At 51.6% G+C, this 57,671-nt stretch carries 55 protein-coding genes, 1 pseudogene and 1 riboswitch (1 of these 57 running past the window's edge); of the genes and pseudogenes, 10 read left to right on the forward strand and 46 right to left on the reverse strand.

Annotated features, from left to right (window positions below):
- Positions 1-408: 408 nt before the first annotated feature.
- Positions 409-1,284 (reverse strand): nucleotidyltransferase-like protein, encoded by an 876-nt coding sequence (locus tag AC0LWN_RS27880; RefSeq protein ID WP_474671123.1) that lies wholly within the window; start codon positions 1,282-1,284, stop codon positions 409-411.
- A gap of 130 nt (positions 1,285-1,414) precedes the next feature.
- Between AC0LWN_RS27880 and AC0LWN_RS27885 the strand changes: the two genes are divergently transcribed.
- Positions 1,415-1,780, forward strand: a complete 366-nt coding sequence (locus tag AC0LWN_RS27885; protein ID WP_474671125.1) for a DUF2614 family zinc ribbon-containing protein — start codon at positions 1,415-1,417, stop codon at positions 1,778-1,780.
- Positions 1,781-1,915: 135 nt separating this feature from the next.
- Here the strand turns inward: AC0LWN_RS27885 and AC0LWN_RS27890 are convergent, their stop codons facing one another.
- The 17 genes from AC0LWN_RS27890 to uptA form a co-directional block, all read right to left on the reverse strand.
- Positions 1,916-3,637: a glycosyl hydrolase family 18 protein gene (locus tag AC0LWN_RS27890; RefSeq protein ID WP_474671127.1), complete on the reverse strand. Its 1,722-nt coding sequence runs from the start codon at positions 3,635-3,637 to the stop codon at positions 1,916-1,918.
- A gap of 235 nt (positions 3,638-3,872) precedes the next feature.
- Positions 3,873-4,304 carry a peroxide-responsive transcriptional repressor PerR gene (gene perR / locus AC0LWN_RS27895; RefSeq protein WP_458966256.1) on the reverse strand — a complete coding sequence of 144 codons (432 nt, stop codon included), beginning with the start codon at positions 4,302-4,304 and terminating at the stop codon, positions 3,873-3,875.
- A 126-nt stretch (positions 4,305-4,430) separates the two neighbouring features.
- Entirely contained in the window at positions 4,431-6,293 is a 1,863-nt protein-coding gene (locus tag AC0LWN_RS27900) for a DUF4097 family beta strand repeat-containing protein (protein ID WP_474671129.1), read from the reverse strand.
- A 41-nt stretch (positions 6,294-6,334) separates the two neighbouring features.
- Positions 6,335-6,805, reverse strand: coding sequence for a GNAT family N-acetyltransferase (locus tag AC0LWN_RS27905; RefSeq protein WP_474671131.1), 471 nt, complete (start codon positions 6,803-6,805; stop codon positions 6,335-6,337).
- 93 nt (positions 6,806-6,898) lie between these two features.
- The gene (gatB, locus tag AC0LWN_RS27910) at positions 6,899-8,332 is read right to left on the reverse strand and encodes an Asp-tRNA(Asn)/Glu-tRNA(Gln) amidotransferase subunit GatB (protein WP_474671133.1); all 1,434 of its coding nucleotides are present in this window, start codon (positions 8,330-8,332) and stop codon (positions 6,899-6,901) included.
- A gap of 64 nt (positions 8,333-8,396) precedes the next feature.
- The gene (gatA, locus tag AC0LWN_RS27915) at positions 8,397-9,854 is read right to left on the reverse strand and encodes an Asp-tRNA(Asn)/Glu-tRNA(Gln) amidotransferase subunit GatA (RefSeq protein ID WP_474671243.1); all 1,458 of its coding nucleotides are present in this window, start codon (positions 9,852-9,854) and stop codon (positions 8,397-8,399) included.
- A 23-nt stretch (positions 9,855-9,877) separates the two neighbouring features.
- A complete protein-coding gene (gatC, locus tag AC0LWN_RS27920) occupies positions 9,878-10,165 on the reverse strand; it encodes an Asp-tRNA(Asn)/Glu-tRNA(Gln) amidotransferase subunit GatC (protein ID WP_458966260.1) in 288 nt (95 codons plus the stop codon).
- 325 nt (positions 10,166-10,490) lie between these two features.
- Complete coding sequence (locus AC0LWN_RS27925) at positions 10,491-10,874, reverse strand: hypothetical protein (protein WP_019908424.1); 384 nt, start codon at positions 10,872-10,874, stop codon at positions 10,491-10,493.
- 155 nt (positions 10,875-11,029) lie between these two features.
- The gene (locus tag AC0LWN_RS27930; protein WP_474671135.1) at positions 11,030-11,803 is read right to left on the reverse strand and encodes an ABC transporter permease; all 774 of its coding nucleotides are present in this window, start codon (positions 11,801-11,803) and stop codon (positions 11,030-11,032) included.
- Entirely contained in the window at positions 11,800-12,714 is a 915-nt protein-coding gene (locus AC0LWN_RS27935) for an ABC transporter ATP-binding protein (protein WP_474671137.1), read from the reverse strand. Before AC0LWN_RS27935 ends, AC0LWN_RS27930 begins: the two co-directional genes overlap by 4 nt.
- A complete protein-coding gene (locus AC0LWN_RS27940; RefSeq protein WP_019908421.1) occupies positions 12,714-12,905 on the reverse strand; it encodes a PLD nuclease N-terminal domain-containing protein in 192 nt (63 codons plus the stop codon). The genes AC0LWN_RS27935 and AC0LWN_RS27940 overlap by 1 nt, the downstream gene beginning before the upstream one ends.
- 266 nt (positions 12,906-13,171) lie before the next feature.
- Positions 13,172-13,498, reverse strand: a complete 327-nt coding sequence (locus AC0LWN_RS27945) for a YxlC family protein (protein ID WP_474671139.1) — start codon at positions 13,496-13,498, stop codon at positions 13,172-13,174.
- A complete protein-coding gene (gene sigY / locus AC0LWN_RS27950) occupies positions 13,488-14,021 on the reverse strand; it encodes an RNA polymerase sigma factor SigY (protein WP_474671141.1) in 534 nt (177 codons plus the stop codon). Before sigY ends, AC0LWN_RS27945 begins: the two co-directional genes overlap by 11 nt.
- A gap of 60 nt (positions 14,022-14,081) precedes the next feature.
- Entirely contained in the window at positions 14,082-14,261 is a 180-nt protein-coding gene (locus tag AC0LWN_RS27955) for a hypothetical protein (protein ID WP_474671143.1), read from the reverse strand.
- A 192-nt stretch (positions 14,262-14,453) separates the two neighbouring features.
- Entirely contained in the window at positions 14,454-15,083 is a 630-nt protein-coding gene (locus tag AC0LWN_RS27960) for an MBL fold metallo-hydrolase (protein ID WP_474671145.1), read from the reverse strand.
- 6 nt (positions 15,084-15,089) lie between these two features.
- A complete protein-coding gene (locus AC0LWN_RS27965) occupies positions 15,090-15,656 on the reverse strand; it encodes a thioredoxin family protein (protein ID WP_474671147.1) in 567 nt (188 codons plus the stop codon).
- Positions 15,653-16,267: an undecaprenyl phosphate transporter UptA gene (uptA, locus tag AC0LWN_RS27970; RefSeq protein WP_474671149.1), complete on the reverse strand. Its 615-nt coding sequence runs from the start codon at positions 16,265-16,267 to the stop codon at positions 15,653-15,655. The genes AC0LWN_RS27965 and uptA overlap by 4 nt, the downstream gene beginning before the upstream one ends.
- 261 nt (positions 16,268-16,528) lie before the next feature.
- On the opposite strand from uptA, the gene AC0LWN_RS27975 reads away from it, so the two are divergent.
- Positions 16,529-16,840, forward strand: a complete 312-nt coding sequence (locus tag AC0LWN_RS27975; RefSeq protein ID WP_474671151.1) for an autorepressor SdpR family transcription factor — start codon at positions 16,529-16,531, stop codon at positions 16,838-16,840.
- Entirely contained in the window at positions 16,837-17,490 is a 654-nt protein-coding gene (locus AC0LWN_RS27980) for an SdpI family protein (protein ID WP_474671153.1), read from the forward strand. The genes AC0LWN_RS27975 and AC0LWN_RS27980 overlap by 4 nt, the downstream gene beginning before the upstream one ends.
- Positions 17,491-17,518: 28 nt before the next feature.
- Here the strand turns inward: AC0LWN_RS27980 and AC0LWN_RS27985 are convergent, their stop codons facing one another.
- The 6 genes from AC0LWN_RS27985 to tnpA form a co-directional block, all read right to left on the reverse strand.
- Entirely contained in the window at positions 17,519-19,747 is a 2,229-nt protein-coding gene (locus AC0LWN_RS27985) for an O-antigen ligase family protein (protein ID WP_474671155.1), read from the reverse strand.
- Between the two features lie 142 nt (positions 19,748-19,889).
- Entirely contained in the window at positions 19,890-21,083 is a 1,194-nt protein-coding gene (locus AC0LWN_RS27990; protein WP_474671157.1) for a class I SAM-dependent methyltransferase, read from the reverse strand.
- A gap of 27 nt (positions 21,084-21,110) precedes the next feature.
- A complete protein-coding gene (locus tag AC0LWN_RS27995; protein WP_474671159.1) occupies positions 21,111-21,914 on the reverse strand; it encodes a PhzF family phenazine biosynthesis protein in 804 nt (267 codons plus the stop codon).
- Entirely contained in the window at positions 21,911-22,588 is a 678-nt protein-coding gene (locus AC0LWN_RS28000) for a DUF6483 family protein (protein WP_474671161.1), read from the reverse strand. The genes AC0LWN_RS27995 and AC0LWN_RS28000 overlap by 4 nt, the downstream gene beginning before the upstream one ends.
- Positions 22,589-22,841: 253 nt before the next feature.
- Positions 22,842-24,014, reverse strand: coding sequence for an RNA-guided endonuclease InsQ/TnpB family protein (locus tag AC0LWN_RS28005; RefSeq protein ID WP_474671163.1), 1,173 nt, complete (start codon positions 24,012-24,014; stop codon positions 22,842-22,844).
- A complete protein-coding gene (gene tnpA / locus AC0LWN_RS28010) occupies positions 24,011-24,421 on the reverse strand; it encodes an IS200/IS605 family transposase (RefSeq protein WP_474671165.1) in 411 nt (136 codons plus the stop codon). Before tnpA ends, AC0LWN_RS28005 begins: the two co-directional genes overlap by 4 nt.
- Positions 24,422-24,656: 235 nt before the next feature.
- Here tnpA and AC0LWN_RS28015 point away from each other — a divergent pair, with 235 nt between their 5' ends.
- On the forward strand, positions 24,657-25,946 hold the full coding sequence (locus AC0LWN_RS28015) for an MFS transporter (RefSeq protein ID WP_474671167.1): 1,290 nt from the start codon (positions 24,657-24,659) through the stop codon (positions 25,944-25,946).
- A 92-nt stretch (positions 25,947-26,038) separates the two neighbouring features.
- Here the strand turns inward: AC0LWN_RS28015 and AC0LWN_RS28020 are convergent, their stop codons facing one another.
- Both AC0LWN_RS28020 and yyaC read right to left on the reverse strand, forming a co-directional pair.
- The gene (locus AC0LWN_RS28020) at positions 26,039-26,824 is read right to left on the reverse strand and encodes an alpha/beta fold hydrolase (RefSeq protein ID WP_474671169.1); all 786 of its coding nucleotides are present in this window, start codon (positions 26,822-26,824) and stop codon (positions 26,039-26,041) included.
- Positions 26,825-26,943: 119 nt separating this feature from the next.
- Entirely contained in the window at positions 26,944-27,471 is a 528-nt protein-coding gene (gene yyaC, locus AC0LWN_RS28025) for a spore protease YyaC (RefSeq protein ID WP_458966280.1), read from the reverse strand.
- A 147-nt stretch (positions 27,472-27,618) separates the two neighbouring features.
- Here yyaC and AC0LWN_RS28030 point away from each other — a divergent pair, with 147 nt between their 5' ends.
- The gene (locus AC0LWN_RS28030) at positions 27,619-27,843 is read left to right on the forward strand and encodes a DUF1128 domain-containing protein (protein WP_458966281.1); all 225 of its coding nucleotides are present in this window, start codon (positions 27,619-27,621) and stop codon (positions 27,841-27,843) included.
- 115 nt (positions 27,844-27,958) lie between these two features.
- A complete protein-coding gene (locus AC0LWN_RS28035) occupies positions 27,959-28,384 on the forward strand; it encodes a YtxH domain-containing protein (RefSeq protein WP_474671171.1) in 426 nt (141 codons plus the stop codon).
- Positions 28,385-28,470: 86 nt separating this feature from the next.
- Here the strand turns inward: AC0LWN_RS28035 and AC0LWN_RS28040 are convergent, their stop codons facing one another.
- The 8 genes and pseudogenes from AC0LWN_RS28040 to AC0LWN_RS28075 form a co-directional block, all read right to left on the reverse strand.
- Complete coding sequence (locus AC0LWN_RS28040; protein WP_458966283.1) at positions 28,471-29,241, reverse strand: sigma-70 family RNA polymerase sigma factor; 771 nt, start codon at positions 29,239-29,241, stop codon at positions 28,471-28,473.
- Positions 29,238-29,690: an anti-sigma B factor RsbW gene (gene rsbW, locus AC0LWN_RS28045; protein ID WP_474671173.1), complete on the reverse strand. Its 453-nt coding sequence runs from the start codon at positions 29,688-29,690 to the stop codon at positions 29,238-29,240. Before rsbW ends, AC0LWN_RS28040 begins: the two co-directional genes overlap by 4 nt.
- A gap of 18 nt (positions 29,691-29,708) precedes the next feature.
- Positions 29,709-30,047, reverse strand: coding sequence for an STAS domain-containing protein (locus tag AC0LWN_RS28050; protein ID WP_474671175.1), 339 nt, complete (start codon positions 30,045-30,047; stop codon positions 29,709-29,711).
- 100 nt (positions 30,048-30,147) lie between these two features.
- Positions 30,148-31,356 (reverse strand): annotated as a pseudogene (locus tag AC0LWN_RS28055) (response regulator); the annotation flags it as partial.
- A gap of 227 nt (positions 31,357-31,583) precedes the next feature.
- Positions 31,584-32,459 (reverse strand): CheR family methyltransferase, encoded by an 876-nt coding sequence (locus AC0LWN_RS28060; RefSeq protein WP_474671177.1) that lies wholly within the window; start codon positions 32,457-32,459, stop codon positions 31,584-31,586.
- An 89-nt stretch (positions 32,460-32,548) separates the two neighbouring features.
- Positions 32,549-33,706 carry a PP2C family protein-serine/threonine phosphatase gene (locus tag AC0LWN_RS28065; RefSeq protein ID WP_474671179.1) on the reverse strand — a complete coding sequence of 386 codons (1,158 nt, stop codon included), beginning with the start codon at positions 33,704-33,706 and terminating at the stop codon, positions 32,549-32,551.
- Between the two features lie 267 nt (positions 33,707-33,973).
- Entirely contained in the window at positions 33,974-34,510 is a 537-nt protein-coding gene (locus tag AC0LWN_RS28070; protein WP_474671181.1) for a hypothetical protein, read from the reverse strand.
- 37 nt (positions 34,511-34,547) lie between these two features.
- Positions 34,548-35,057: a DUF948 domain-containing protein gene (locus AC0LWN_RS28075; RefSeq protein ID WP_474671183.1), complete on the reverse strand. Its 510-nt coding sequence runs from the start codon at positions 35,055-35,057 to the stop codon at positions 34,548-34,550.
- Positions 35,058-35,335: 278 nt separating this feature from the next.
- On the opposite strand from AC0LWN_RS28075, the gene AC0LWN_RS28080 reads away from it, so the two are divergent.
- The gene (locus AC0LWN_RS28080; RefSeq protein ID WP_474671185.1) at positions 35,336-35,713 is read left to right on the forward strand and encodes a hypothetical protein; all 378 of its coding nucleotides are present in this window, start codon (positions 35,336-35,338) and stop codon (positions 35,711-35,713) included.
- A gap of 153 nt (positions 35,714-35,866) precedes the next feature.
- On the opposite strand, the gene AC0LWN_RS28085 is transcribed toward AC0LWN_RS28080, so the two are convergent.
- Together AC0LWN_RS28085 and AC0LWN_RS28090 are read right to left on the reverse strand one after the other, a co-directional pair.
- Positions 35,867-36,955 carry a C40 family peptidase gene (locus AC0LWN_RS28085; protein ID WP_474671187.1) on the reverse strand — a complete coding sequence of 363 codons (1,089 nt, stop codon included), beginning with the start codon at positions 36,953-36,955 and terminating at the stop codon, positions 35,867-35,869.
- A gap of 215 nt (positions 36,956-37,170) precedes the next feature.
- Entirely contained in the window at positions 37,171-38,040 is an 870-nt protein-coding gene (locus tag AC0LWN_RS28090) for a cation diffusion facilitator family transporter (RefSeq protein ID WP_474671189.1), read from the reverse strand.
- A 137-nt stretch (positions 38,041-38,177) separates the two neighbouring features.
- Here AC0LWN_RS28090 and AC0LWN_RS28095 point away from each other — a divergent pair, with 137 nt between their 5' ends.
- Entirely contained in the window at positions 38,178-38,363 is a 186-nt protein-coding gene (locus tag AC0LWN_RS28095) for a hypothetical protein (RefSeq protein ID WP_458966292.1), read from the forward strand.
- Between the two features lie 97 nt (positions 38,364-38,460).
- Here the strand turns inward: AC0LWN_RS28095 and AC0LWN_RS28100 are convergent, their stop codons facing one another.
- A complete protein-coding gene (locus tag AC0LWN_RS28100; RefSeq protein ID WP_474671191.1) occupies positions 38,461-40,086 on the reverse strand; it encodes an ABC-F family ATP-binding cassette domain-containing protein in 1,626 nt (541 codons plus the stop codon).
- A 227-nt stretch (positions 40,087-40,313) separates the two neighbouring features.
- On the opposite strand from AC0LWN_RS28100, the gene AC0LWN_RS28105 reads away from it, so the two are divergent.
- On the forward strand, positions 40,314-41,447 hold the full coding sequence (locus tag AC0LWN_RS28105) for a virulence factor (RefSeq protein WP_474671193.1): 1,134 nt from the start codon (positions 40,314-40,316) through the stop codon (positions 41,445-41,447).
- Positions 41,448-41,547: 100 nt separating this feature from the next.
- Positions 41,548-41,760: riboswitch (Lysine riboswitch) on the forward strand.
- A gap of 137 nt (positions 41,761-41,897) precedes the next feature.
- Positions 41,898-43,391, forward strand: coding sequence for an amino acid permease (locus AC0LWN_RS28110; protein WP_474671195.1), 1,494 nt, complete (start codon positions 41,898-41,900; stop codon positions 43,389-43,391).
- A 105-nt stretch (positions 43,392-43,496) separates the two neighbouring features.
- Here AC0LWN_RS28110 and AC0LWN_RS28115 read toward each other — a convergent pair whose 3' ends face one another.
- The 9 genes from AC0LWN_RS28115 to xylA all read right to left on the reverse strand — a co-directional run.
- Entirely contained in the window at positions 43,497-44,636 is a 1,140-nt protein-coding gene (locus AC0LWN_RS28115; RefSeq protein ID WP_474671197.1) for a transglutaminase domain-containing protein, read from the reverse strand.
- 221 nt (positions 44,637-44,857) lie between these two features.
- The gene (locus AC0LWN_RS28120; RefSeq protein WP_474671199.1) at positions 44,858-47,239 is read right to left on the reverse strand and encodes a glycoside hydrolase family 95 protein; all 2,382 of its coding nucleotides are present in this window, start codon (positions 47,237-47,239) and stop codon (positions 44,858-44,860) included.
- A gap of 106 nt (positions 47,240-47,345) precedes the next feature.
- Positions 47,346-49,085 (reverse strand): ABC transporter substrate-binding protein, encoded by a 1,740-nt coding sequence (locus tag AC0LWN_RS28125; protein ID WP_474671201.1) that lies wholly within the window; start codon positions 49,083-49,085, stop codon positions 47,346-47,348.
- Between the two features lie 195 nt (positions 49,086-49,280).
- The gene (locus AC0LWN_RS28130) at positions 49,281-50,180 is read right to left on the reverse strand and encodes a carbohydrate ABC transporter permease (protein WP_474671203.1); all 900 of its coding nucleotides are present in this window, start codon (positions 50,178-50,180) and stop codon (positions 49,281-49,283) included.
- Positions 50,181-50,193: 13 nt separating this feature from the next.
- Positions 50,194-51,180: an ABC transporter permease gene (locus AC0LWN_RS28135; RefSeq protein WP_474671205.1), complete on the reverse strand. Its 987-nt coding sequence runs from the start codon at positions 51,178-51,180 to the stop codon at positions 50,194-50,196.
- A 107-nt stretch (positions 51,181-51,287) separates the two neighbouring features.
- A complete protein-coding gene (locus tag AC0LWN_RS28140; protein WP_474671207.1) occupies positions 51,288-53,129 on the reverse strand; it encodes a sensor histidine kinase in 1,842 nt (613 codons plus the stop codon).
- A gap of 95 nt (positions 53,130-53,224) precedes the next feature.
- A complete protein-coding gene (locus tag AC0LWN_RS28145) occupies positions 53,225-54,718 on the reverse strand; it encodes a response regulator transcription factor (RefSeq protein WP_474671245.1) in 1,494 nt (497 codons plus the stop codon).
- 141 nt (positions 54,719-54,859) lie between these two features.
- Positions 54,860-56,356: a xylulokinase gene (gene xylB / locus AC0LWN_RS28150; RefSeq protein ID WP_474671209.1), complete on the reverse strand. Its 1,497-nt coding sequence runs from the start codon at positions 56,354-56,356 to the stop codon at positions 54,860-54,862.
- Between the two features lie 392 nt (positions 56,357-56,748).
- Positions 56,749-57,671 carry the 3' portion of a xylose isomerase gene (xylA, locus tag AC0LWN_RS28155; RefSeq protein ID WP_474671211.1) on the reverse strand. Its footprint extends 394 nt past the window's final position, so the window shows 923 of its 1,317 coding nt (coding positions 395-1,317); the start codon falls outside the window, past its right edge; its stop codon occupies positions 56,749-56,751.

Consider the following 57,671-nt stretch of genomic DNA (forward strand, 5'->3'; position numbering starts at 1 on the left):
CCAATAAGGTTATTGAAAAGAGCGATTCGCTCATTTTGAAACATCTGACGAGAATTTGCATTCTCATTTTTGGACTTCACTTTCGTGAAATCCCACTCACTCGTTGTTCAGTTTTCAAAGATCAAGTTCTCGTTTTTCTTCATCGTTGCTTGTCAGCAGCGACCTTTATAATATATCACAGCGCCCTCGTTTTAGTCAACCATTTTTTTAAATTCTTTTTTTCGATTGTCTGCCGCTTGCTTTGCAGCATATTGATGCGTCAGAGGGACGAGTTATAATGTAACACAACAACAACAGAAGAGTCAACAATAAATATTCCCTGATCTTTGCGGTTCATTCAGGACCCGAGACAAACAAAAAAAGAGAGCATACAGCCTCTCCTTATCCCAGTATTTATTCTCTTTATATTTATAAAGTGTAGCGGACCGTATGTCCATCTCCGGCATCCTCTGCCCAGAAGGCGATTCCCCTTATCAGTGAACGTGATTCCAGCTTGCGTAACACCAGAGGCAGCTCCGCACCCAGTTGGCTGCAGCCGGTATGCTGAAGCAGTTCTTTTATACTCCAGGGCTCTTTGCGGCTGTTCAGAAGGTTGAGCAGCATAGCGCAACAATCAGACATTTTGGACATCAGTGCAAATTCACATGCCAGCAAAATCAGCTCCACTCTCTGATCCAGAGTCTCTGTACTTACGGTCAGTTCTTCATACAGCTTATGGACGGACGAATTGAGACCTTTAACTTGCTCCCATACTGCCGGGTCAGGAAAATATCCAGCTTCACCGACTTCTATCCGCGCCCAATGATACAAAGCGATCAGCACACAATTATAGGCATCCATGGTACAGCCGGCTTCGAGGTATCGTTTTGATTTCACGTACATATGCAGGAACCTGGCAAACTCAGTAAACAGTACCCGCTCCCTAAGCGGGTCTTGAAACTGCAGGATCTCCCGGCGCATTTCTCCGAGGACTCCCTTGGCGTCCCAAATAACTTCCCCCGCCATCAGACTGGTGAGAAGCTCATTGTTATCCCCAGCCATTACAGCCCTTTCTAACGCATCCAGGCCTACATGCACCGTCTGTGTACGTCTCTCACCTGCAATAGTATGGGTAATAATACGTTCCTCTTCTTGCTCCTCATGCACCATCAGTACCACCATATCAAAATCATGGAGAAGCGCACTCTGAAACGGGGCATTGCCCTCCTGCCGCAAAGCGATTGCTCCCAAAACATTATCATCAAACGTTTCTCCACTAAATAAAGTCAAATTAGACAGTTCCATGCTTCCCTCCATCAAATTTGGCGATTTTGCGTCCGTCAGTTATAATTCTCTTAATTAATTAATATTCTACATATTCATATCAGTTCCTCCTGAACAACCGAACTATATTTCAGTTAGGGGGCAAACACTCATGAAGTTTAAAACGGCAAAAATCAATGTTTTTCGCACATGGGGACTATTGCTTACCATGCTCGGAATGGGGCTTATGATTCTAGGAACAGCAGGGATCGTATTCTGGGGTTCGGCAGGCAAAGTGGTTGCCGCAATAGGACTTGTCATTGGGCTCATCTCCATGATGGCCAGTCTGGCTATTTATTTTTGGGCGGGGATGATGTCAACGAGCGCTGTGCAGGTGGAATGCCCGGAGTGCCATAAGCTGACCAAAATACTCGGCAAAACCGACCGCTGCATGTTCTGCCATACCATACTCACCATGGACCCGGAGCAGGCAACAATTACCGCAGAGCAGCTTGAAAGCCAGCAGCTTAAGCACTAAACACCCGAAAATGCCCCAGAACATGAATCCTCTTCTTAGTATTTACTCCTTCACTGAATTGCTGCTGAATAAAAGTATAAAAATAAGGAGGCTCCCGGAATGGGGCCTCTTTATTATGACTATGCTGATGCCAAGCTACTGATTAATCTCTTGTAAAACCTCCCAAGCCTCCTGGCTTGCGAAACTGCGGTTCCAGGACCCTACGCCGCCCAGCTTTAAGGACTTGGCTAGTTCAACTCTCGCTTTAAGGGAGAGCGTGTCTTCAATCCATATTTTGCGCAGGACACCGTCCTCTTTGTACTCCACATAATTCTGTCCCGCATCCTTATCCAGTGTAGGCGTGAGCTTTTTCTCAGAAATAATGTCCTTCACAGCCTTCATGCCGACCGCCTTGGAGCTTACTTTCGTTTTACCGTCTGCTGTGGTCTCCGACCAGATTCGAGTGTAGAGCGGTACGCCCAGAACTAGCTTCTCCGCGGGAACATCATCCTCTTCGAGGATGCGGTTTATGGAACTCTCCACCCAAGGGAGTGAAGCGACAGAGCCTGCGGTGGGACTGGAAGCCCAATGCTCATCGTAAGCCATGACAATCATAAAATCCACCACTTCGCCAAGCGCCCGCCGGTCGAGAAAGAGCGACCACATTTCGCTTTTGGATTTTGGGGTTACATCAATAGAGACAATGAGGTTTTTGGCTTGGGCCATAGGCTTCAGCTCACGCATGAACTGCGTAACATTATCTCCATCCTTGGTATAGACGTTCTCAAAGTCGATATTAATTCCATCCAGACCGTATAAATCAGCATATTCCAGCATCTGAACGATAGCATTCATCCGTTTCTCATAGCTCGATAAAGCCTGGGTGGTGAGATCAGCCTCAAAGCTGTTGGTCAGCACTCCCCAAACCTCCATGCCCTGATTATGAGCCCACTGCACATAGGCACTGTCCGCCTGACTCCGCACATTGCCCTTCACATCGACGATCTTGAACCAGGTGGGACTGGCGACATTGACTCCCGGAAACTTACCGAATTTAGCCGGGTTAGGCTTACGTTCGTATACAGCTTCCCAGAATAGATTGACGGGTTTTCCTTTCCAGCTACGTTCCGCACGTGTGGGGACTGCCGGTTTCTTGTCCACTGTCTTTTGACCGTTCTCGATAATATCGCTTGATTTGACATAGCCCGTAATTCCGCTGCTCGTCTGCACATACAGCCAGTCAGCATTGTCTGCATTCCAGATCTTCACACCTGTTCCCGGAGACATATCGGCAAGAATTGGAGCATGAACTGTGGCCTTGCTGCGCAAAGCTCTTGTCCCCTCCCCCTTATCGCCCTTTACCTTCCCCAGTGGTACGGTTTCACCGGCACTCATCAGCAGAACAGCCCCGGTGTCGGTATCCTCTTCCACCTCAAAACCGTACAAATTCTCCAAAGTGTCCGCTGGGAGGTAGGTTATCCCCTTCTTTTCTTCAGGTGCCAGACGGAGCTGGAGCGGCTTATTATTCAGGCTGGCAGCAGTTGAATCCTCTTGCATATATAAAAGTTCTTTGTCTGTCGATAAAATGACTGATTTCGTCTCTTCCTCATAACGGATGGATGCATCCACATATTTCTGCAGCAGCGGAAGCGGCAAAAGCAGCTTATCTCCTGTGCCTGATGCGGAATATCCCGTAAGCTCTCCTTTGACGAAAACAGGCTGTTTCAGCCCTTTCCAGTCAGGATCGGTATGAAAACGGTTAGGCAATACATCATATACAACCCAATAGGCTGCGGCAGCTATAATGACCAGTCCCAATAAACGGCGAAAAAGACCTCCGCGCTTCCGAGTGCGTCTTTGTCTCTGTCTTCTGTTCAAAATGTACCTCCAAATAAATAGCTGAATTTGAATGCGGGGATAATCAATCTTAAGTATACGCTATGCAAAGCTGTTTGGTTGCGCAAAAATACTTGAAGGTTTGTCTTTTTCTGATAGATTTCAAGAAGGAGATATTCCGCTCATGGAGCAAATGCAAAAAAACGTGAGGCCTCCGCTTCCGGATTCCGCACGTTATTCATGCTATATTATACCTTCTGATCCTTGTCATAATATATCAATGCTGCTTCTCGCTGCAGCACTTGCAAACCCCATACAGTTCCATACGCAGGCCATGAATTTTGAACCCCGTATCCTGCTCGGCACGCTGTTCTACCTCATGGAGCGAAGGATAACTGAAATCCTCAATCTTGCCGCATTCTTGGCAGATAACATGATAATGGTCAGACACATTGGCGTCAAATCGGCTGGAATTGTCACCATAGGTCAGCTCGCGGACCATTCCGGCTTCCATGAACATTTTCAGGTTGTTGTACACTGTTGCCACACTCATGCTCGGAAACTGCGGCTCAAGCGCACGGTAAATGTCATCTGCCGTAGGATGATTCATCGCTTCCATCAAATACGTAAGAATCGCATGACGCTGGGGCGTAATACGGACACCGGTAGTCTTCAATTGTTCCAATGCATGCTGTACACCACTACCCATCAATGTCACCGCCTTTTAATTAGAAAACATAATAATGACTCTAATGTAATTGTAAGACCGGGCTTTCATTGTTGTCAACGGAAGCAATACATTATATTCATTATTATATAATAAAAATTACTTAATTCAATATTTCCTCACATTTAGGTTGCTATTTCCTTCGACATGAAGCTTATATTCGCCCGTGCCTATTTCACCGGAGATGTTTTTCTTATCAATGGTCAGACCGGGGAAATCAGAGTCGATATTGCCATAGCCGCTTGAACCATCTACTGTGAAGTTCCCCAGCAAAGGCAAATACAGCTCAATATCACCCACTGCACTGTAAATATCCCAGTCTCCGCCGAAATCGGCCGAGCGTACATTTATTGTGCCATTAAGGGATTCGGCATGCAGCTTCGCTCTGGCCCCATCAATAGTCAGGTTGCCATTTTTACTGGAAAGATCCAATTCATCTCCGCTCCCGGCAGCAGAAATATTGCCAACAGCCGTCGATAGCTTCAGTGCTCCGGTAACATCCCAGGCAAACATATTTCCGCCGCTTGTGGCCAGATCAACGTTACCCTGAGCGTTTCTGACACGAACATCCCCATTCAGCGTCTTACCTTGAACATCACCGAAAATGCGGTGCAGAATCAGCTCACCATTTCCGGTCTCTAGTGAAATATCCTTAATTGCCTCTACATTCTGCAAAGTAATGCCGCCATTCATCGTCCGCACCTCCAGATTAAACCGGCGGTCTTCGGGGACGGAAATATCTAAATCCATACGCGGCTGCCGTCTGCCGGAATCTCCGTACGCTTTGGTTTTCGGGATGATTTTGATAGTTGAGCCTTCAGTTACTTCGACAAAAGACTGTTCTGCAATCGCCTCGGCGACTGCGCCCTCCAGTTGATCCACCCATACGGTGGACGAAATCTCAATATTCTCCACTGGTGCACGATGAATCAGAATATCACCGTTGATGCCGTCGACAGTAATTTTTGAGGTGCCCAGTTCAACAGGTACAAGCAGCGGGTCCTTCACAAACTTACTTCCCTTGGCTTCGCCGTAATCAACGGCCGCTGCGGTCAAATTCAGGCTAACCCGGTTCCATAAATGCAAATAATGATCTTGTTCAACAACAATAAATACACTGGCCGCGAGCACAATCGCAGACAGTAGTCCGCGTAAATCCATCCGTGCACGCGTTCGTGACCTTCCCTTGACAACACGCCCAGAGAATAAGTAAATAAGCAGGTACTCCAGTCCCCAGAGCACAGCTATAATCGGCCACCATTTGAGCAGCAGCAGCATATTGTCGGTTCCGTTTCTCCAATCCAGGAACAAGAGAATACCTACCGTTATAAGCAGTGTTGAGGCTGTGTATCTGCCCACCCGCCGGCTCCGCCGTTCATTGCTATCGCGCTGAAGCAGCCCCTTCGCAATCTCCCGGATACAAAGGTATACACCACAAGCGGCCAGTACCGCCGCTATTGCCACACTCGCATAATGCTCAATAAAATATTGCAGCCAGGCTGGCTTTTGCCGGAAAAGAAAGAGCAGCGCTCCGCCAAGCAGCAGCATAAGCCCAAACGAAATTCCCGGTTCGCTGACCAAACGGCGCCGTTTTCTCTTCGAAGACGGAAGCGGCAGCGATTCAGGATCTTGTTCCGCAGGCAAACGCAGAAGGCGGTCAGCGGACTGCAGCACATCGAATACATTGTAGAAGTATAGCACCGGGATCATTAAAGCCAGCAAAATTAGCAGCGGCACATTAATCTGCATACCTATCGACGAGAAATAGAGCAATGCGGCAATATCAAGCAAAATAATAAAAATGAAGGAGATCCCTTTACGGAGCAGTCCGAAATACAAATGCCCTGCACCAGGGACCAGCGCCGCCAGGAGTCCGGCAATGAACTTGCGTTTGCGGCGGGGACGATGCTTGAGACGCGGAGGCAAAGGCGCCGCTGGAAGCTTGGCGGAATCATCTTGTTCGGTGCTCATAAGGGGACTCCTCCTTTCATCATAACTGCGGTTCCTACGCTTCAAAGTCTGCCGCTCCGGTGGAATTCAATTAGCTCGACACCAGGAGCAACCTCCTCTATCCCGACAGGCACAAAACCATGTTTTGTATAAAGTGCAACTGCAGGAGTGTTAAGCTTCCCGGTGGATACGATAAACCGGTTCCTTCCGGCATAATGGTCAAAAATAAATTCCAGAAGCTGTCCGGCCACTCCCCGGCGAAAAAAATCAGGACTCACCATCATCCGTGTAACGGTAAGCTCGCCTGGCGACTCTTCCAAGGCCGCAACGGCTCCCATTAATTCATCGCTGTCATCAAAGCAGCCGTAGAAGTCCTCCTCAGAGCGTCTCAGCATGTCCCTGGTCTCCAGCAGCGGCGGAATCTCATGGAACCCTATCATCTCCGCTTCCAGCCGGTAGGCCTTGTGCTGCATAATCCATAGCTCACTCAGGATGTCGTCATCCTGCAGATCCAGCTTGATTATCTTGTTCATCCGCACATTCCCCTTATATGCCGCGAAAGGCCTGCCGTTGCCGACAAGCCCTAGCGCTTATGTTCCTAAAAGTATATTATCCAAAAACGGATTCTAGCTGTTCAGCACTTCGGCCAGCAGCGTATTTACAAGCCCCGGATTGGCTTTGCCTTTGCTTTCTTTCATAACCTGTCCCACCAGGAAGCCAATTGCTTTCTGCTTGCCTGCCTTATAGTCTTCAACGGATTGCGGATTTGCGGCTACGACAGCTTCGACAATCTGCTTAATTGCACCTTCATCGCTAATCTGTACAAGACCTTTTTCCTCAACGATTGCCGCCGGAAGCTTGCCGCTCTCCAGCATTTCCTTGAAGACGGTCTTGGCAATCTTGCTGCTGATCGTTCCGCCTGAGATCAGGCCGATCATTTCGCCCAGTCCCTGTGGTGTAATCTTCACTTGGGACAGCTCCAGCCCGCCACCGTTCAAATAGGCCAGCAAATCACCCATCATCCAGTTGGCTACTGCCTTCGCATCCTGCGTATAGGCCAGAGAGCCTTCAAAGAAATCGGCCAGCGGTTTGGAAGAGGTGAGCACACCGGCATCGTAGGCGGTGAGGCCGTATTCTTCGCTGTACCGGCTCTTCCGCGCATCCGGCAGTTCGGGAATGGTAGAGCGGATCGCTTCTTTCCAAGCGTCATCAATATGCAGCACAATCAGGTCCGGGTCCGGGAAATAGCGGTAGTCGTGAGCTTCTTCCTTGCCGCGCATGGATAAGGTTTTGCCTTGGGCTTCGTCCCAGCGGCGGGTCTCCTGAACTACGGTGCCCCCATCATCCAAAATCTCTCCTTGGCGGAATTGCTCATATTCCAGACCCCGCAGAACGCCGCGGAAGGAGTTCATGTTCTTCAGCTCGGCGCGGATTCCAAACTCTTCCTGGCCTTCCGGCCGCAGGCTGATGTTGGCGTCGCAGCGCATGGAGCCCTCTTCCATCTTCACATCGGATACGTCGCAGTACTGCATAATGGCCCGGATTTTCTCCAGATAGGCGCGGGCCTCCTCGGGCGAGCGCAAATCCGGCTCGGAGACGATTTCGATCAGCGGTGTTCCCACACGGTTGAAATCGACCAGTGAAGCAAAGCCGCCATCCACATGCGTCAGCTTGCCGGCGTCTTCTTCCAGATGCAGCCGGGTGATGCCGATCCGTTTGGTCTCTCCGTTCACTTCGATATCTATCCAGCCGTTCAGGCCAATCGGCTGATCATATTGCGAAATCTGATAGGCCTTCGGGGAGTCGGGATAAAAGTAGTTTTTGCGGTCGAATTTGCTGACATCACCGATTGTGCAGTTCAGCGCCATAGCCGCTTTCATGGCATATTCCACAGCCTGGCGGTTCAGTACCGGCAGCACGCCGGGATGGCCCAGACAGACAGGGCAGGTATGTGTATTAGGCGGAGCACCGAATTCCGTGGAGCAGCCGCAAAAGATTTTGGACTTGGTATGAAGCTCCACATGAACTTCCAGCCCGATGACCGTTTCGTATTTAGCCATATCTATTCTCATTCCCTTAAAAGTTTTGTGAGTATATGCTCCAGTGAGCATTTCCGGGCAAAACCTACAGCTTCGGAGATTCTTTGTGGTAATCCGTATTCTGTTCAAAAGCATGCGCGACGCGCAGAACCGTACGCTCGTCAAATTCTTTGCCGATAATCTGCAGACCAACAGGCAGCCCTTCGGCAAAGCCGCATGGAATGCTGACGGCTGGAATACCGGCAAGGCTGACCGGAATGGTCAAGATATCATTCAGATACATCGTCAGCGGATCTTCCGTCTGCGAGCCCAGCTTGAAGGCTGTGGTTGGCGCAGTTGGTCCAATGACCACATCATATTTTGTAAAGACTTCGTCGAAGTCCTGCTTAATCAAAGTGCGCACCTTCTGCGCCTTCAAATAATAAGCGTCATAATAGCCGGAGCTAAGAGCGTAGGTGCCGAGCATAATCCGGCGCTTGACCTCAGGTCCAAAGCCCTGGCTGCGGGAATTATGGTACAGATCAAGCAGACCCCCTCCATCATCCACGCGCACACCGTAACGCACACCGTCAAAACGGGCAAGATTCGAGGAAGCTTCGGAAGAAGCGAGCAGATAATAGGCCGCTACCGCATATTCAGTATGCGGCAGAGAGACCTCTTCCCACACTGCGCCAAGGCCTTCCAACACTTTAAGTGCGGACAACACCTTTTCACGGACGGAAGCCTCTACGCCTTCCCCGATATATTCCTTCGGAACAGCAATACGCAGGCCGGAGATATCGCCAGTAAGGGCGCTAAGGTAATCGGGAACCTCCACTTTGGCTGAAGTGGAATCCTGAGCGTCATAGCCGGAAATAGCCTGCAGCACATAGGCTGAGTCTTCCACGTTTCTTGTAATCGGGCCAATCTGATCCAGCGATGAGGCAAATGCTACCAAGCCATAACGCGACACCAGGCCATACGTAGGCTTAAGGCCGACTACTCCGCAATACGAAGCGGGCTGACGGATGGAACCACCGGTATCGGAGCCAAGAGCGAACAATACTTCTCCGGCAGCCACTGCTGCCGCCGATCCGCCGCTGGAGCCGCCAGGCACACGTTCCAAATCCCAAGGGTTGCGCACTGGGCCAAAGGAAGAATTCTCATTGGAGCCGCCCATGGCGAACTCGTCCATGTTCAGCTTGCCGATGGTAACAGCATCTGCCTGACGCAGCTTGGAAACTACAGTGGCATCATAAATCGGCTGGAAATTGGAGAGGAATTGACTGGCGCAGGTTGTGCGCAGCCCTTTGGTAACAATATTATCCTTAATTCCAGCCGGAAGGCCAAACAGCAGGCCGCGGGCTGCGCCGGAAGCCAGCTTGTCATCCAATGTGCGTGCCGAAGCACGGGCCCCCTCTTCATTTAAAGTCAAAAATGCATGCACCTTCCCATCATGCTCCGCGATGGTTGCCAGTGATTGTTCGGTCAGCTCACTGACTGAAATCTCTTTGCCGTGCAGCATATTATGTAATTCAGGCAATCGATATTGAAACAGGCTCAACATTCTTCCTCCTTTCGCTATGGTTATTCCAAAACTGCGGGAACCTTGAAATGTCCGTCTTCAGCTTCCGGCGCATTAAGCAGCACTTCCTCTTGAGACAGACTCTCCTTCACCACATCATCTCGCATCACATTGCTGACCTGCAGCACATGGGTTGTCGGCTTCACATTCTCTGTGTCAAGCTCATTGAGTTTCTCAGCATATTGTAAAATAGCATTCATCTGTTCTGTAAAGGTTGCCTCTTCTTCCGGGCTTAATTGCAGACGGGCCAGCTTGGCCACATGCTGCACATCTTTGACCGTAATGCTCATTAGAATATCCCTCCTGTTTAAAGGGCTAAAGCGCCCGGATAACGTTTTTAATTATATTGTAGAAGCCTGTACAATTCAATGCGCTTGTGCGTTTCCTCCTAATCCGCCGCTTATGCGGCATGTTAAACTGGAGCGATCAATAGCAGCTTAGACCTTGCCAAAACAGTGAAAAGGATGATCTCTGATGCAAATAACTGAATACATGAACTGTTATTGTACAAAAAGAGAAACGGCTTCGCAGTCCTCTGTAAGAGGCGGTAGCCGTTTCTGCGGGTAATATAAATTCCTTATAATTAGAAAAAGAGCCGGCATACGCCGGCTCTTCCTAAATCCAAGCCCGAAGATTCACCTGCTTGATGAATTCCGCTTGGGACAAGCTTTCCTTAGACACTGTTTCCGTCTCTTCTGTATCCAAATCCTCACCATTCATCAAATGGTGGAACAGCTTCTCGTTGTGCGTAGACAAAGCATAGTCAATCAACGCTTCATGCGTTGCCCTCTCAGCTTCTACTATCAGCAATTGCTCCTCCGCCTCAATGTCCTCAGCCGTAACATAGAAATTTCTGTTCGCCTGCGGGACACGGATGACATAATCAAAAGCATTGTCAGGATTGCGGTCATAAGCAATCAGGTAGCCGTAGTCTCCGATAGGAAGACTTTGCTCAAAAGCGTCCGCGACAATGACAATCTTCTCTCCTAAACGCAGCATCGTCCTACCTCCTGACTGAAATCTATCATGGTTCTGCTTGTTCCCACAGTCTACTAAAAAAAGATAGAGCTGTCCAGCAGCAGGAGGAGTGCATCTATGAAATTATATTGAAAACAATCTGAAAATACATGAAAATCGGCGATTTGCGCAGTTTTTCATCCATTCGGAAATTGATTCCTGCGGATCAGCAGCGAAGCTGATGCAATGCATAGAATGATCAGCACTCCCGCAGAAAGAACCGGACCGGGACCGGCCTTGCTGCCCTCCGTGAGGAGCTTGGCGGACAGCCCGGGAAGAGCAGCCGGCATCCAGGAGAGCTGTGTAGGGAAAAGGCTGTGGGCAAGCGACATTGCTGCCGAAACCAGCAGCCCAAGAAAAGCGGCGGCGGCTCCGCGCAGGCAGGAGCTGAACAGTAGCGCCAGCGAGACGGCGCACAGCAGCCAAAGGCCATACAACCCGGCTGCAGCCAATACGTCGCTCCAGGAGAGCGGACCCATCAGCTCTTCTGTATAGTAGGCGGCTCCCGCCGCCCCCAGTCCAAGAGCGATAATTAGCACGGTTAGCTGCGCAGCCCATTTGGCCGAGACGATTGCCGCCGGAGCTACCGGCTTGACCAATAGCAGTTCCGCCGTACCGCTGCTCCGTTCACCAGCCAGACTATTCATCACTCCCAATACTAGAACCAGCATGCCGATCGTTCCATATTGTCCAAGCGCTTGTGCCATAACAGCGGCTGCACCCGGCATTTCATAGCCCTCCAGCAGCCCTGGAGGGACATTGCCCGAAGCCTTGAGAATTTCCGGCATATAATAGGTCGTGAGCGGCTGCAGAATTCCAAGAATAATGAATACCGCCGGAACCCAGATCAGCTTATAGCTGCGCAGGGCCTCTATCATTTCTTTTTGGTAGAGCGTCCATAGGTTCCTCATGACCCCACCACCTTCATAAACAAATCCTCCAGCGTTGAGGAGCCTGCTTCGAATTGCAGCAGCGGAATATCAAGCTTCCCCGCTTCCTGCAGGATCGTACGGCGCGCCAGCTCTACATCGCTAACATTAAGAGTAGCCGATCCACCGGTGATCACGGACTGCTCAACAAACGCTCTGTGTGCAAGATCCTCCAGCCACCGGAGCGCAGCAGCTTCCGGCTCTGTTGTCAGCTTGATGACAGGAAGACTGTACTGTGTGCGGAGCCGGGAGATGGCTCCCTGCTCTGCAATTAAACCGTGATTCATAAGAATCACCTCATCACATATCTCCTCAGCATCATGCAGAACATGCGTGGAGAAAATTACTGTGGTCTCCTCGCGGATTTCCCGCAGCAGCTCCATAACCTCCCGGCGGCCGATCGGATCAAGCGCCGAGACCGGCTCATCAAGCAGCAGCAGCCGGGGCCGGTGCACCAGCGCCTGTGCCAGACCAAGCCGCTGCTTCATGCCGCCGGAATATCCGGCGATCCGGCGGCGTGCAGCATCCCGAAGGCCAACCCGTTCCAGAACAAGAGGCGCCATTGCAGTAGCCTCCTTGGCATTCAGGCCGCTCAGCTTCCCGGAGAAGACAATATATTCCTGCCCGCTCATCCAGCCGTAAAAGGCAGGGGACTGAGGCAAATAACCAAGCGCCTTGCGGTAATCGCCGGGAGAAGCGCCGCCGTCAAAGGAGATCCGGCCCGAAGTAGGCGGCAGCAATCCCGCCAGCATGCGCAGCGTAGTCGTCTTGCCGGCTCCATTCGGCCCCAGCAGAGCCACACATGTACCTGCTTCAATCTTAAAGGTGATCCCGTCTACCGAAACATGCTTGCCATAGCTCTTGCGTAAATTTGCAACCTCCAGCAGCGGCATCAGCTTTCTTTCCTTCCTATGGTGAAATATGCGACACTGCCCAGCAGATTGCCAAAAATCAAAATAATCACCCACAGCCATTTCGGCCCCCGAACCCGCTCCGCCTTAGCCAAAGAAATCAGGCCGAGAATGGCAAGCAGAGCTTGCAGGGCCATTAGCGGCCAGATTAATCCCCATTTGATTTCGTCCATGGTTTCACCCACCTTTGAATTACTTTGCCGGAGCAATGCCCCGGTTGATTAAGGTCCTCGCTTTGCTCTCCGCCGATCCGGAAGAACTACAAAAAGCAGGTAACAAAAAAGCGGGGTGGGAGCTCCAGTAAGTCCCCATAATCCCCAGAACCAGGCCATTCTGCCTCTGCCCCGCTTTTGCGCATTCCGAAACAGCAAGGTCCCCTGGAGCAGCAGCACCGCAGCCAAACAAACCCACACTACAAAGGGTACATCCTGCAGTTCCTTCACTCTTCCGCATCCTCTCGTCTGCGCCAGATCCGCATTACTGCCAAACCTCCGAGAGCTGCGATTGGAAATGCCGCCTGCAGAACCCAGTACAATACCGGAGCAAAACCCAAGGCGGCCAGAACCATGCCAAGCAGGAACAGAGCTACAAGCAAGAACATCTGCAGCTCCTTGCGGAGCTTGCGCTGCCTGCGAAGCGCTTCAGCAGCAATGAACTGCTCCATTCCCTGCAAGGAAGGCGGGGTGATGTCTTCGTATTGTGCATCCAGCCGGCCAAGCTCCGCCGACAGCTTGCGCAGCAGCTCTTCATCCTTATCATTCTTCATCCTCACTCAGCTCCTTTCGCAGTTGATTAAGACCTGCGGCCACCCGCGATTTGACTGTACCGGATGGGATCTGCAGAATTGTGCCAATCTCGTCATAACCATAGCCGTAATAGTGCTTCAGCAGCACCGCCATCCGCTGGGCGGAAGGCAGGCGGGAGAGCGCATCAAGCACCTCGCTCCACTCCATATTCCGGCTCTCAAAACGCCAGCGGATGGAACGGACCCCCTCCTCCTGCCTCCGCCACTGTGTCTCAAGCTTCCAGCGGCGCTTCCGGTCAATGTACAGCCTGGTGGCAATGGTGATCAGCCATGAGGAAAAAGAAGAAGCACCGTTATAGGAAGATATCTTCTCCATGCATCTGACCATGGTATCCTGCGCAAGCTCCTCTGCAAGCGAAGGGTCCATAGTTGCTTTGACCAGATATTTATACAGGAAGGTATAATGATCCCGCAGCAGCATGGCCAACGCTGAAGTATCTCCCTGCTGTGCCTGACTGATCCTCTCCAGCATTCCGTCGCTCATTGGCTCCTCCATCCACAGCTTTCATTTACACCTGTAATACGAATATGTATGGCGAATCGTTCATTCGCGGTCAGAATTATTTTGCAGCTCCCATAACTTGCGCCGCCAAGGCTGGATAGCCCCCTTGCCGCCCGGAAAGCTCCAGAAGAGGCATTCCTTCTTGCAGCGCTCCTCTGAAGCAGACGCCGGCTTCCCGGCATCTTCATCTGTATGGATTTCACGTTCAATATTATTATTCAAGCCCGTTCCCCCCATTAGCTTCCCCACCTGATTCCTATATGTAAACAAAAAAAGAACGCAAACCGGGATTATTCCACAGTCTGCGTGCTTCGCGAGGTTAAATGTTACATTTAATTAACATTATTGTAGCAACTTTGTATTCTCTTGTCCATCAGTTTTTTGCCGCTTTATGTCGACTTCCTTGATATGGAGTCACATAGGGACGTAAGGATTACGGAGCCGTTCGAAACCAATGGTCGTCCGTGGTCCATGACCGGGAAAAACCCGGACTTCTTCATCCAGCCGGTACAGCTTGCCGCGGATGGAGTCGATAAGATCGCGTTCACGGCCGCCTGGCAGATCGGTGCGTCCTACTCCCAGCTTGAACAGCACATCTCCGCAAAAGAGGTCGCTGCCGCAGAGGAAGCTTACGCTGCCCGGGGAGTGTCCCGGGGTATGGAATACTCGGAAGGTAAGTCCAAGCAGCTCCAACACCTGTCCTTCCGCCAGATCATATTCGGCAGGATCTGTGCTGATAGGCGGCGTGACATCCGGCCACATCAGCGAGCCGTTCAGCTTGGGACTGCTTAGCCATTCACTCTCAAGGGCATGCAGATAGACAGGGCATTTCTTGGCTTTGCGAATCTCGTCAAGACCGGCGATATGATCGAAGTGGGCATGTGTAAGCAGGATGGCCTCAATCTCCATACCTTCAATTGCGCGCAAAAGGGCGGCTGGATTGGCTCCGGGGTCGATAATTACACCGCGTCCAGGATCAGCACCTGTCAGCAAGTAGGCATTGGTCTGGAGAGAACCGAGATTATAGGAACGTATATTGAGCATCGCTTATTAAAATCCGGAGATCAGACTGCGCAGCTCTTTGGCAATTACTGCGTGTGATTCCGTTCCTTCTCCGTAGGCTTGCCCCATAGCCTTGCGTACTTCGGCGATTTTGCTGTCGTAACCGGCAGCCTCGCGGTCCGGGTTCTCACGCTTGAACGCGTTCATCAGCGATTGCACATGCTCCGGACGCGGCCCCCAGTGGCCCAGCACATAACCGCCGGTATCGGCAAAAATGACGATAGGTACGGCTCTTCCGCCCATAGTGAGGAAATCATCCATCACTTCCTGATTTTCTTCGAGTATCAGCACTTCGGTCTTAATTCCTGCCGTCTCCAGAATGCGGAATACAACCGGTACATTGCGAACAACATCGCCGCACCAATCTGCGGCCAGAATCAGTACACGCAGATCATCGCGGTGATTCAGGCTCTCAAAAAATTCGCGGTCTCCGCTGTCTTCCCAGGTGAATTGTTCATACCAGGATTCGAACGCCTGCTGATTCTTCGTCATGCCTTCAACGAACTGGCGCGGAGTCAGACCTTTACCATACTTATGGGCCACATTCTGCTTCATACTGCACTACCTTTCTTCTTGGATTTGTACCATTTGAACAGGAAGTAGATAACAATGATAGCAATCGCGGCAAGCAGCAGCTCACGGGTATACTTGGCAGCGACTTCATCAATCGTTTCCCATTTATCGCCAAGTGTATAACCTAAATATACAAAAAGCGTACTCCAAGGAATAACAGCCAGCGTAGTCAGCAGGGTGAATTTGCCCAGAGGCATGCGCGAGATCCCGGCAGGAACGGAAATGGCATGGCGCACAACCGGGATAAAACGCGCTGTGAAGATCACCCCGGTACCGTACTTGTTGAACCATTCTTCGGAATGGTCAATATGCTTTTTCTTGATAAAAATATACTTTCCGTATTTCTCCAGCACTGGTCTGCCGCCATATCGGCCGATCCAATACACAAATATTTGGGCAATGACCCCGCCAACCGTACCGAAGAGCACTGCGCCAATAAAATTAATATCTCCCTGCGAGACCAGATAACCTCCAAAGGCCAGTACAATTTCACTAGGAATAACCTCAATCATAAGCCCGATCATAATCCCAAAGTAACCAAGACTCTGAATCCATTCAAACAATTGCGAGATCAGATCAGAAATAACGTGCAAAATGCAGCTCCTCCTCCCGTTTATTTGCGAAAATCAGCTTAATGCCGCTTCCGCTCTATGTACCCAGCTTCTCCTAGCCTATTCTAGCATATGCGGGCTTACGACTTCTACTTAAGGGAATCTGAAAAAGACGGCTCTATCTAGTAAGCCGGGTTCAGTAAATGGTGCTCTATTCAGAGTGAAAAGCGGATTGACAATTATTTGCACCAACCATATTATATATTTAGATAATTATTTAAATATCGAAAGGCCGGGTGAGCAATGAACGAATCCTTCAAAGCGCTGGCAGATCCGACGCGTAGACAGATTTTACGGCTGCTGCGGGAGAAGGACCGGACCGCCGGGGAGATTGCCGAATATTTTAACATGTCCAAACCCAGTATCTCACATCATCTCAGCGCTCTGAAGCATGCAGGTCTCGTGCAGGACGAGCGGCAGGGGCAGTTCATTCTGTATTCGCTGGATACGACCGTACTGGAAGAGGTGCTCGGCTGGTTCCTGGAGTTGACCAGTACGGGAAAAGCGAGCGAACGGCAGGACATTGATGAAGGACATGGAGGTCGAGTAAAATGAAGAATTTTAAATGGAAATGGCAGGACACGCTGATTGTCATACTGGGCGTTCTTTCGCTGGGTTATGCACTGATCAACTATGGGAAGCTGCCCGATCAGCTTCCTGCCCAATTCAGTATCAGCGGAGAGGTTAATACTTACTGGAGCAAAGATTCGATTATCGCCCTCCTGGGTTTCATGGGACTAATCTTCCCCTTGGGGATGCAGTTCTTCCGCAATAACGATCCGAAGAAAGAGAACTACCTTAAATTCCCGAACGCCTACAAAATGATCCGTCTGGCTGTTGCGGCGGTGTTCGATGCAATGCTGGTGCTGACTGTCGCTCACGGTTTGGATAAAAATTTCGGGGCGGGCAAGTTTGCTATGGTCGCTGCAGGACTGCTGTTTATTGTAGTTGGTAATTATCTGCCGCAGATTAGAGACAATTATTTCACAGGCATCCGCACACCTTGGACGCTGTCCAGCCCGGAGGTCTGGAGGAAAACTCACCGCTTCTCCGGCAAGATGTGGGTGCTTGGCGGTCTGCTGATCGCAATGGGGGCCTTTTTGCCGAGAAGCATGTCCGTCAGTCTGATTATTGCCGCCCTGCTGATTGTCATCTTCCCGCCAGTTGTGTATTCATGGCTGATTTCGTCGCGGAGCAAGGCTTGAGAAGAAGGCGGGTAGAGCATTACATCTGTTACGGTTCAGGATCAATTGCTGCAGCCAAGCCGCTTGCAGAGCTGTTTTCCAGTCCGGAATAGTAAGCTTCCGCCCGCAACCTGCTCAACTTCAGGCCCAGACCTTCAATTTCCTTGGCGATTCCGAACCGGCGGTCATTATGCTCTCTCCCTTTGCTGCTGTCATTTGCGCTCAGCAGACGGTACTGCCGCAGCAGCTCCATTCCGGCGGCGGCACTTTGGAATGCTCCCTCCCGATCGCCCGCCTTCATCCTGCGAAGGCTCATATTGAGCATTCCTTTCACCGCCTCTTCCCGCTTAACGGGATTAAAGACATCCAGCCGCAGGCTTCTACGAACCCGGTACAACGCCGTACCGGGATTATCACCTTGCAAAGCCCGCTTCGACAACTCCCATTGCAGGAGAGCACTCTCCGGTGTATACCTCAGGCTCTCAAGCAGCAGTACTGTCCCCTGCTGATCCGGGAGCAGCCGGGATAAAAGAGCAGCCGCCCTCGGGTCAAGGGGATTCCATTGCAGCGATTGCTGAAGCAGGGATGCTCTTTCTGAAGCCTGCGGCGCCACGATTGCCTGCTTGTAAAACTCCCTCCCTTTCATCGCGTGCAGAGACATCATAGCGAGTGTCAGGCTCAAACCGCAGGCTATAGCCATCATTGCAATATGCCGCATAGCCAAACGGTGCTGCGGCATGCTGCGTGGCTCGGCTGTTGCGCACTGGGCGGTAGCCGAGTTTGCTGGCTCAGGAGGTACAATTCTGACTCCTTGTGCAGGTGCAGCAGATGCTCCGTGCAGCGCTTCTGCACGGGCGAGCGCCGGCAGCAGGAACAGCAGCAGCCACGTGAGGCCGTAGCTCCAGTCGAAATCGACTGCGCCGTGCAAGGCGATGACGAGCAGCGGTGGCAGCAGCCTCGGCGAGGCCATTGCCACCAGCCAGCCTGCCGCCGCCAGCAGCAGCAAGGCGGCAGCCAAACCGACCACTCCCGCGTTAAGCAGGAGGTCGAGGTAACCGCTGTGCACCTGGCTGCCTACATAGGGGCGGGACTGGGCGGCGTGATACGCGCTCCGCCAAGTCTCGCCCCCGCGCCCCAGCCAGGGCACTTCCGCCGCGAGCTTCCAGGCATCGCGGTACATCAGCCCGCGAGCGTTGACCGTCGGCGACGGTCCGGTAATCCGCTCGCGTACCTGCACAAGGACGGCGCTGCCCGCCGCCGTCCAGACTGCCGCCGCCAATGCCAGCTTGGCGGCAGCCCCCACCCCCGCCGCGCCCGGCCGGCGGCGGCACAGCAGCGCGCCTGCCAGCAGCGCGCAACCCCAAAGCCCGGCCAGCAGAAGCAGGCCGGGCAAAGGCTCTACCGCCAGCCCGGCATGGGCTAGCTGGCGGTACAGCAGCGCCGCGCCGGCCACGGGCGCGGCTCCGGCAAGAAGAAGCGGCGCGCAGAGCCGCCGCTTCCAGAGCAGGGCTGCGGCGCTGGCGCAAGCCGCAGCCAGCCACGCGCCGCGCGACTCGCTGAGCAGCAGCGCGGCGGCGTAGGGGAACAGCGGGAGCGTGCGCAGCAGCAAGCGCTGTTCCCCGGCCCTTTCCATGCGGGCAGCGGCGGCGAATAGCCGCTCCAGCAGGAAGACCGCCATCACCGCGCCAAAGGCGTTCGGATACTGGAGCAGCCCGGCCAGCCGCGCACCTGTGGCACTGACTTCCGGGGATTGGCTGTAAGCAACGGCATAGGGAAGATTCATCCCCCCGCATACAGCAAACAAAGCGCTTAAGCTGATAGTCATCCCCAGCAAATGCCAGACTGCCGCGAGCAGCCGTCCGCCCCAGCGGTTTCCCGCACAGTAATATGCAAGGATAGCAAAAGTGGCATAGAAGCCCCAGCGCAATATTTCATTCAGTGTTCCCTGCAGGGATATCGGCCCGCGCAGCCATGCGGCAGCATAAAGGATAAGGATCGCCAGCGGACAGCACAGCATCAGCAATTCCGCTTTTCCCGGCACAATACTGCGGCCCATATTGGCTGCCCCCTCTGCCCTCTTGTACAGCCCGGCCACAGCCAGCCTCCAAAGTGCAAGAGCCGCGCACAGCATAAACCATGAGGTTAGAAACAGATACATCTCCTCAGCAAAAAACAACCCCCGCAGCAGACAAGCCGCCGCAGCGGCTGCAAATACCGCCCCAGCGTACACAAATATGGTTGCCTGCTCCAAGCCCCTCTGCCGTTTATCCAGCTCCACCCGAATTACCCCTATACGAATCAAGTTATCTATAGTATCTCCAGATTTCACCAGAACCAGAAGGGGAACGCAAACAGGACGGCCCGCCTCCGCCAGGGAAGCAGCCGTCCTGCAATCACGTTAACGTATTAAGTTTGCAACATCAGATTTGTACAGCTTTGCCGGCTGGCAGAAGATCGGTGCAGGCACGTTCGAGATACGGCTTTGCACCAAGAAAATCACGGAATGCGCTGTATTCGCGCCATTTGGCCGCGTTGTCTCCGGCTGGGCCTTTGACAGCACGGATTAGAATATTCTTCGGCGTATGCTCCAGGTCAATGAACTCCAGCAGTTGTGTGCGGTAGCCCATTAGATCGAGCAGCTTGGCCCGGATGGCATCCGTAGCCAGAGCGGAGAAACGTTCCTTCAGAATACCATGCGACAAAAGGGGATTCAGCACCTCGCTCTCAATCTGGGCAAACAGCTCATGCTGGCAGCAAGGGACCGACAGGATTACCGATGCGCCCCAGCGGACCGCTTTTTCCAGTGCGGCATCAGTTGCTGTATCGCAGGCATGGAGCGTTACGACCATATCGACCTGATCCAGCTCGTTGTAATCGGCAATATCGCCGACCAGGAACCGCAGCTGATCGTAGCCAAGCTTGGCCGCAAGCGCACTGCAATGCTCGATGACATCGGCTTTGAGATCAAGTCCGACAATATTCAGCTCCCGCTGCTCGCGGACGGCCAAATAATGATACAGCGCAAAGGTTAGATAGGACTTGCCGCAGCCAAAATCCACAATGGTCAGCGGACGGCCGGCCGGCAGATCGGCAAGCACATCCTCCACCATCTCCAGAAAACGGTTGATCTGGCGGAACTTGTCGTATTTTTTGGCCAGCACCTTGCCTTCATTATTCATAATGCCCAGCTCTACCAGAAACGGCACAGGCACTCCTTCATCCAGCACATACTGCTTGCGGCGGTTATGGGCCAGATTCGGCGCTTCCTGCTTGGTCGGCGATTTGGTCAGGATGGATACCTTATACTTTTTGCTGATCAGCACTTGATAATCGGCCTCTACGGTACAGAGCAGCCCTTGCCGGAACGTCTCTCTCAGCAGTGACATCAATTCTTCCGCCGCGGCCTCAGCCGGGATATTGCGGTGTTCGACCTTAGGGCCGATATAATAGGCGAACTGATAATGCAGCTTGCCCTTTAATTCTACGGGTTTTACCTGAACCTTGGTGAAGGCGGCTTCGCCTTTGCTGCGCAGCTGGCTCAGAGTTGCCGTAATCAGAGTGCGGCTATTGATGACTTGTTCAATCAGAGTATTCAAAGCTTCCACAGGGTACATCTCACTTTCGCATATAAAAATGAATTGTCATTTCACATGAAACTGTCCGCTGACGACAGTCACAGCCCGGCCCGACAAGGTTACCAGCTCCGGGGTAACTTCCAGCAGCAGCGTGCCGCCACGAGATGAGGCTTGATACGCAGTTAAGTGCGTGCGGCCCAGTCTGGCAGACCAATAGGGTGCTAACGCGGAATGCGCGGACCCGGTGACGGGATCTTCATTCACACCAACCCCTGGTGCAAAAAAACGCGATACAAAATCGACATCTTCGGGCTCACTCTCCGCCGTTACGGCGACCGCTCGTGGCGGAAGCTTGCCGAGCAGCGCAAAATCCGGGCTCAGCCGCCGCACAAGGCTATCATCCTTCAACCGTACCAGCACGTTGTCGGCATAAGCCAAGGTTTCCAGCACATCATCTTCGTTAATGCCCAGCGCTTGCGCCAATCCGGCAATCGGGCCAGAGGGTACAAGCTCATACGGCGGAAAATAAAGCGAAATCAACTGATCGGATTGTGTCGCCCGCAGCAATCCGCTGCGGGTGTAGAATTTCGCCTCTTCGCCTGAAGCAAGCCGTCCGGTTTCCCACAGTACATGCGCGCTGGCCAGTGTGGCATGGCCGCACAGGTTGACTTCAACGGCAGGCGTGAACCAGCGCAGCCGGTAGCCGTCCTGCTCCGGCCAGAGAAAGGCCGTCTCAGACAGATTCATCTCCGCCGCTGTCTGGGCCATGAAGGCCTCAGGAACAGGTCCGTCCAGCAGGCATACAGCAGCGGGATTTCCGGCAAATGCGCGATCTGTAAAAGCATCGACGATAAATATTGGCGTGCTCAAAGGGTCTTCGCCTCCTTGCTTAGCTCAGAAGTAAGCCTCCTCCACTCTTCCAGGCCTTGTCTGACCTCTTCCGCAGGGAGACCGCCGCGTTCCAAATCCTCCGCTGGCTTCAGCAGCAGCCGTTCATACAGCTCTTTCCCTTCCGAAGCTACAGCTTCTCCATGTTCCCACAGCCGGTACAGACTGTCCTCTGCCTTGGCATAACGGCCCAAGGATTCCATATAGGTCAGCAGCAGCCGTTCCGTCTTCGCCGGAAGCATATATTCCTGGGCCTCCTGCAGGAGCTCGTCTATTTCCTTCGTCATTTCCATCAGCTCGCGGTCAGCACCATGAAGATCGGCATACAAAAACAGATGCAGCGACCGCATGGCTCTGAACAAGGCCGCGTCCTTATCCCCCGCCGCAGCGTAAATGGAGCCTTCTTCCTTGAGCAGACGCGCCACGCCTTGAAGCCTGTCGGATTCGACCACGCCTCCCAAAACATACATATCAATGATATCCTCCACGGAGAGTGAATTCAAAAGCCGGGAATTCAAGCGAAAATGCCGGTTCAGCAGCTCATCAACCTCCCATAAGGCTTCTGTCGTTTTTTTCTCCTGCTTAAGCGTGAGCACCTTGGCAACCATCGCCGTCATATCCTCAATCATCCGTACGATGTAATCTCTTCTGAACATCCTGTTCTCCCCTCTCCTTGGCTAACGAACTTTTCAATACCCACAACGTTTCCCTTTGGACTCATCATGAACCTCCCCTGCTTACGCTTCGCATAGAAGTAGGGGTTTCTTACCAGGCATACCGTTACTTTCTGCAAACAAATAGGTTGGCTACTTGCTTTCGCTGCCAGAAGCGGAAATCTAACGGTATGGTTCAGTAAGCAACACTTTTGCAAGTGGGTGGGGAACTCACCATCTACTACTTTTCGCTAAACTAAGCGATCCGTAGATACTTGATCGATTTCGTTTCGCCCAAATATCGGATTTCTCCATACAGATACTTGGACAATATTCCTTTGCTTCCATGAACATCCCGATGTTCTTTATAGCCGCAGGAACAGGTATACTTTCTTGTAGAAGTCTTTTTTCTTCTACCGCAACAAGGACATTGTTGACTCGTGTAGCTTTCATCCACCGACTTCACGCTTGTTCCATGTTCTTCTAATTTGTATTTGAGTTGTTTCCGAATCTTGCCGAAGCTCCAATTGGATAACTTTTGCGAAACGATTTTCCTTTTCTTCTTTTTCGTATGACGCTCTACGCCTTCCACTTGGCCAATCACCACTTCTCTGACCTCATTTTCCGCGCACCACTGCACAAATTGTTTGGTTGTTTTATGAATGACATCATGGAGTTGGCGTTCGCTTTTGCTGAGTATGTAGGTTTTGGCTCTCTTGTACTTTTTCCATTGCCGACTGCCTTTTTGGCATTTGCTCATAAGCTTCTGGATCTCTCCCAGCTTCTTGTTTCGAAACCGATGAATGCTTCTTGCTTTTCTTCCCGTGATAATGATCGACTTGTTTGCGGTGGTCGTTGCCGCGATCGAGTGGATTTCGCCCAGATCCACTCCTGCAACCTCGCTGCTCTCGTTTACCTTTGCCACTTTCCCATCCTCATAGCAAATCGAAACCATGAGTTTTCGGTCATACACCAGTTCGATTTCTTTGATCTCGTCGGCACCCGGCAACTTGGCAACGATGATCTGAATCGGTCGCTGGCGCTTGCCGTTTTGGATACCCAGACTTAATTGTATCGTGTTGCCCTCTATTTTGAACGATTTGCCTACCCATTTTGTGTTGAAATTCGTCTTGTTTTTGTAGGGGTATTTGGTATTCAGGCCCTGGCGGTTAGCTTGCTTTGCGCTATCTCTGGCAAATAGATATTTATGACAAACCGCCTGTACAGACTGTGAATGCAGGGAGAACTGATTTTTTAAGGCGGCTTGAAGTTCTGTTTTTCCAATCCATTTTCCATCATGCTGCAGGGAATAGTTCTTTGCGATAGACAGACACTGGTTCCAGATTTCGGCTGAGATCCGGTTACACGCAAACAATCTGTCCAGGTCAGTTTTGGACGTTTGAAACGCTGTTTTGACACATCGGATCACTCCGCTTTCCCCTCCTTCCCTTGATTCTCAATATAGGTTTTCAATACTTCCAGAGGTGCACCGCCTACGGTAATCAGACAGTAGCTTTGCGACCAGAAATATTCTTTCCACAATTTCTTTTTTACAACGGGGAAATCTTTCTTAATCAGACGAGAACTGGCACTTTTATAGGCGTTGATAAATTTGGATAGTTCCGTGTTTGGATGCGCCTTGAAAAGCACATGAATATGATCGTGGTCGTGATTCCATTCACTTATCGTAATACGATAGTTTGCTCCTATCCGTTCAAAAACGCTTTTTGCATACTGGGAAATCTCATCCGTCAGCACCTTTCTGCGATATTTGATACAAAGTATGAGATGGTAGTTTAAGGAGAACACTGAATGATTATTTGAGTCTAACTTCATCAATACACCAACCTTATATCTAACTAAGACTGATTATATCAAATTACCATAAACCAGAGCAATCAGAGCTTCCAGGCTTCACCTGGCCGCTTAAACCATTCCTTGGCTCTGCGCCACTTGCCGCATCTTCTGAAGCAGGAAATCCAGGGGTTAATCCAAATGTTCATTGACAAAAAAATACAGGGTAAAATATACTGAACACACTTCAATCTGTATTCGGAGGTGAGGTCCCAGGATGATCCCGGAGAGCACCTCTGAACAAGCTAAAGGCAACCCGCTGCGCAGCTATGCCGCACCTTTTGCCAAATCACGGGCCTTTCCTTTACTATGGCTCGGACATCTGATTTCCTTCCTGGGAAGCTCGGTAACGATGGTGATTCTGCCCGTTCTGGTGTATTCCCTGACTGGCTCTACTACAACAATGGGCTTCGTAATGGCGGTATACATGCTGCCTAATGTAATCATGCTGCCGATTTCCGGGCATATTGTAGACCGCTACGACCGGGTGAAAATTATGATGCTGGCGGACATTTTCCGTGCCTTCATCATGCTCCTGACGGCTGTGCTCTCACTGTCCGGACTGCTCACCATCCCGCTGCTGCTGGTATTGGTCGGCTGCTACGGTTTACTTGACGGCCTATTCCAGCCTGCTTACTCCGCAGTCCGGGCCACCGTATTTACCCCGGATATCCGCATTGCCGCCAATTCCCTGACGCAAATGACTACACAGACCATCCGTCTGATCGGCCCCGTACTCGGCGGGCTGCTCATTACCCATCTGTCGGCAGGCGTCGGCTTTGGGCTGGATGCGTTTACCTACTTGTTCTCGCTGGTCTGCCTGATCCAGCTTCGCAAAGTTCTCGTCTCCCGATTACAGCAGCCAGTGCACTCCCACGCAGCTGCTGAAGCCTCCTCCACCCCTCACTGGAAGGAGGACTTCAAGGAAGGGATTGCCGTGTTGCGCAGCCATCCCTGGCTCTGGATTACGATTCTGGCCTTTTCTTTCATTAACATTTGCTATGCCGGCATAAGCAGTATTCTTGTGCCTTGGCTCTTTAAGGTTCATCATGGCTGGGAACCTTACGTATACGGGCTTGCCGTCACCTTCTCCGGTGTCGGTGCTATTGCGGCAGGGCTGCTGTTCGGCATGAAGAACAAGTGGAGTCACCGCGGAAAAATGGCTTACGGCGGGGTCTTTGTAAGCGGGCTGGCTATGTTCCTGCTGCCCTTTGCCCCCTCTGCTGCAGGTGCGGTCGCCTTGTTCGCCCTTGAGGGGTTCGGTCTGATGATCTTCGGCTTGATTTGGGAGATCAGCCTGCAGGAGCTCGTTCCGCAGGAAGCCTTTGGACGCGTAGCCAGCCTGGACTTGCTTGGCTCATTCGCACTCCTGCCGGTAGGCTACATTCTGGTAGGCTGGCTGGCCGATCTTATAGGGGGCGTAGCAACCATCTATATTTTTTCGGGACTGTGTATGGCCTGTGTTGCTCTTGTGCTCTGCATTCCGGCTATCCGCAAGTTTCAGTGAGCAAAAAAGAAGCAGCCTCGCCGGATTCGGCGGAAGCTGCCTCTTTTGCATTATTATCACGGGCTTATAACAGCTCCGCCTATCTCATCTGATTATTTCCTAACCGCTGCATGTACGAAATCCTTGATGATTTCAGCCAGGCGTTCCGGCGCTTCGTACATACTCATATGACCTACTCCGGGAATAGTCACCTGGCTCACATTCGGATGATTCGAGGTGAAGATCCGTTCGGGGGATACCTTGCTGTCCTCTGCACCGGCAACAAGCAGCACCGGCAGTACGGTGGCTGAGATGACGTCACGGCGGTCGGGACGCTCACGCATCGCCATCGCGGCGCCTACCGCCCCTTGGGGAGGTGTTCTATAGCCGATCTCCTTCGCACGCTCCAGCAGCTGCGGAGCAGCGCCTGCCGCAAAAAGCCCGGGAATCAGCCCATCCACGAACGCGAAAATCCCTTCATTCTGAATTGTGCTCACACTCTTCAGCCGGTTCTCCTTAGCCTCCTCACTATCCGGGTAGCCGGTAGAATGAACCAGCCCGAATCCCTTCAGACGGGATGCATAACGCTGGGCAAAGGAAAGAGTGACATATCCGCCAAGGGAGTGTCCAAGCAGGTAGCACCCGGAAATCTCCAGCGCGTTCAGCAGAGCCAGCACATCATCGGCCATCTGCTCCACACTGTAAGCCCCAAGCGGAGCATCCGAGCCTCCGTGGCCGCGCAAATCCAGAGCAATCACCCGATAATCGCCGCTAAGGAGCGGAATAACCTGCTCCCAATAGCCAGAGCTTCCACAGAAGCCGTGCAGCAATACAATTACCTCACCTGCGCCCTGATCACTGTAACTAATATTGTATCCCTCATAACGAACATTTTCCATGACGGCTTCCCTCCTTCTATAGAGTAGCTAACTGCACTCGAGCAACCAGGATGATCCGTGGTTTGAGACGGTTTGCTTGTCTACATTATTTAAGCAGAATTGTCTCTTTTGAAACGCTCTCAAGAATTCAACCCGAACCCGGCTGCCGCCGCTGCGGCAATTTGCCCGGCCATGACCATCACTCTGTGCAGCGGAGTGGTCTGCAAAGTCCGGTAAGGCCGCGGACCGTTCAGATCGACGATCGCCGCAATACTGTAATTCCCCACTGCCGGCAAGGACAAGCCGACCGACTGCGCCGGCCGGAGCGGACCTTCAGCCGCCAAAAAAGCTCCGAGTGCAGCCGGTGGCCCCAGGCAAGCATCAACAGCAATAATAAACTGCCCTTCGGGAATCTCCGCTATCCGCAGAGCCAGATTATCCGCGTCACAAGGGGACGGCAGCGTACCGCTCACATGCGGAAAGCCGTGCTCCACCAGCCGGCTGCCGGTCAGTGGTCCAAGCGCATCGCCGGTGGACCGGTCTGTTCCGATGCAGAGAAACGTAATTTGCTCCAGCGGATGCCTGGCAGCGATCTCCCGGAAGAAGGAGACCAGCCCGGAAGCATCCATTTTACTGCGTTTTCTGCTCTCCTGCTCCCTGATTGCCAATGCCCTCTCTCCCTTCAGCTAGTGAAACCTAATGAATATTTTCTCTAATTTAACATGATTCCAGCGGAGCAGACAAAAAAATGGTGTTTGCCTTCATAAACATGATAGAATATTTGAACTAATATACAGAGAGGACTGTTACACCTAATGGATCTATCCCAGCCTACACAGGAAAATGTTGAATACATGATCGAGGGCATCAAAAGCAAGCTGAAGATGGCAAGTGCGGCAGCCATGCAAGCCTCTGCCTTCCCGGTAAGCAACTACGAGGATATACGCGATATTTATGAGGTGGCTATGGGCAGTGACAGACTGAGCATCGCACAGGTTGAGGCACTGGTCTCTGAGCTTGGCCGCCTGCGCCAGAAATAATTGCTGCCCTGAGCAAGAGCGCCTTGATGTTTCAGCTTTTGCACCGACGTTTATATACCAAGTAAGAACTTTAAGCCATTCTGAAATACAATAATCTTATAAGGAGTGATCCGCGATGAATAAGGCAGAACCGGAAATTCCGGTAGAGAGCGGAAGCCCATTCTTGAAAGGGATTGTTATCGGAAGCTTGCTGGGCGCTGCCGCAGCGCTGTTGTTCGCACCAAAGCCAGGCCGTGAAGTACGGGGTGAGTTGTCGGATAAATTCTCGGCAGCTACGGACAAAACGAAAGAAGTCGCCGGTGTCGTAACTGATAAAACCAAAAGCATCGCCATTGCCGCTCAAGAAAAGGCTGCGGATTTAGCCAGCAGTGTATCCGCCAAAGCCTCCGACATCTTCACTGCCGTCAGCGACAGCAAGCAGCAGATTGCCGCAACTCTGTCGGACTCGGGCACAGCAATTGCTGATACCGTCAGCGATGCAGCGGATGATGTCGTGTCTATCGTACAGAATGCATCCAAAGAAGCAGCCGATCGAGCATAATTCTCAGGTACAACCCATAAAGGACATGCCTGACCCTGACCGGGGAATAAGGCATGTCCTGTTTGTATGTTCATCTATTAGTTTCATCAGTAGGAGGAATTAGCCATAATCTGCTTCAGCTTTTCTGTAGCGCGCTTCTGAATCCGGGAGACGCTCATTTGCGATACCCCAAGCTTCTGGGCAATCGCCCGCTGCGACTCTCCATCCTGAAAGGCCAGCAGCAGCACCTGCTGCTCCTGCTCTTTAAGCTGCCCCAGCGCCTGCTGCAGATCCATGCGTTTCTCCACTGTCTCATAGTCATTTGCTTCAGAACTGATCAGTTCACCAAGCGTGGCACCTGTCTCCTCTTGCGAGAGCGGAGAATCGAGAGATACATAATGATAGCATTCTCTTCCCGCCAGCACCTCCACTGTCTCTTCCACCGTAAGATCAAGATACTGGGCAATTTCCTCTATCGCAGGCGAGCGTTCGAGTCTGATGATCAGTTCATCAATAGCCTGCTGCACAAGGGCGCCCTTCTCTTTAATCCTTCTAGGAACCTGTATGTACCAGGATTTATCCCGCAGGAAATTTTTCATATGTCCGATCATGCTTTTCATAGCGTAGGGCTCGAAGGGTATTCCCAGACTGATGTCGTATTGCTGGAGCAGTCTGATTAACGCCATCTGTCCTACCTGGTACAAATCCTCATACAAATCAGGACGATTGCGGGCGATTTTGCCTGCAGCCATCTTCACCATCGGCTCATATTTGCGAAGCAGCACCGTTGCAATTTCATTGTCTTTGGTCTGCTGGTATTCGCGGATCAGGCTTACCGCCTCGTTCGTGGACTCGGGGGGAGTCACTTTTTCGTTCATACTTTCTCCTCGCTGAAATTAAGCCGCTTAGTCAGGGTAACGGCCGTCCCTCTGCCTGCTTCGCTCACAACGTTAACATCATCCATGAGCGCCTGCATTAAGTAAAATCCAAGCCCGCCTACTTGAACGTCACTCAGCTCTTTATCATGCAGCGTCATGCGTTCTTCGGATGTATCCAAACCGTCAAAGCTCTCCCCTTCATCTTTGACTGTAATGGACAAGGCACTTGTTCCTACTTCAAAGATTACATCAACCAAGCCGTCTTCCTGGCCGTAAGCATACAGGACGGAGTTGTTACAGGCTTCAGACACAGCAACCTTCATATCCTCAATATCCTCGTACGTGAACCCCATCTTCGAGGCAATTCCATATAAATTCAGTCTGACGATATCGACATAATCTGCACTCGCAGGTAACTGAAGAACTACTTTTTGCACGTCATCACTCATCCTTATTTCGATCCTTTCCTAGTGGGAATTCTCTTGGGGGGCAAAAAACTTGGAAATTCCGGTCATATCAAATAGCTTCTGGATTTGCGGCGGAACCTCCGCAACTGTAAACTTAACATCCATTCCATGTCTTGCTTTGAGAATCGAGAGCAGAATGCCGATACCGGTGCTGTCGATATATCTCAGATCCTTCAGATTCATGACAAGATCAAGCCCTGTATCTCCTACGAGCGGCTCCATAACCAGACGAAAATCGGGAGCTACCGACAAATCAAGCTCTCCCACTAGGTAAACCGTACATACACTGCCTTCAGTTTCGGTTTTTGCATGGAACTTTTCGCTTTTATTTGCATTCATAGACAATCTCTCCTGATAAATGTTTTCTTTACCAATAACCCTAAAGGCGCATTATTGAAACAAAAACTACGACATTGTGCTTAGTGGATCATGCATTTCCTCTTGCCGTTTCCTCCTCCGGAATCATTGCCTGAATCGTAAATACGAAAGCCGCACCCTTTTCCTCAGTAGATTCTACCCAGATATCGCCGCCCATCATCCCGACAAGGGATTTGCAGATGGCCAGCCCCAGACCCTTTCCGCCATATTTGCGGGACATAGAAGAGTCTAGCTGGGAGAACGGCTGAAACAAACGGTCGCATTTCTCCGGGGAAATTCCGATGCCTGTATCCTTGACGGTAAATTCGACCGTAAGCCTATTATCAACTGCCGGGACACTAGAAGCAACCAGGTAAACACCGCCTTGGTGGGTGAATTTCACAGCATTCGCCATCAGATTGATCAAAACCTGACGCAAACGGACCATGTCTCCATTAATAAGCCTAGGCAGCTTATGATCAATATAATAAGACAGCTCCAGATTCTTTTTGCCTGCTTCGGCAGAAAACAAGCTGAGCACCTCTTCAATCGTGTTCTGCAACTCGAAGGGCTGCTCTTCCATTTCTATTTTGCCGGACTTCATCTTGGTGAAATCAAAAATATCGTTAAAAACGGTAATTAGTGTATCGGCACTTTTACGGATAATTTCCGTATATTCCTTCTGCTCGGGAGCAAGCTCTGTCTCCATCAGCAGGTCAATCATGCCCACTACACCGTTCATCGGCGTACGAATTTCATGGCTCATCATCGCCAGGAACTCCGTTTTGGCTTTGGCGGCGAGCTCCGTTTCTTCCTTGGCTTTGATCAGCTCAGCGTTAATTCTCTCCAGCTCCTGCGTTTTTTGCTGCAGCAGCATGGATTGCATCTGATGTTTCTTGGCAGTCAGGTACATATCTACAAAGCCTTTAATTTTGGACTTTAGAATCTGCGGAATAAAGGGCTTGACCATATAATCAATCGCACCAGCAGAATATCCCGCAAATAAATGCTCTGCATCCTTGCTGTTTGCGGAGATGAAAATAATCGGGATATCCTTTGTTTTCTCTCTGGCTTTGATCAATTTGGCGGTTTCAATGCCATCCATACCCGGCATCTGCACATCCAACACAATCACTGCGAATTCATATCTTAACAGACACCGCAGCGCTTCTTCGCCGGAACCCGCTGTGACAAGCTTATAATGCTGGCTCTCAAGCACTGCCTCCAGCGCCAGCAGATTCTCAGGACGATCATCGACAAGCAGTATATGAATCGGTTCTTGAAACCCCATTTGGCCCCCCCTAACCCGTTATTGTATAAGTTGAACTTTAGATTTTTATATAAGGATCTGGTCGTTACTCCGGGGAATGTTTGGACTTCCGGCCGCTGCCCGCCTGCAGATTTCTTCAATTGTACCGCTGTTCGCGGTTGAAATCCGCAGACAAAGGCGGACGCTTCGCTCCGTAAGTATCCAAACTTCCCCTCCGCACTCCTACCTTTTTTATAATTTTTTCAAGTTCAGCTTATATGCATCTTACGGTATATTTTTTCCACTGTGTCCATAGGCTCATAGCTGTCACTGTGTCTGGTGAAATGAATGGATTCCTTGGAACCAAGCACCAGAACTCCTGACTGGCTGAGACTCTCATAGAACAAGCCGTGAACATGATCCCTGAGTTCTTCGTTGAAGTAAATCATCACGTTGCGGCAAAAGATTACATTGAATTCATTAAACGAGGTGTCTGTCGCCAGGTTATGCTCTGCGAAAATAATGTTTTTGCGCAAGTAAGGCTGCAGAACCACCGAATTGTATTTCGCTGTATAGTATTCGGAGAACACGCGGGTACCGCCCGCCTCCATGTAATTCCTGGTGTATTGCCTCATCTTGCCGATCTCGTATACGCCTTCCTTAGCCTGCTGAAGCGAGCGGGCGTTCATGTCTGTGGCATAAAGCTGCGCCTTGTCGTACAGCCCTTCCTCATGCAGCAGGATGGCCATGGAATATACTTCTTCCCCGGTGGAGCACCCGGCATGCCAGATCCGAATGTGGGGACAGGCTCGAAGCAGCGGGATCACTCTCTCACGGAAGGTGGAGAACATCCCGGGGTCCCGAAACATCTCCGTCACAGGGATGGAAAGGCTGTACACGAACCGCTCAAAGCAGCCGCGGTCATGCAGCACCTTCTCCTGCAGCGCGGATATGCTTCGCACATTCTCGGCATGCACATGATGCCAGATCCGCCGCTTGAGTGAAGGCAGCGCATAATTCCTGAAATCATATCCATACAGGCGATGCACTCCGCTCAAAAGCAATTCAATTTCAATCTGCTCAAGCTCCTGAACCCTTCCGGCTTGGGCGGATGGCTCTGCGTACCTACGCTCCATAGCTGTCATGTTATCAAGACTCCCTGGCACTGCCGTATTTCCGGACCGGTTGTTATTAGTACTGTAAGACTATTACCCAAAAACTATGCTTACGAATACTACTCCTTCAATGAAATCCATACCAGGCATTTGTCGTCATCCCGCTCCAGATTAGGAACATCCTTTAAGAAAGCCGCACGCATGGCCTCTTCCTGCCATTCATGTCCTTTATTCAAATGTCCGACCATAAATTCAAGCTGCTCTTCCTGCCCGCCTTCCGTCATTTCCAGCAGACCGTCCGTGTACAGCACCAAATGCCCCTCATCCTTGAAGGTCAGACTCTGCGTCTGGATATCAATAGTGTCAAATAAACCGACCGGATGGCCGTTGCTCTCCAGCAATATCGGCTCTGCAGCATTACCCTCGAACAAGAGCCCTGGCGGATGACCGGCATTTACATAATCAATCCGCTTGAGCCGGGTATCAATGACGAGATAAATCGCCGTGAAGTAGTATTGGACCAATTGCTTCTCAATGTAGAGCTGGTTGAACCGCCTGTTCAGCTCCTGAATGACCTTCTCAGGCTCCACATAGGTTGTTACTGTATCCTTAAGCACGGATGCCAGGAACATGCAGAACAGCGATGAGGAAATTCCGTGTCCCATCATATCCAGCAAAATGACAGCATACCGTCCGTCTCCAAGGGGATACCAGGCATATAAGTCGCCCGCCAGTTCAAACGAAGGCTGGTAGAGGGCATGCACTTCAAATGCCTCTTCCTTCAGCGGCTGGCTAAGCACCGCATTCTGCACCATAGCGGCCAGCTTCAGCTCATCCTGTATCCGCTGATCCCGCTCCTTATGCCAATCCTTTTCCCGCTTCAAACGTAGCGCCAGGCGGATGCGGGCCATCAGCTCCACCTTGTTAATCGGTTTGGTCACATAATCACCTGCGCCGGCATCCAGCGCCTCCGCCAATTTTTTGGAATCTCCAACGGCAGTGACCATAATAATCGGGATATCCCTTAGATGCTCATATTGCTGGACAACGCTGCATGCTTCAATACCGTCCATTTCCGGCATCATCATATCGAGCAGAATCAAATCAATATTAGGCGGCCGCTGGCCTGCGGCTTCGCTGTCCGAACCGATGCCAAGCAGCTTCAGCATTTCTTTGGCAGAGGCTGCAGTTGCAAAATCCCGGTAGCCTTCTTTTTTCAGAATTTCACGGATAATGATGACGTTAGTTGGATTGTCGTCTACGATAAGAATTTTCAAACCTTTTCACCCCGCACAAATTGAGTCTTAATCTTACAACCCGCAAGTCTTTCTATAGCTCTATCATACGATATCTGAACAACCTCTTTCCACGCAGCAGCATACCCCGGATGAAGTCCTTACTTTCGTACTCAACAAAGTAACCTCCAGCCCCACTGCAGGTAGTGGGACTGGAGGTTACGCTATTGGACTATGGACTCTCCATGCACACAACACCATAAAGCGGAACGTTCTTTCATTAACCTGTTTTGCAGAGCATGAAACGCCTTATGAGGAATTCCCGTCAAACAAATCTATGCCGTCCCATTCACCGGTCAGCGCATTGCGGTACACCTTCAGTGCAACGTTTCCTCTCATATATACGTCCCCGTCTTCAGCAACAAAATCAGGGGTGCCCAGCATTTCAGAAAGATTGTTCCTTAGCGGATCAATCCGTTGCCCATTCAGCCGGAGTCCGAATTGCCCGGCCTGGGCGGGGGTCACGTGCACATAGAGCACGGCATCTTCACAAACTCCGGCCGACAGCTCGGCATAATGGTATTCCTGACAGCCCTGCCAGGGATCAGGGGTGATCGTAAGCGGAGAACCCTTGACCTGGAGCAGTTCTTCCTTGGGCATGTACAGCGACACACCCGCAAGAGAATCAAAGCTGCTGACGTAGGGGCTGACATTCTGACTGTGCTCAAAAGCCGGCACGACGGCCGGATATGAATCATACAAAGCGGCAGGAGCCGCCTCCTTTTGCGGAGATGCAGATAAATAAGGAGAAAGGAGACTCAGCAATAGAAGAATAACATTCATCATTACATCCCGCCTTTCATATTCTGCTTCTACCCTCCGGTTACTTGCGGAACTTCTGCCAAATAGCGGCCGCAGCGTCTACGCCTTTCAGCGCCACTTCTATTCTTCCTGAGGATTTCTTGGCATATACGGTATCGGAAGAGCTGTCAATGCGTTCTTCGGGTGGAGCCAGCGGTGCTTTTGCCACAGGTACAGCAGCTTTCCCCTTCTCCTTCTGCTCCCGCGATTTCCGGTATTTCTCAATCACCGTGACCGATACCTGCTTGACGGTAAGCGTCAATTCATTCATGACATCACCGAGGTTTTTCACGGAATCCACGATGGGATCAATCTTTTGAATTTTGCCCTGAACGTCTGCGGTAATATCATTGGCATGCCTGACCGTAGTTTTCACCTCATACGTAAGCTCATCAATCGTTTTCTGAACCTCCGCCAGAGTCTGGCTGACCTTCTCAAGAGAATCCTTCGCTGATTTCAAGGTAGATATCAAAAAGTAAACAAGTATGGCAAATGCGATAGCAACGAGTGCAACGCTAAGTTCAATGATCATTTCCACAACCCCTTCCACATCCTAATGTCCGCTTGTGCTGCTGTATTACTGCATAGTTACCCTTACCTCAAAATGCCGAAACAATATGTCAACCGCCTAAAGAACCGCCCCCCTATATCTTATTCGCCATGCACAAAGTATAGGCCTTCCTCTCTTCCTTGTCGTGCGCTAAAATAAGAGAGTTTGGTTCATCATGTTCCATTTTGTTTACATGCTTAATAACACAGCAGGAACATAGAGAAACATTCCACAAAATCCAGGACTTGGAGGAATATCAGATGAAAAAGCTAATCAGTTTCGCAGCAGCAATGAGTATTGCGGCTTCTTTTTCCGCAACGGCTCTGGCCGACGAAGTAACCGGTACAGTCACAGGCACGTCAACGGTAACAAGCAGCACTTATAGCAGCACATTCGATACTATAATCACCCAGGCAGATATCAAACCGGCAACGCCGGTAATTATCCTGACCACAGCAACCCCCTTCTACTTCGCCATGGGCAGCGCAGCTCCTGCCGGCTGGCTCGGAGTACAAACTGTGGATACCACAGGGGTTGTTATGACCGACAGTGCGGGCAATGAATGGAGAGAAGTGTACACTTGGCTGGGTACAGCATGGATCAAGATCGCTGCATCCTCCCATGTCATTACTCTATAAGACTAATCTGTAAGATTATCAGAGAAAACAGAAATAGAGGCTATCGCTTCAGCAGAATCCTTCCACTGAAACGGTAGCCTCACATAACACCCGCCCTAGTTCACCCGTCACAAACATGTACTGCTGTCGCTTCCTGTCTCTACAATCTTTATATTAGCGGATAACCGAGCCCCCGTAAAGGAAACGATTCATCCAAGAAGCGCTTAATTTGTCTACTTTCACACCGCCGGAGGCTACGGAATAGGTATGCAACAACTGCCCGTCCCCCAAATACATGGCTACATGCGTAATTCTTGCCGTTGATTTGTCGATCCCGGCATAAGCGGCCGTCGAGGTTCCTTTATAATCCATAAAGAACATCAGATCCCCGCGTTTCAGACCGGAAATGTCGGTCACCACCGTGCTGTTCATCTTAATCCAATCCCCCTGCTGCCGCGAATCGGCAGGCAGTCTCAAATTGGCTGCATCCATGAAAATCTGCCGGATGAAATCCGAACAGTCGAAAGTGCTCGTATCGTTGCGGCTGGAACCGAACTCATAAGGAGTTCCAAGATAGCCCATGCCTGCAGCAATTACACTTTCAATTACAGCGGCCTGTGATGGAGGCACAGGTACCGGCGCCGGTGAAGGCGTTGGTATTGGAGTTGGTATTGGAGTTGGAGTTGGAGTTGGTGTTGGAGCCGGAGCCGGAGAAGGCGCTGCCCCGTTCACTGAAATGTACTGCTCCGCGGAACTGGTATAGCCGACATTGCCATTCGCAGTTCTTACCTTGTACCAATAGCTGTTCGTTGTTTCCAGGATTGTTACTTGATCACCTTTGTTCATATAGCCCAGCACCTGCCCGCTGGTAGAAGGCAGATCGCGGAGACGGACGTTTGCCTGAATAACGGCAGTTTGTGCTGCTGAAGCATTGGCCACGTTGATATACTGCTCTCCGCTGCTTGTGTATCCAACAGTGCCGTCTGCTGTTCTTACTTTGTACCAATAGCTGTTCGTTGCTTCCAAAATCGCCACCTGGTCGCCTGTATTCAGATATTTCAGAATTTGGCCGCTGGTGGATGGAGTATTGCGCAGGCGGACTGTTGAGACAATCACACCTGTCTGCACTGCGGATGCTGTAACAGCCGAACTGGAAGGCACAGAAGCAGCAAAAACCTGCTGTGGATTGGATACTCCCAGAGATACTGCAAGCGATGCCGAGACCAGTAACGATGCTGCAAACCGCCTATGTGATATGATCATAGCGTTCCCCCGCTTAGCATAATGAGAAATTCAACAACGATGCGCGCTTTCGTTAGTTGTTTTCTGCCCTCATTATAGGCTTACCCGGGAATTGGAACATGCCCCAAATTTCACAAATAAGCTTGCCACTTTATGGTAGCATACAGGTCTATAGTCTCGATTCCTCCTTATATTTGGTTGAAATTACAGCGAACTAGGAAAAAACTAAGGTTAACCTACGGCTTTGGCTCAATATGGACCTGCACATTCATAGTGTTATGCAGCTTGCTCATCCGGTCTTCAATGGAATCGCTGATTGCATGGCCTTGCATGACTGTAATATTGGCATCTACCTCCACAACCACATCGACCAGCACATGATTTCCGTGTACGCGGGCTTTTACATCCTTGATGCCTTCCACACCTGGGGTCCGGGCAATCGTGCTGCGCAGATCCAGAAGCTTATCCTCGTCAAAACCATCAGTCAGCCGGTATGTCGCATCGCGGAATATATCCCATGCCGTCTTCAGAATCAGCAGCCCGACAGCCACGGCGGCGGCCGAATCAATCCAGGGCAGCCCGAACTGCGCACCGGCGATGCCGACCGCCGCTCCTATACTGACCATCGCATCCGAAAAATTATCCTTCGCTGCAGCCATCAGCGCACCGTTGTTAATCTGTCTGGCGAGCCGCTTATTGTATATATATACACCCATCATGGCTACGGCACACACAAGCGCGACTCCGGCTGACCATAGCTGGGGCACTGCCTTGGCGCCTTCGAACAGAGAGCGTACCGCTTCAACAACCACTTGAATTCCTACCATCGCCATAATAAAAGAAGCGAGCAGCGCAGCTACCGTCTCGGCGCGGAAATGCCCGTAGGGATGATCGGAATCCGGCGGCTTGCGCGAGATCCGCAGACCGATCAGCACCGCAAGCGAAGCGACAATGTCCGTCAGGTTGTTGAAGCCGTCTGCAAGCAGCGCGCTGGATGCAAATACATAGCCGCAGATAAGCTTGAATGCAGACAGAATAAGATAGGCAATGATACTGATCAGAGCCCCACGTTCGCCTTTGCGTATATCCTCATAGATATCAGCCAATGCCTACACCCCCATGTTGATTTTCATACTGTTCCCGAGCTCCGGCAAATCATTCTTTGAATTATTCTTGCCCTTGTGGCAGCATTTAAAAACCATTAGAATGTAGGAAGGACTTGCTACCTAAGGGGGTTAACAATATGAGCGAAAACACTGAAAAGGGCAAAATCAACCTAGCGGATGCCATCCGTCAAAAGCTGGAACAGAAGAAGCAGCAAACTTCCTTGAGGCCCGGGTCTTCATTTCAGGCCGGTTCTGCAAAACCGCTGAAAAGTCAAAACAACAAAAAGCCCAACAACCAGCGCCGTCGTACCGGCGGATCATAGAATGAACTTGAACATAAACGGCTGCGTTATCCCTTTCGGGACGACGCAGCCGTTTCCATATGAACTCATGTCCGTTCAATGCTCTTATATATGGTTCTTATACTTCTACGGGATACATACGCGCACGCATTTCCTTAATCTCCGGATTCTCCAGATACTCATCGTAAGTCATGGTACGGTCGATAACCCCAGCCGGAGTGATTTCGATGATGCGGTTCGCAATCGTCTGGATGAACTGATGGTCATGGGAGGTGAACAGGATGGTGCCGTCGAAATCAATCAGCCCATTGTTCAGCGCCGTGATGGATTCCAGATCCAAGTGGTTGGTCGGTTCATCGAACACAAGCACGTTAGCCCCGTTCAGCATCATCTTTGCCAGCATACAGCGAACCTTCTCTCCCCCGGAAAGCACGCTCGCCTTCTTCAGCGCCTCTTCTCCGGCAAAAAGCATCCGGCCCAGGAATCCGCGCAGGAAGGTTTCATCCTGATCCTTGGAGTACTGGCGCAGCCATTCCACAAGGTTCAAGTCAACACCGTCGAAGTATTCAGAGTTGTCTTTTGGAAAATAAGCTTGGGTTGTAGTTACACCCCAGGAATATTCACCGGCGTCGGCTTCCTTCTCGCCCATGATCACATCGAACAGCAGCGATTTCGGATGTGAATTTGGACCAACAAAAGCGATTTTGTCGCCTTTGTTAACCACAATGCTGAATTCATCCAGCACCTTCTCGCCTTCAACCGTAGTGGTCAGGCCGGTGATCGTAAGCAGCTGCTTGCCCGCTTCACGCTCAGGCTTGAAGTTGAGGAACGGATATTTGCGGTTCGACGGGCGGATATCGTCCAGTGTAATCTTCTCCAGCTGCTTCTTACGGGAGGTCGCCTGCTTCGACTTGGAGGCATTGGCCGAGAAACGCTGGATAAAGGCCTGCAGCTCCTTGATCTTGTCTTCCTTCTTCTTGTTCGCGTCACGCTGCAGCGCTTGAGCCAGCTGGCTGGACTCATACCAGAAGTCGTAGTTACCGACATACATCTGGATTTTGCCGAAATCAATGTCCGCAATATGCGTACATACTTTGTTCAAAAAGTGACGGTCATGGGATACGACGATAACAGTACCTTCGTAATCCATGAGGAAGTTCTCCAGCCAGCCGATGGATTCCAGATCCAAGTGGTTGGTAGGCTCATCGAGCAGCAGGTTGTTCGGACGTCCGAACAGGGCCTGTGCGAGCAGAACGCGGACCTTCTCGTTGCCGCTGAGTTCGGCCATTTTTTTGTCATGCAGCTCACGCATAATACCCAGACCAATCAGCATCGCTGCCGCGTCAGGCTCGGCATCCCAGCCGTTCAGCTCGGCGAATTCACCTTCAAGCTCACCGGCGCGCAGGCCGTCGGCTTCGGAGAAATCGCTTTTGGCGTAGAGCGCATCCTTCTCCTTCATGATGTCATACAGGCGGGTATGCCCCATGATTACCGTTTCCAGCACCGGATATTCATCGTACTCGAAATGGTTCTGCTTCAGCACTGCCAGCCGTTCTCCCGGGGTCATGTGGACTTCACCGGTGTTGGCTTCAATCTCGCCGGACAGGATTTTCAGGAAGGTCGATTTACCGGCGCCGTTAGCCCCGATGAGGCCGTAGCAGTTGCCGGGTGTGAATTTTATGTTTACATCTTCAAATAGTGCGCGTTTTCCGTAGCGGAGTGTTACGCCGCTTGTACTGATCATTAAGCATTACCATCCTTTTCACTTAGGTTTCCGGCTCATTATAGCATAAAATCAAGGGAAAAACCCCGCAGATCGCCCACAAAATATAGTAATGCATACAAATTGTACGTATATGGCGTCAGGCCACCCTACAGGGAGAGCCGCTCTTTTGTTTCAATGCCGGAAATGCGGTAAAATGCGGGTAAAGTACTTACGGTGACAATACCGTTCAAAGGGGAGCTAAGCGTATGAAGATCACTTTTATTGAACCGACTCCAAGTCCCAATACGATGAAGCTTCATCTGAATGAAAGTCTGGAGCCTGGAGTACGCCGAACCTATACGCCGGAGAGCCAGCGGTCCGCTCCTGCCTGGGCGCGGGAGATGCTGACGATACCGGGTGTGACCAGCATCTATCATGCTGCCGATTTTGCCGCGCTGGAGCGCAGAGGCAGCGCCGACTGGGCCGCGATTCTCCGCGAGGTCCAGGCCCGCTTCGGTGCAGAAGGCCTGAGCACGGACTTCAGTCTTGGTGACGAGAATACCGGGGCCCACTTCGGGGAATCCCAGGTATTCGTGCAGATGTTCCGCGGCATCCCGATTCAGATCCGCGTCAAAACCGGCGCGAGTGAGGAGCGCATCGCCCTTTCCGCCCGCTTCGCGCAGGCGGTGACGGATGTGGCCAGCGCCGTACTGATCAAAGAGCGCAAGCTCACCGATTACGGCGTGCGCTACGGCGAGCCTCCCGAGATCGCGCGGGAGGTCGAGCAGGAGCTTGAAGCGGCGTATCCGCAGGAACGCCTCGACTCCCTCGTGCAGCAGGCCATCGCGCACGGAACCGGCGGCGAGTTCGTCGAGCAGCGGCAGAAGAAAAATCAGGACGAGCTGCTGCGAGACCTGAAGGACGGGGACTGGCGCGTGCGCTACGCCGCGCTGGAGGATCTCGCGCCGACGGCAGAGCTCCTGCCGGAGCTGCGCGAGGCGCTGCACGACCCCAAGCTGCATATCCGCAGGCTTGCGGTCGTGTACCTGGGCGACATCCGCACGCCTGAGGCGATGGAGCTGCTCTATGAGGCGATGGCAGACAGCGCCCCTGCGGTGCGGCGCACCGCGGGGGATACGCTGTCCGACATCGGCGATCCGGCGGCGACACCGGTGATGACGGCGGCGCTGACGGACAAGAGCAAGCTGGTCCGCTGGCGGGCGGCGCGTTTTCTCTATGAGGTCGGCACGGCCGAAGCACAGGATGCGCTCAGCATCGCGGCGGACGACCCGGAATTCGAGGTCGGCCTGCAGGCCAAAATGGCGCTGGAGCGCATTGCATCCGGCGAAGAGGCTGCCGGAACCGTCTGGCAGCAAATGTCCGAGCGCCGGAGAAGCTAACGCCAATCTGCCGTAAATTGTCATTGCTTAGACCGCCAAGTTGCATTATACTAATCCCTGCTAATGTTCATATCGTTATAAGATAGCCTCATCATACCTAAGATGAGGTAGAGGTCGCGGATATAAAGAGTACGTGCGCAGAGACGCCTAAGAGCCGTCAGTGAAGCGCCGCGAAAAGGTATATCCGCCGAAGTCCGCACTGTTGCTCTTATTTGCAGTGCAGGCTGGGGCCGTCGCCGAAAGGCACGGAACTGTCACAGAACAGCGCCCGCCAGGAGACTGGGGCGCTGCACTGTGTTGCGCTATCTAACAGGGAGTATGGTGCGGAGCTGTAAATACAGGAAACCGCAGAATCCGTCTGCGGTTTTTTTGCGCTTACAAGGCGGATACACTTCTTGGCTAGAGCCCTTCAAGAACAGCAACATCACAATCAGAAGGAGTGTCCTATTCATGCAAGGAAGGAAAGACAATCAGCAGCGTATAACAACGCAGAGCAGCACTGCTGCCGCTCCAGCGCTTCGCAAATCATTCAAAGCCAGACACTTAACCATGATAGCGCTTGGCGGATCTATCGGAACCGGACTGTTCCTCGCCAGCGGCGGCGCAATTGCCTCTTCGGGTCCGGGAGGCGCGCTGCTCGCCTATACGGCGGTTGGCATCATGGTCTATTTTCTCATGACCAGCCTTGGGGAGCTGGCAACCTATCTGCCCGACTCCGGCTCCTTCAGCACCTACGGCACGCGGTTCGTCAGCCCTGCCTTTGGCTTCGCCATCGGCTGGAATTTCTGGTACAACTGGGCTGTCACTATAGCCGCCGAGCTATCCGCCGCCACCGTGATTATCAAATACTGGTTCCCGGACAGCCCCTCCATACTCTGGAGCCTGCTGTTCCTGCTGCTCATGTTCGGGCTGAACATCCTGTCTGCACGAGGATACGGTGAATCGGAATACTGGTTTGCGATTATCAAAATCATCACCGTTATCGTCTTCCTGACTGTTGGCGTACTAATGATCTTTGGGATTATGGGCGGCAAAGCAGTCGGCTTCAGCAACTTCCAGCTTGGCGGCAGCTCCTTCCACGGCGGCTTCTTTGCCTTCGTTGGCGTCTTTATGGCTGCCGGATTCTCCTTTCAGGGCACTGAGCTTGTCGGCGTCGCAGCAGGCGAGAGCGAGAACCCGCGCCGCAATGTGCCGCTGGCCATCCGCCGGGTATTCTGGCGCATCCTGATCTTCTATATCTTCGCCATTCTCGTCATTGGGCTGCTGATTCCTTACACGAATCCCGACCTGCTGCGCGGCGGCATTGACGATATCGGCGTCAGCCCGTTCACTATTGTCTTCAACAAAGCGGGACTTGCGATTGCCGCATCCGTCATGAACGCCGTCATCCTCAGCTCGGTGCTCTCCGCCGGGAACTCCGGGATGTACGCCTCGACCCGCGTCTTGTACGCAATGGCCAAGGACGGCATGGCTCCGCGCGCACTCGGCAAGCTGAACCGCCGCGGCGTGCCAGTAGGCGCGCTTCTCGTCACTACTGCAGTTGGCATGCTGGCATTTCTCGCCTCCTTTTTCGGCGACGGCGCCGTCTACAATTGGCTGCTCAACGCCTCGGGGATGTGCGGCTTCATCAACTGGCTGGGCATCGCTGTCTGCCATTACCGTTTCCGCCGCGCTTTTGTGAAGCAGGGCCATTCGCTGGAGGAGCTGCCTTACCGGGCCAAATGGTTCCCCTTCGGACCTCTGTTCGCGTTTGTTTTATGTCTCATTGCCGTATTCGGGCAGAATCTGGGAGCCTTCACGGGGGAACGCATCGACTGGTACGGCATCCTCGTCTCCTATGTCAGCCTGCCGCTGTTCCTGCTGGTCTGGATCGGCTACGGCTGGTTCCGCAAGAGCAGCATTGTCCCGCTGGATAAATGCGATCTGAGCACTCACCCGGAGTAAAATCCTCATCAAGCCAATGCAAATAGGGATGCCCTGCAGCCAAATGGCTAACAGGGCATCCCTTCCTTGTCTATTCAGAGACTATCGGACTCGCTCCCTAACTCATTATTGCCAGGTTACATATACCTTCAAATCCCCGGTGTTGTCAAAAGATGAGCTGTTGTATGACAGCTTCTCCAGCCCCAGGCTGTACAGCTCCTGCAGATCATCCCTCAGCAGCCTTTCGCTGCCCCGGTAGCGGAACAGCAAGGACTTCTTGCCGGAGGCCATTGCCTGCTTCGCCAGCGCTCTCAGCTCAGCAGCGGAGGTAACCACCTGCTCCTCTTCATACAGCCGGTAATCGAGCTGCTTCTGAAGCTCCTTGTAGACAGACACGCTGCTTCCTCCCCGGCTGACCAGCTCGGACAGCGTCTGGGCATAACCTACTGAAGCTGCGGGATACGACTTGGTCCATCTGTGATCCTTGCGCATTTGGGCATCCGTACGCATGTAGTAGACTGTGCTGATGCCACCCTCCGGACTTGGCGTGGGATCATCCCACGTAGTGTCCAGATGATACCAGCGTCCATCCAGCTGCACCAGGTTCCAGGCATGCGACTGGGTAACCCCTCCTTCGCTTCTTGCGGTCCCTTCAACGATCTTGTTCGGGATGCCTGCGCCCAGAAGCAATTTATAGGTCAGCAGCGTATAGCCTTGGCACACGGCGCTTCCGGTCTGCAGCCCTTCATAAGCGGTATATCTGCGGTACGTGGTATCATATTTCAAATGGAGCACTACCCAGTCATGGATAACCTTCACCTTCTGGTGATTGTTCATTCCCGGAGTAATGATCTGCTGCAGGATTGTCTTCACCTGCTTGTTCACCTGGGCCGTCTGCTGCAAGGTCTCCCGGTACTCCATCTGAACCGTAACGTTGGCTGAGCGGCTGCTTCCCCGGTAAGAAAAGGCGTAGCTGTCGATAATATAATACAGGTAGGGATCGCTGCCCATCGCCTGGTCGATCGCCTTCTGCACCTGAGCCTTCAGATTGGTGGTCTTGCCTTCATACACGAACGTTATGTTCTCCCGGCGGTTATTCATCGCCCCGGTCAGCTTCTGCACCATCTCTGCCCCGGAGCGAAGCACTGCCGAATCGGCTGCAGCATAAGCATGCCCCCAGCCCCAGTACAGTACCGGAGGCAAAGCGGCGCTTATAAGCATTCCTCCCAGTATGGCCTTCATCAGCGAAAACTGCTTTTTTCCCATAGATCGCGTATCCTCCTGCAAGCCATACCATGGCTCACCCAGTTGTATGTACTCTATAGTAGATGCCGAAATTCCAGACTGCACAACCATAACATTCCGTAATAGTTCAACTTATATAGAATACACTTTAATCTATTATCGGTTCAATACTGCAGCCGGGTAAATACTGCCTGCAAAAAAAACTGCTCTCCGCACAATTTCTGCAGGAGAGCAATTTCAACTTACAGCGTGATGAGATAGCTTGTTCCCGCTTTGACCGCCAGAGGGCCGCTGGTTTCCACTACAGTGCCATCAGGAAGCTGGAGCTTCAATGGGCGTGAATAGCTCAGCTGGCATAGTCCGTCATGCGATGCAGTAATCTTGGCGGAGATGAGCACATGCTCCTTCCACTCCAGGTCCACCTCATAGCCGCCACGGGCCTTGAGGCCCCGGACCCGGCCGTTCTTCCAATGATGCGGCAGTGCCGGAAGGAGACTGATCTCACCCAGATGACTCTGCAGCAGCATTTCCGCGATCCCGGCAGCAGCCCCAAAATTACCATCAATCTGGAATGGCGGATGCGCATCGAACAGGTTCGGGTACACCGAACGGGTCAGCAGTGTGCGCACGAATCCGTGAGCGGCAGCACCATCCTTAAGCCGGGCGTATAGATTGATCAGCCAGGCACAGCTCCAGCCGGTGTGCCCGCCGCCGGAAGCAATTCTCTTCTCCAGAGACAGGCGGGCCGCTTCCAGCAGGTCCGGCGTCTCCTTCCCGTTGATCAGATTGCCGGGATATAGTCCGTACAGATGCGAGACATGGCGATGCCCCGGCTCGGATTCCGTGAAATCCAGAGACCACTCCTGCAGGCGTCCATCCCCGCTGATCTTCAGCGGAGACAGGCGGCCCAGCGTCTCCTCCAATTGATCCTGGAATGCCTCGTCAATGCCCAGAATCCGCGCCGCCTGCAGACAATGCCCGAATAGCTCACGGATCAGGCTCATGTCCATAGCCGAGCCCAAAGAGACGCTGCAAGGTCTGCCGTCTTCCGTCACAAAACGGTTCTCCGGTGAGGTGGACGGATTCGTCAGCAGCAGGCCATCCGGCCCCTCAACCAGCCAGTCGATACAGAACAATGCTGCACCTTTCATAAGCGGATATGCCGTCTGCTCAAGATACACCGGGTCCGGGTTAAAGGCATAATGCTCCCACAGATGACTGCTCAGCCATACGCCGCCCATCGGCCAGAAAGCCCAGCTGGCATCCCCGCCCGACGGTGAAGAGCTGCGCCAGAGGTCCACATTGTGATGAGCTACCCAGCCCCGCGCCCCGTAATGAATAGCGGCAGTTCTAGCGCCAGTGACGCTGACCTCACGGATCAGATCAATTAAGGGCTCATGGCATTCACTGAGGTTGCATACCTCAGCCAGCCAATAATTCATCTGGGTATTGATATTGGTCGTGTAGTTGCTGTTCCACGGCGGTGTTACATGGTGGTTCCAAATTCCTTGCAGATTCGCGGCCTGTGTTCCCGGACGCGAGCTGCCCATCAGCAGATAGCGGCCATATTGAAATAACAGTGCCTCTAGTGCAGGATCTTCCTGGCCTTCTCTGTATGCGGCCAGCCGCCGGTCTGTCGGCTGTGTGTCTGCTTCCCAGCCGCCAAGATCCAGATCCACCCGGCGGAAGATTCTCCGGTGCTCATCCACATGCCGCTGCCGCAGCTCCGCATAGGGCCTGGACGCTGCCGCGAGCAATCTCCGGGCACAGTCCTCCGCAGGACTTACAGCAGCTACGGAATCTTCAGCGATGTCTCCCCGGATATGCGCCGCCTTGTTCTTGAGCTCTTCATAATTGGTGCCGGCGGCAAGCAGCAGCAGCACACTGTCCGCGCCGGAGATTACAAGCTTGCCGTCCACAGCCTGCACGCTGCCGCCTTCAACCACGGCTTGCAACTGTAGCTCAAAGCTGATGCCAAGCCCATCCTCATATTGAATGGGATAGGGATGATCGCCATGATAGTTGTCGGAGATATGGGTCGGACACTGGCCGCGCAGGACAAGCTGCCGCTCGCCATACGCTTCTGCCGAATGGTTCAACGGGCTGTCCAAGGAGATCGTCAGATGAAGCTGACCTTTGGTCTCGCTGGCTGTATGTACAGCGCATACTCCGTCAGGAGCGCTGATGAACGCCTCGCGGGTAAATGTCCCATTTTCCGTCTGGTAGGACACACTGGCAATGCCGCTGTCCAGATCCAGCTCCCGGCGATACCCGCCAGGGTTCTCGGCCCCCGGCTGCTCCAGGTACAAATCTCCCAGCGGCAAATACGGCTGCGTATTCACGCCAAGCATATGCCCATTAATGATATCTTCAGCCTCGCCGTAGCTTCCCGCGAAGACCAGCTCCCGCACCCGCTTCAAATAACGCTGCGCTTCATAGTTATTGTCATCCCGGGGAAATCCCGCCCATAAAGTATCCTCATTGAGCTGAATACGCTCCTTGGACGTACCGCCGAATACCATCGCCCCCATGTGCCCATTGCCTAGCGGCAGCGCTTCTTCCCAAATTTCTGCGGGCTGACCGTACTTCAATGTCCAGGCACGCTCCCGGTTGTGGTTCGTCATCTTCTCGCCCTCCGATATGAATGTACAGCAAAAGGCCCTGACCAAAGTCGGGCCCTTGCTTGATGCTTGCGGTTAGCGGATCAATGCTCCGCTGTCCTATTTTAGCTTACAGATCCTTGCCAGTCCACAGGGATACTCTCGCTTTAACGAGATCAGTATATTCTGCTTCCATTTTTTCAGCGCCGGCTTTGTTCAGCTCAGCGATGAATGCATCATATACCTTGTCGAAGTCAGCTGGTTTGGACAGGATGGCTTCAGGGATACGTTTACGGATAATATCCTGAGTTTTCTTGAAGGTAACCTGATAATCACCATCTGTAGGAGTCGGCATGTTGAACAGTGCGCCCCATTCCTTAACCGGGAAGTCGGATTCCTTAGGGAACAGATCCTTCCAGGTTGTTGCTCCATATGCTTTGAGAGAATCTTTCTCCGCCTGTGAATATGCAGCAACGATTTGATCCGGGAAGTTAGTAGTATAATAGTTGCCTGTGGAATCCTTCACACCATCGCCATAACGGGCACTGAGACCTAAATATAGGCCAATACCTGTTTCTTTTTTAAAATTGGCATCATCCTCTGATTTCTTCTTTTGTATATCAGCAGGAATTTCACGTTTACCGTCTGCGTTTACAGTATATTGTTTACCTTCTACTCCCCAGTTTATCAGCACTTGACCTTCGTCCGAAGCAAGCCAATCCAGGAACTTAATTGCGCGAACCGGATCTTTACATGCGGTAGTGATACTGATTCCGGCAGCGTCGATACCTGTAGACTGGAAGGAATGATCCTTGTATTGATCAGACATGGTTACAGGGAAGTGGGCATAAGTGTAATCGTCTTTGCCTGCTGATTTCAGGGCATTCTCACCGTCTTGATATTCCCACTCTTGGGAGATCAGGCCGAGTACGCGCCCGCTGGCTACTTTAGCCTTGTATTGGTCATCCTTTTGGACAAAGGTATCTTTATCCAGCAGCCCTTGAGCGTACATATTGTTCAGCCAGCGGAAGTATTCCTTTTCTTCCGGACGTTTGTAGTGAAGCTTCGCTTCATAGGTTTTTGGATCTACGAAATACTCACCGTCATCCGGTGCGCCGGTAGTAATGAACGCCGGATTGGTAACGGTAATCATGATTTTCCAGTCGTCTGCGTTCAAGGTGAGCGGAATAGTTGGCTGTCCATCTGTTTCAGGATGTTTGGCTACATAATCCTTCAGTACTTTCTCATAATCCGCCAAAGTTTTCACTTGAGGATATCCAAGCTCTTTCAGCACTCTGTGCTGAATTTCAAAGCCACCAGTAGCGTCAAAGGATTGTTGGTTAACCCCGGCATTTGTAGGGATGGAATAGATTTTTTGGTCGTCTTTGCTGTATTTCAACCGGTTCATATTGTCGCCGTAGATCTTTTTCAAGTTTGGCGCATACTTGTCGATCAAATCTGTCATATCTATAATCAGACCTGCATCAACCAATTTCCCAAGATTACCTTTGGCGAAGATCAAATCAGGCACATCGCCGCTGGCTGCCATCAAAGAAATCTTTTGGTCTCCGCCGCCGCTGCCCACATCATATTCAGCATTCAAGGTTACACCTGTTTTTTCGGTAATAACTTTACCTACATCATCCTGCATTTTGTTCCAGTTAGGACTGGCATCGGCACCGAAGAAGGAGAAGGTAACCGGGCTGGTATCATTAGCTGCATTTGTTGCTGTAGCTGCATTATTGGTTGTGCCTTCTGATTTATCGCCGTTGTTAGTAGCAGCATTGTTGTTGCCGCCTCCACAGCCAGCGATCAGCATGGAGCTCATTAGCATGAGCGTAAAGACTGTCTTAATACTCTTGCGTTTCATTTTGTATCCCCCTTGTAAAATTGTGTAATTCATCTATGCATATCAGGATAGTCCTGAATATACCATTGACAACGCTTGCAAAACCATTATGAAAATAAATCCATATCATTGCTTCGGAAGAAATTGGGCGGGAATGCCGCTGATTCAGCCAGGGCTGAACCAGATCAGCATTCCCTTTCCCATCTGCTTCACACCTTAAGCCTTAACAGCTCCCAGGGTCATACCGTTGACAAAATACTTTTGCAGGAATGGATATACCACAAGAATCGGTACGGTTACTACGATGGTAATCGCCATCTTGATGGATTCCGGCGAGATTTGCGCCATTTGCTTCGCCATATCATTGGCATTCACCATGCCACTGCCCTGGTTGGTCGTTGCCAGCACCTTCATCAGCTCATACTGGAGCGTAGTCAGATGCGGCTTATTGCCGTTATACAGGTAAGTGGTGAACCATTCATTCCATTGTCCTACCGCCAGGAACAAAGTGATTGTTGCGAGAACAGGCTTACAGAGCGGCATGATGATCTTGTAATAAATCACGAAATCATTGGCGCCGTCCAGCTTTGCCGATTCTTGCAGAGCGAAAGGCAAGCCGTCCATGAAGGAACGGATTACGAATACGTTAAAAGCGGAAACTGCACCCGGCAAAATGTAAATCCAGAATGTTCCGATCAGATTCAAATCTCTCATCAGAATGTACATTGGCACCATACCGCCGGAGAAATACATCGTCATTGCCAGGAAATACGATACAAATTTTCTTGCTCTGAACTCTGGACGGCTTAGTGTAAAGGCCAGCATCGAAGAGCTTATAAGCCCTAGAACCGTACCGGCTACAGTCCGGAGAACAGAGACCTGCAGACCTTGAAGCAGCCCTGTATAGCTGAAGATCTTCTGGTAGTTTTCAAGGGTCCAAACTCTCGGAAGAATATATATGCCGCCCCGAACGGTATCTGTGGATTCATTAAGAGAAATCGCCAGTACATTCAGGAAGGGATATAAAGTTACAATCATTATGATTGCAAGAAAAATGTATAGAAAGATGTCGAACGCACGTTCAGACTTTGACATTTGAAAAGCTTTGCCTGCCACTCTTATCCCCTCCTTACATAATGCTTTCTTTAGTGAATTTTTTCATCAGACCGTTGGCTGTAAGCAGCAAGATTACACTGACTACCGAGGTGAACATACTAATGGCTGTACCATATGAGAATCGCCCTATTTGTATCCCGTACTTAAGCGCATACAAATCCAGCACTTCCGAATAATCGGTAACCAGGTTATTGCCAAGCTGGAACTGCTTTTCGAAGCCGATACCGATCAAATGGCCAATGGACATAATCAGCAATACCATAATAGTGGTGCGGATACCCGGCAGAGTAATATTGAACATTTGCTTGATTCTTCCGGCTCCATCTACTTTTGCCGCTTCGTAAAGCTCTTTATCAATGCCTGTAATCGCTGCCAAATAGATAATCGCATTCCAACCGGTTTCTTTCCAAAGATCCGCTGCCGTTACAACACCCCAGAACAATTTGGCCTTCGCCATGAACTGAACCGGCTCGTCAATGATATGAAGCCCTACAAGCAGATCGTTGACAATCCCTCCGTCGATCGCGAGTGTCTTGTAGACAATCCCGCCTACAACGACCCAGGATACAAAGTGCGGCAGATAGGATACGGTCTGAACCGTTCTTTTAAAGACATTTCCCCGCAGCTCGTTGAGCATAACCGCGAACAATATCGGAACGACGAAGCCGAAGACGAGTCCGAGTCCGCTCATAGCCAGCGTATTTCTCAGAACAAGATAGAAACGTTCATCATGGAACAGCTCTTTGAAATTTTTAAGCCCTACCCATTTCTGATCCCCAAAGGACTTGGCCGGTTTATAATTCTGAAATGCCATTAACCATCCCCATAAGGGCACGTAACTGAAAATAAATACCCAGATCACGAACGGAAGTGACATCAGATACAAGTACTTTTGCTGCAGTACGCTTTTCCAAAATCCACTATTCCGTTTCGCAGGTGGGACGGGGGTTACGCTTTCATTAGCTGTAACACCATTTTCCGTGAGCGCTTTCACGTTCATTATTCCCCCTTCGTTTTGTATACACATATCATACCGTACACCACTTAGAGAGAATACCCGACAGATTTTACGTAAAATCAGTGGAAATTAGACATCGCTTACATTTGCTATTGCTTGGGCTCATGCTCGCTCGGAATGGAGAAGAAAATCCGTGTCCCTGCCCCTTGTTCACTCGATATGTTCAGCCCGTGCGCTTCCCCGTAATACATAACCAGACGCTGGTGAACGTTCCGTAGCCCAATTCGGCTCTGCGGCTCCTCCTCTGCCCGGGTAATCACAGACATAATCTCAGCCAGCCGCTCCTCCGTGATGCCAATGCCATCGTCCGTGACACATACCTGCACTTCATCCTCATGAAGCGATATGCTGACATGAACATGAACCGTTCCTTCTTTATTCTCCAGTCCGTGAACCACCGAATTCTCGACCATGGGCTGGATGATCAGTGGCGGAATCAAAATATCCGCAGCCTTTGCATCAAAATCAATTTCGTACTCCAGCCTGTCCTCATAACGGAACTTTTGAATTTCCAGATAGGAGCGCATCATTTCAACCTCTTCCTTGATCGGCGCCCGCTCTCTGCCTACCTCCAGATTTTTGCGCATCAGCTTGCCCAGCAGCCGGACAATATTAGCGATTTCCTTGTCCCCTTTCAGATGGGCATTCATACGGATGGACTCCAGCGCATTGAACAGAAAATGAGGATGAATCTGGCTGGCCATCATTTTCAATTTGATCTCTCTTTGGGCGATCTCCAGCTTGTTGTTTTTCTCGTTGCTCTCCACGACCTGTGACAGCAGGCGGTTGATGCTTGCCACCATATAATTGAATTGGCGTGACAACTGGCCGATTTCATCTGTACCGTCAATCTGCGAGACTACATTCAGATTCCCGAGAGCTACCTGATTCAATTGGCGGCTCAGGCGGAGCAGACGTTTCGTCATCAGAAAAGAAATGACATATACCATTACCAGAGCGATCAGCAGAACACCGATGATAATCATCAGCCCCAGGAGACTTACCTTGTTTGCCCCGCTCAGGATACTTTTCGTCTCGAAGACGGATATGACTTTCAGCCGGCTCACACTAAGCGCCGGTCTGATTTCATCGACGATCACATAGGAATCCTTGCCCTTGACCGTTGTCCGAATCACATTTTGGGCGGTATTCGTTAGATCCTTTCCAATGTCAAAGGAATCCAGGGTGCTCCCTACAAGCTTCGGGTCCTTGGCAGCGACAATGTACCCCTGCTCGTCTGTAATAATTGTCTCAAAAGGCTCCTGGTACAGCATCTGGTTCAGCTCATCCTGGACAACCTGCACCATCAGCACTCCCGTTTTCTGATATTCGGGGTACACCACCCGCCGGACCAGACTAAGCTTATTGATCGTAGCTTTGGGGCTGTTGTTGTACGCCTCTTTATCGGGGATGTACATCCAGTTGAGTCCCGGGCTCTGCATAATCTTTTTATACCAGATTCTGGTCTTTAGTTCCGGGGTCAACGGGGCAATGGACATGTTATCCACCAGGGTAGGGTTGTCGATAAATAAACGGATATTCGAAATCTCCCGGTACTGCAGGATGTAACCCTGGAAATCCGTGTAATTCAAATAAGCCTTCGTCAACTCCAGCGTATTGGGATAATACGTGTTCACCAGCTTCTCAAGATCCTTGTCAAAATAAAGCAGATTCGAAATATCCGTGGGAACGCGGAGCTTCGTCGTCATTTGGCTCTTGATTTTCGCCACGTTATTGCTTGCCTGGTCAATAGCTCTGGTTAAGGCCTCTCCGCGAAAATAACTGATTAAGGTAATTCCTAAGATCAGTACCGGAATCATAACTACAATAATGTAGAAAAAGATCAGCTTATACTTCATCTTCATATTGTTGATCAAACGCACCAGTGTTGTAATACCCGTTCCTCCTCTCTGTACTTCGGGCCAAATCATGAGAAACAGGCCGCTCCCCGCATCTGCTGCAGCATGGGGAACAGCCTGTACTGATTGTTATTATACAGATATATACCGGATTTCAGTAGGTCTTTTTATTGCTCCTTACGGAAAGCGGTTGGAGATACACCGACGTATTTACGGAATTTGGCATTAAAATAATCGGAATTCATATAGCCGACCTTTTCGGCGACCTCATACACCTTCATGCCCTGATTCAAAAACTGCTTCGCCTTCTCAATCCTTACCTTATCCAGATAGGTGTTAAAATGCTCGCCCACCTGATTCTTGAACATCTTGCCCAAATAGGCGCTGTTGTAATTAAATACTTCGGCAAGCGACCCCAGCTTCAGGTTCTCATTATAGCGGCGCTGGATCAGATCGGTGATTCGCTTGATCTCATTACCCCGTCCCCCGCTGTGCATCTGCTTCGCTATTTGCTCCATATAATCCGATACCATCGTCTCGACATCGCTGAGATAATCACAGCTGTAGACCTCGCTCACGGGTGAAGCATGCGCCGCAATAAAGGAACGGATCTCCGAATTTGCCGCCTCCAGACGGGCGATGGTGCTGCTCACAATCCGTATCAGATTATCCTTGATGTAGGTTTCTTCCCGTTTCACAGCAACCAGCTTACGGATAATTTGTCCCACAAGCGGCTTAATTGCTTCATTGTTCCCCGTCTCAATAGCCAGCAGCAATTGCACTTCAACGTCACGTTCGGGATCAAGCTCCGCTTCAGGCTCTATCTGCGGCTCCGCCCAATCATCCGTAATTCCGCTAAGAATCGTACCCTTTCTGCCCAAAAAAGCTCCTTCGAGCAAATGGCTTGCAGCCGTGAACGACCTGGATGCCTCTTCCGGTCCAGCGGCGGCACCGCCGGCAGCGGCATAAAACTCCAGACCATGCCCTGCGATCACCTCATTCAGCTTCCGCCATAGGGCTGTCCGGTCAGCTTCATCCCGCAGCGGCGCCTTCAGAAGCAATCCCATGTAAGGCGGCAGGCTGAAGAACAGCACGTCCTCCTGCTGCCAATAATGCTCGAGCTGTTTCCTTACCTGCTCTTCGCGGGCATCTTCACCCTTCTGGAGGTGCTTCAGCTCCAGAAGCACAACCTCGCAGCTCTGCCCTTCCAGACCAAGCTCCGCAGTAGCTTCAGCCGTATCGGCACTGTCCTCCTGCGGCTGCAGCAGCTGGCGCAGCAGATTGTCGCTGCTGCGTGCAGCGCCACCCGCCTGCAGCTGGCTCATCAGTTCCTCCCGGCTTATCGTCTCGCGCAGATTCTGCAGATAAGAGACCAGTTCATCCTCATCCACCGGCTTGAGCAAGTATCCGTCGATATGATAGGAAATCGCCCGTTTGGCATATTCGAAGTCGGCATGGCCGCTTAGGATCAGCACATGGCAGTCGGCGTTTTCTTTACGCAGCTCGTTGATCAGCTCCAGGCCGTCCATTCCCGGCATCCGGATATCTGCAACAATCAGCTTGGGCTCAAACGTATGGAACTTTTCGAGCGCCTCAAAGCCGTTCGCTGCTGTCGCCACTACAGTGTAGCCCTGCTCCTCCCAAGGAATCAGGGTGCGCATGCCTTCTCTTAGTTTAGGCTCGTCATCAACAATCAGCACTTCTATCAATATTCGTCAACCCCTAAGGCGAAATCCCGGAAAGAAGCCTTGCGGCTTCTCTCCGGGATTTCCAAGATGTAAATATGGACGAAGCCAGACCAGCTATTTCCGGTATTCAGCCAGTTTATCATTTAATGCACGTGTTTGACCATAGACTTCCTGGTACAATCCGAACAATCCATCGTACAATGCCACCTGCTGCGCATTCGGTTTGTACACCTCCGCAGGACGGATGAAGGCCTCTGCGCATTCGCCAAGCGACGTAAACCAGCCGCTGCCGTAAGCAGCCAGCATTGCCGCTCCCATTGCCGGCCCTTGCTCACTCTCCAGCTTGATGATCGAAGCGTTGAAGATATCTGCCTGCATCTGCAGCCATGCTTCATTCTTGGCTCCGCCGCCGATGGCTACAATCTCGGTAATGTCCTTGCCGGACTCGCGCACGATCTCAATGGATTCACGCAGCGAGAATGTAATCCCTTCCAGTACCGAACGGGTGAAGTGGTTCAGGGTATGGCCGGAATCCATGCCGATAAAGCTGCCGCGGATATTCGCATCCGCGTGCGGGGTGCGTTCACCAACAATATACGGCGTGAACAGCAGACCGCCGCTGCCTGCCGGGATGGAATCCACACCCTTCAGCAGCTCGTCGAAGCTTTTATCTGCTGCGAAGGTTTCCTTGAACCAGGTCAGGCTGTAGCCTGCGGCCAGGGTAACCCCCATGATATAATAGGCATCCTTCTCCCCGTGGTTGAAGAAATGGACTTTGCCTTCCAGATTAAGATCCTTGTTGCTCTCATAAGACAGCACTACACCGGAGGTACCGATGCTGCACATGGTCCGGCCTTCGCCGAGAATACCGGCGCCGAGCGCTCCGCAGGCATTGTCCGCTCCGCCGGCAAATACCTTCGTGGAAGGCAGCAGGCCGGAGGCTTTGGCAATCTCAGGCAGCAGCGTGCCAGTCAGATCAAAGGACTCTACGAGCTTCGGACAGAGCGAGACTGGCAGATCGAAGGCTTCGGCGATTTCTGCGCTCCACGTTTTGGAGCCTACATCCAGCAGCAGCGTACCTGCAGCATCGGAATAATCCATAGCGTAATCGCCGGTCAGCCGGTAACGCACATAATCCTTCGGCAGAAGGAACAGCTCCGCCTGGGCCAGCACCTCCGGTTCATTCTCCTGTACCCAGAGAATCTTAGGCAGGGTGAAGCCTTCCAGCGCACGGTTTCTGGCGATTTCGATCAGCTTCTTGCCCAGCTTCTGCTCAATCTTTCGGCACTGCGCGGTAGTGCGGGTATCATTCCAGAGAATGGCCGGGCGCAGCGCCTTCCCATCCTTGTCCACGAGCACCAGCCCGTGCATCTGCCCGGAGAAGCTGATGCCATCCACCTGAGACGCGTCCACACCTGAAACCTCAATCAGGCGGCGAAGGCTTTCAAGCGTCCCCTTCACCCAATCCTCAGGATTCTGCTCACTCCAGTTCGGCTGCGGTCTGCTGAGCGGATAAGCTTCCGAGTGCTCAAAGGCCACCTTTCCCTGCTGATCTACCAATACAGTCTTAACCGCACTGGTTCCAAGATCGACACCGATTACATATTTCATAGTTAACCTCCTGAAAGTTGGAATTAGTATATAAACCAAACTTGTGATTTTTCTATTTCGGATTCTGGTCGTAACTGCGGGGAATGTTTGGACTTCCGGCCGCTGTTGTCTGCAGATTTCTTGATTTTTACCGCTCTTCGCGGTGGAAATCCAATCATAGCTTATGCTTCCGATGCGAGCTTTCCTGCGGAAAGCTTTCAGGCGGACGCTACCGCTCCTACAGTTCCAAACCTCCCCTCCGCTACTTATCCTTATATTTGATTTTCAAGTTATGAAGCAGATTCTCTTCTATTCAACAAAAAAGGGGCTGCCGAAGAATGCTCTCTTCAGCAACCCCCGTTGCATTAATGTAGTGCGGGCTTAAACCAGAGAAGCAGTGCTTCCTCTGGGTACTACTCAGCCAGGATGTATTGGTTCAATGTGGCTCTGAGCAGCTCTTGACGTCCGGACTGGTTCGGACGCGGATTCTCGTTGTTCAGCGCGTAGTCAGCAAGCGAAGCCAGAGTGGCTTTGCCGGATACGATATCTGCGCCGACACCTTCGGTGAAGCTGCTGTAGCGGTTGTCGATGAAGTTTTCGAATACGCGGTCTTCAAGCAGCTTGGCAGCAACCTTCAGGCCTTTGGCATATACGTCCATACCGGAGATGTGCGCCAGGAACAGATCTTCAGGCTCGAAGGACGGACGGCGTACCTTGGAGTCGAAGTTAACTCCGCCTTTGCCAAGTCCACCGTTCTTGAGTACTTCATACAGAGTCAGTGTAGCATCATAGATGTTAGCAGGGAATTCGTCTGTATCCCAGCCCAGAAGCGGATCGCCCTGGTTCGCGTCGAGCGATCCCAGCATGCCGTTGATGCGGGCTACACGAAGCTCATGCTCAAAGGTATGACCAGCAAGTGTAGCATGGTTGGCTTCGAGGTTCAGCTTGAAGTGCTTGTCGAGATTATATTTCTGCAGGAACGCAATCGTTGTTGCTGCATCGAAATCATATTGATGTTTGGTAGGCTCTTTTGGTTTAGGTTCGATCAGGAATTGAGCATCGAAGCCGATTTCCTTAGCATAGTCGATTGCCATGCTGAACAGGCGGGCAATGTTGTCCTGCTCAAGGCCCATATCTGTATTCAGCAGGGTTTCGTAGCCTTCACGGCCACCCCAGAATACATAGTTATCCGCGCCCAGACGTTTGCCGACTTCCAGACCTTTCTTCACCTGTGCAGCCGCATGTGCGAACACATCAGCGTTGCAGGTGGAGCCTGCACCGTGCATATAGCGCGGATTAGTGAACATGTTGGCTGTGTTCCACAGCAATTTTTTGC

The organism is Paenibacillus sp. sgz302115 (assembly GCF_056120445.1).

Coding starts and splice junctions, on each gene's coding strand:
- AC0LWN_RS28070 (WP_474671181.1), bottom strand. CDS start 34,510: ATGATGAATGTTATTCTTCTATTGCTGAGTCTCCTTTCTCCTTATTTA.
- perR (WP_458966256.1), bottom strand. CDS start 4,304: ATGGGTAGTGGTGTACAGCATGCATTGGAACAATTGAAGACTACCGGT.
- AC0LWN_RS27960 (WP_474671145.1), bottom strand. CDS start 15,083: ATGCTCAATATACGTTCCTATAATCTCGGTTCTCTCCAGACCAATGCC.
- AC0LWN_RS28015 (WP_474671167.1), top strand. CDS start 24,657: ATGATCCCGGAGAGCACCTCTGAACAAGCTAAAGGCAACCCGCTGCGC.
- AC0LWN_RS28080 (WP_474671185.1), top strand. CDS start 35,336: ATGAAAAAGCTAATCAGTTTCGCAGCAGCAATGAGTATTGCGGCTTCT.
- AC0LWN_RS28140 (WP_474671207.1), bottom strand. CDS start 53,129: ATGATTTGGCCCGAAGTACAGAGAGGAGGAACGGGTATTACAACACTG.
- AC0LWN_RS28030 (WP_458966281.1), top strand. CDS start 27,619: ATGGATCTATCCCAGCCTACACAGGAAAATGTTGAATACATGATCGAG.
- AC0LWN_RS27900 (WP_474671129.1), bottom strand. CDS start 6,293: ATGAGCACCGAACAAGATGATTCCGCCAAGCTTCCAGCGGCGCCTTTG.
- AC0LWN_RS27930 (WP_474671135.1), bottom strand. CDS start 11,803: ATGAGGAACCTATGGACGCTCTACCAAAAAGAAATGATAGAGGCCCTG.
- AC0LWN_RS27980 (WP_474671153.1), top strand. CDS start 16,837: ATGAAGAATTTTAAATGGAAATGGCAGGACACGCTGATTGTCATACTG.
- AC0LWN_RS27925 (WP_019908424.1), bottom strand. CDS start 10,874: ATGCTGCGTTTAGGAGAGAAGATTGTCATTGTCGCGGACGCTTTTGAG.
- sigY (WP_474671141.1), bottom strand. CDS start 14,021: ATGAGCGACGGAATGCTGGAGAGGATCAGTCAGGCACAGCAGGGAGAT.
- AC0LWN_RS28110 (WP_474671195.1), top strand. CDS start 41,898: ATGCAAGGAAGGAAAGACAATCAGCAGCGTATAACAACGCAGAGCAGC.
- AC0LWN_RS27945 (WP_474671139.1), bottom strand. CDS start 13,498: ATGAAGAATGATAAGGATGAAGAGCTGCTGCGCAAGCTGTCGGCGGAG.
- AC0LWN_RS28120 (WP_474671199.1), bottom strand. CDS start 47,239: ATGACGAACCACAACCGGGAGCGTGCCTGGACATTGAAGTACGGTCAG.
- AC0LWN_RS27905 (WP_474671131.1), bottom strand. CDS start 6,805: ATGAACAAGATAATCAAGCTGGATCTGCAGGATGACGACATCCTGAGT.
- AC0LWN_RS28145 (WP_474671245.1), bottom strand. CDS start 54,718: ATGCGCACCCTGATTCCTTGGGAGGAGCAGGGCTACACTGTAGTGGCG.
- AC0LWN_RS28020 (WP_474671169.1), bottom strand. CDS start 26,824: ATGGAAAATGTTCGTTATGAGGGATACAATATTAGTTACAGTGATCAG.
- AC0LWN_RS28050 (WP_474671175.1), bottom strand. CDS start 30,047: ATGAATGCAAATAAAAGCGAAAAGTTCCATGCAAAAACCGAAACTGAA.
- AC0LWN_RS28060 (WP_474671177.1), bottom strand. CDS start 32,459: ATGACAGCTATGGAGCGTAGGTACGCAGAGCCATCCGCCCAAGCCGGA.
- AC0LWN_RS27965 (WP_474671147.1), bottom strand. CDS start 15,656: ATGAAGCAGAATGTGGCCCATAAGTATGGTAAAGGTCTGACTCCGCGC.
- AC0LWN_RS28115 (WP_474671197.1), bottom strand. CDS start 44,636: ATGGGAAAAAAGCAGTTTTCGCTGATGAAGGCCATACTGGGAGGAATG.
- AC0LWN_RS28035 (WP_474671171.1), top strand. CDS start 27,959: ATGAATAAGGCAGAACCGGAAATTCCGGTAGAGAGCGGAAGCCCATTC.
- AC0LWN_RS28000 (WP_474671161.1), bottom strand. CDS start 22,588: ATGTTCAGAAGAGATTACATCGTACGGATGATTGAGGATATGACGGCG.
- AC0LWN_RS27885 (WP_474671125.1), top strand. CDS start 1,415: ATGAAGTTTAAAACGGCAAAAATCAATGTTTTTCGCACATGGGGACTA.
- AC0LWN_RS28075 (WP_474671183.1), bottom strand. CDS start 35,057: ATGATCATTGAACTTAGCGTTGCACTCGTTGCTATCGCATTTGCCATA.
- AC0LWN_RS27990 (WP_474671157.1), bottom strand. CDS start 21,083: ATGTACCCTGTGGAAGCTTTGAATACTCTGATTGAACAAGTCATCAAT.
- AC0LWN_RS28095 (WP_458966292.1), top strand. CDS start 38,178: ATGAGCGAAAACACTGAAAAGGGCAAAATCAACCTAGCGGATGCCATC.
- tnpA (WP_474671165.1), bottom strand. CDS start 24,421: ATGAAGTTAGACTCAAATAATCATTCAGTGTTCTCCTTAAACTACCAT.
- gatC (WP_458966260.1), bottom strand. CDS start 10,165: ATGAGCATTACGGTCAAAGATGTGCAGCATGTGGCCAAGCTGGCCCGT.
- gatB (WP_474671133.1), bottom strand. CDS start 8,332: ATGGCTAAATACGAAACGGTCATCGGGCTGGAAGTTCATGTGGAGCTT.
- xylB (WP_474671209.1), bottom strand. CDS start 56,356: ATGAAATATGTAATCGGTGTCGATCTTGGAACCAGTGCGGTTAAGACT.
- AC0LWN_RS28040 (WP_458966283.1), bottom strand. CDS start 29,241: ATGAACGAAAAAGTGACTCCCCCCGAGTCCACGAACGAGGCGGTAAGC.
- AC0LWN_RS27940 (WP_019908421.1), bottom strand. CDS start 12,905: ATGGACGAAATCAAATGGGGATTAATCTGGCCGCTAATGGCCCTGCAA.
- AC0LWN_RS28100 (WP_474671191.1), bottom strand. CDS start 40,086: ATGATCAGTACAAGCGGCGTAACACTCCGCTACGGAAAACGCGCACTA.
- AC0LWN_RS28125 (WP_474671201.1), bottom strand. CDS start 49,085: ATGAAACGCAAGAGTATTAAGACAGTCTTTACGCTCATGCTAATGAGC.
- AC0LWN_RS28105 (WP_474671193.1), top strand. CDS start 40,314: ATGAAGATCACTTTTATTGAACCGACTCCAAGTCCCAATACGATGAAG.
- AC0LWN_RS27880 (WP_474671123.1), bottom strand. CDS start 1,284: ATGGAACTGTCTAATTTGACTTTATTTAGTGGAGAAACGTTTGATGAT.
- AC0LWN_RS28085 (WP_474671187.1), bottom strand. CDS start 36,955: ATGATCATATCACATAGGCGGTTTGCAGCATCGTTACTGGTCTCGGCA.
- rsbW (WP_474671173.1), bottom strand. CDS start 29,690: ATGAGTGATGACGTGCAAAAAGTAGTTCTTCAGTTACCTGCGAGTGCA.
- AC0LWN_RS27975 (WP_474671151.1), top strand. CDS start 16,529: ATGAACGAATCCTTCAAAGCGCTGGCAGATCCGACGCGTAGACAGATT.
- AC0LWN_RS28135 (WP_474671205.1), bottom strand. CDS start 51,180: ATGAACGTGAAAGCGCTCACGGAAAATGGTGTTACAGCTAATGAAAGC.
- AC0LWN_RS27935 (WP_474671137.1), bottom strand. CDS start 12,714: ATGCCGCTGCTGGAGGTTGCAAATTTACGCAAGAGCTATGGCAAGCAT.